The organism is Arthrobacter sp. ISL-65 (genome assembly GCF_018613795.1).
Lineage (GTDB): Bacteria > Actinomycetota > Actinomycetes > Actinomycetales > Micrococcaceae > Arthrobacter.
Window position 1 is genome coordinate 173,015 of sequence record NZ_JAGGPN010000038.1, and the last position, 55,916, is coordinate 228,930.

The window sequence follows — 55,916 nt, forward strand, 5'->3', positions numbered from 1 at the left end:
GCAGCCATGGCCGGCCTGCGGCCGAGGTCACCAAGGAAGTCGCCGCCGTGCTCCAGGGGCTTTTCGACGACGGCGTCCCGGTGATCGCGTTCAACGCCAGCTACGACTTCACCGTGCTGGCCGCCGAGTCGGCCCGCTACGGCGTGCCTCAGCTGAGCCGGTTCCCCGTCCTGGACCCCTACATCATGAACAAGCAGGTGGACCGGTACCGGAAGGGCAAGCGGACGCTGACCGCCCTGTGCGAGGAGTACGGCGTGGACCTGGAAAACGCCCACACATCTGCCGCGGACGCCTTGGCAACGCTGCGCATGCTCGATGCCATGTCCGGCAAGTTCCCCAAGCTGAACATGCCGGCCAGTCAGCTGCACCAGCTTCAGGTGGACTGGGCCGTGAGCCAGGCCGCCGACTTCCAGCAGTACCTCCGCAAGACCAAACCCGCCGCCGTCATCGAGGGCGACTGGCCTGTCCTGCCGCCGGAGGACGCGAGCCGGGGCGGCTTCTAAAATTAGGCGGAGATAAGCCAGAGGCATGGCAGGAACAGAACGGAACCCGCTGGGACGAAGATCACAGCACCCGGCGAAAGCGCGGGCGGTGAACCCGCCGTCATCCTGATTCAGGAAGTCCCTCGAAGGCCGCCATTCACGCGGCTGGAAGAGCACAACGCCAGTCAATAGTGCGGTAGATGTGCCAGCGGCCGAACAATGTTCGGAAGTGGCTGGCATATCCTTGCGCTGACATAATTTAGTTCAGAACCGTGCTTGTGCTATGCCCTGCCCAAGTCCTACCTCCTGAGGATAAATGATCACAGTCACCGACCTGCGCAAGGTCTACCGTCAGGGGAAAAAGGAAGTGGTGGCCCTTGACGGGGTTTCGCTTTCTGTCCCCAAAGGCTCCATCCACGGCATCATCGGCCACTCCGGCGCGGGCAAGTCCACCCTGGTGCGCTGCCTGACGCTGCTGGACCGCCCGACGTCGGGGTCGGTCAACATTGACGGTACCGAACTGAGCTCTGTCAGGGACTCGGAAATCCGCGCCGCCCGTCGCCGCATCGGTATGGTCTTCCAGCACGCGAACCTCATGGATTCGCGCACGGCCGCCGCAAACGTGGCCCATCCCATGGAACTGGTCAAGGCGCCGAAGGACAAGATCCGGGCCAAGGTCGCCGAGCTGCTGAAGATTGTGGGCCTCGAAGGCTTCGAGAATGCATACCCCTCCCAGCTTTCCGGCGGACAGCGCCAGCGGGTTGGCATCGCCCGCGCCCTGGCATCGGACCCGGACGTCCTGCTGTGCGACGAGCCCACGTCCGCGCTGGATCCAGCCACCACCGATGAAATCCTCGACCTGATCCAGGACCTGACCCGCCGCCTGCAGCTCACGGTGCTCATCATCACCCATGAGATGCACGTGGTGAAGCGCGTCTGCGGGTCCGTGTCCCTGCTGTCCAAGGGTCGGGTCGTTGAGTCCGGTCCGCTCGCCGAGGTCGCCTCGGACCTGGACAGCAAGTTGGCGCGGGCACTTCTGCCCCTGCCGGCGTCGGAAGTCATCAAGGGTGCGCTCCAGGCCGGGCCGGTACTGGAGATTCTCTTCTCCGGCGACGGCGCCAGGGAGCCCGTGCTCACGGGAGTGGCACGGCATTTCGACATTGACCTGAACGTTCTTGCCGGCAGCGTCGAAACCCTCGGCGGCCAGCAGTTCGGCCACCTGCGGGTCCAGCTGGGCGACGACGCCGACTGCGACGCCGTCCTGGGCTACCTCCGCGACCGCGGCATCAGCGCCAAGCTGGCCCGTTCCACCGCCGACGAGGCGGAACTCGCTGAATTCGCCCCGGCGGACACTGACTTCGCCGCCGAGACGGGAGACTCCAAGTGAACGAGATCTTCAGCAACCCTGTCCTGGCCAAGGCACTGCCGGAGGCCATCGTCGAGACCCTCCAGATGGTGGGAATCTCTGCCTTCTTCACCGTGCTGGTCGGACTGCCGCTCGGCGTCTTCCTGCACGTCACCGTCCCCGGCGGGCTGCGGCCCATGCCGGTGGTCAACCGGATCGTCAGCGACATCGTCGTGAACATCACCCGATCCATCCCCTTTGCGATCCTGATGGTGGCCCTGATCCCGCTCGCCCGGCTCCTCGTGGGGACCAGCCTCGGACCGGTGGCTGCCTCCGTTTCGCTCTCCATCGGAACCATTCCGTTCTTCGCCCGCCTGGTGGAGGCCTGTCTCCGCGACGTCCACCACGGCAAGATCGACGCTGCCCAGGTGATGGGCTCCACCCGGATGCAGGTCATCAGCAAGGTGATGCTGCCCGAATCCCTGCCCGCGCTCGTTGCAGCCGCGACCACTACTGTTGTGACGCTGGTGGGCTACAGCGCCATGGCCGGTCTCGTCGGCGGCGGCGGACTGGGCAAACTCGCCTACAACTACGGCTTCCAGCGCTTCGACGTCACGGTCATGATCGTCACCATCGTGCTGATCATTGTCCTCGTCCAGCTCATCCAGCTCACGGGCGAATGGATCTCCCGCAGCCTGGACCACCGCTAAAAGTCTTCACCGCAGGGAGTAGCCGCTCACTGCACCTGAATCGGATCTCGCCGGCGCCGCCGTCGGGGATCCAGGTTATTTTGAAAGGAACGCATCGCATGCGTAAATCACTCACCCTCCTCGCCACCGGCATCGCCGCGGCCCTGGCACTGACCGGGTGCGGCGGTTCCTCCGCCCCCAGCGCCGAGTCCAGCCAGGCACTTGATCCGGCCAAGCCCGTCACCCTCACCGTCGGTGCCAGCCCCGTTCCGCAGGCCAAGATCCTTGAGTTCCTCAACCAGGACCTCGCCCCGAAGGCCGGCCTCAAGCTGGACATCAAGGAGATTGAGGACTACCAGACGCCCAACACGGCGCTGAGCGACGGCTCGCTGGACGCCAACTACTACCAGCACCTGCCGTGGTTCGAGGACCAGGTCAAAACCAAGGGCTACGACTTTGGCCACGGCGCCGGCGTCCACATCGAGCCGTACGCCGCCTTCTCCGAGAAGGTCAAGGACATCAGCGAGATCAAGGACGGCGCCAAGATCGCCATCACCAACGATCCCTCCAACCAGGTCCGGGCGCTCCGGGTGCTGGAAAAGGCCGGCCTGGTCAAGGACATCAAGGATGACACCTCCATCATCGGCCTGACTGATGCCCAGAACCCGAAGAAGCTGAAGTTCTCCGAGAACCAGCCTGAACTGCTGATCAACGACCTGAAGGATCCCTCCGTGGACCTGGCCCTGATCAACGGCAACTTCATCCTCAAGGCCGGGCTCAGCACCACCGACGCCCTGGCCGTGGAATCCACCGAGAACAATCCCTACGCCAACTTCCTGGCCTGGCGCTCGGAGTCCAAGGACGACCCGCGCATCAAGAAGCTGGACGAACTCCTGCACTCCGCCGAGGTCAAGGCCTTCATCCAGAAGGAATGGCCCAACGGTGACGTGACCGTGGCCTTCTAGGCCAGCAGGACACCGAGAACCAAAAAACTCTGGCACCCGCCGCGGCGGGTGCCAGAGTTCTTTAATCAGGAGAAAGTCCGACGGCGGTTTAGGCCTTCGCTGCGGCGGCCGCCTCCGCGGCGGCCGGCAGTGCCTCGAAGATCCGGTTCATGGCGGCATCGTCGTGCGCCGCGGACAGGAACCAGGCCTCGAAGACGGACGGCGGCAGGTAGACGCCCGAATCCAGCATGGAGTGGAAGAAGGGCGCGTAGCGGAACACCTCCTGCTTCTGGGCGTCGCTGTAGTTGTGCACGCCGTGCTCGGACGTGCCGAACGCCACCGAGAAGAGGTTGCCCGCGCGCTGGATGGAGTGGTCCACGCCGGCCGCATCCAGCGCGGCGGAGAGGGCGCCGGACAGTTCCAGTGACCGCGCGTCCACGAACGCGTACACGTCCCGGGTGGCGTGGGTCAGGGTGGCGACGCCGGCAGCCATGGCCACCGGGTTCCCGGACAGCGTGCCGGCCTGGTAGACGGGACCGAGCGGCGCGAGGTAGTCCATGACATCGGCACGTCCGCCGAGGGCCGCCGTCGGCATGCCCCCGCCGATCACCTTGCCGAACGTCAGCAGGTCGGGGGTCCACTTCTCCGTGGCGTCGGTGGCGCCGCCGGTAAGTCCCCAGTAGCCCGAATAGCCTGTGCGGAAGCCGGTCAGGACCTCGTCGACGATCAGCAGGGCGCCGTGGGCGGCGGTGATCCGTGAGAGGCCGGCATTGAAGCCCTCGCCGGGCGTGACCACGCCCATGTTGGCCGGCGCGGCCTCGGTGATGACGGCGGCGATGTTGGGGCCGTGCTCGGCGAAGGCGGCCTCGACGGCGCCGAGGTCGTTGTAGGGCAGCACCAGGGTCTCGGCGGCGGTGGCGGCCGTGACGCCGGCGGAACCGGGCAGGGCAAGGGTGGCCACGCCGGAGCCTGCGGACGCGAGCAGCCCGTCGAGGTGGCCGTGGTAGCAGCCGGCAAACTTGATGACCAGATTGCGGCCGGTGAAGCCCCTGGCCAGCCGGATAGCCGTCATGGTGGCTTCCGTCCCGGTGGACACCATGCGCAGCCGTTCAACGGCGGAAACGCGTTCCTTGACGATGGCCGCCAGGTTGGCCTCATCGGGGGTCGAGGCACCGAAGGAGAGTCCGCGGTCCACCGCGGCGTGCACGGCATCGAGGACGGCAGGGTGGGCGTGTCCCAGCAGGGCCGGGCCCCAGGAGCAGACCAGGTCCACGTAGTCCTTGCCGTCGGCATCGGTCAGGTAAGGGCCCTTGGCCGCCACCATGAAGCGGGGCGTGCCGCCGACGGAACCGAAGGCGCGGACCGGGGAGTTCACGCCGCCGGGCATCAGCTGGCGGGCGCGGTCGAAGAGTTCCTCGTTGCGAGGGGTACTGGAAGTCATGGTTCCCATTCTTTCAGTCTGCGGGAGTGTCGCCGGACAAGGTTTCACCGGACAGGAGCTCGGCCACCCGCGGTGCCACCACGGTGCCGAAGAGTTCGATGCAGCGCATCATGGATTCGTGCGGCAGCGTGCCGTTGCCGTATTTCAGGTCGAAGCGGTCGACGCCGAGGTTCCGCTTGAGCAGCGCGATCTGATGTGCCACCGTCTCCGGTGAGCCGACGTACAGGGCACCCTCGGGACCGCACATGGCGTCGAATTCCCGCCGGTTTCCCGGGCCCCACCCCCGCTCGGCGCCGATCCTGTTCCGCTGGGCAAGCCAGTGCGGGAAGAGCTCCTCGCGGGCCGCCTCGTCGGTCTCGGCGATGTGGCCGGGCGAGTGGGTGGCGATCTGCTGCATCGGCTGGCCGTATTTGGCCATCGCCTCACGGTACAGGTCAACCAATGGAGCAAAGGCGCGGGGCTGGCCGCCGATGATGGCAAAGATGATCGGGTAGCCGTACTCCGCGCACCGCAGGACGGACTCCGGGGTGCCGCCCACGCCGATCCAGGCCGGCAGCAGGTGGTGCTCCAGCGGCGGATAGACGCTCAGCCCGGCGAGGGCCGGCCGGGTGCGCCCTTCCCAGTGGACCGGCTTCTGCGCCCGCACCCTGTCGAAGAGCTCGAGCTTCTCCTCGAACAGCACCTCGTAGTCCGCCAGGTCCAGGCCGAACAGCGGAAAGGACTCGACGAAGGAGCCACGGCCCAGCATGACCTCGGCGCGGCCGCCGGACAGGGCGTCCACGGTGGAGAAGCGCTGGAACACGCGGATGGGATCGTCCGAACTCAGGACGGTCACGGCCGAACCGAGCCTGATGTTCGTGGTCCTTGCCGCGGCGGCCGCCAGGAACACCTCGGGGGCGGACACGGCAAAGTCGCGGCGGTGGTGCTCCCCCACACCGAAGGCGTGCAGGCCGACGGCGTCAGCCAGCACCACCTGGTCCAGCAGCTCCCGCAGCACCTGGGCATGCGGCTTCGGCTCGCCGGCACCGTCCACTCCGACGTCGCCGAAAGTGTTCAGGCCCAGCAGGATTCGGCCGGGACCCACCGGAGCGGTGGGTGCTGTGGTCTGGCCCGTGGCCGCCTCCGGCATCAGGATTCCTTCAGCCAGCCGGCTATTTCGCTGGCCCAGTACGTGAGGACGATGTTGGCGCCGGCGCGGCGGATGCCGAGGACAGACTCCGTGATGGCAGCACGCCGGTCGATCCAGCCGTTGGCGGCGGCGGCCTCGATCATGGCGTACTCACCCGAGATCTGGTAGGCGGCAACCGGCACAGGGCTCATCTCGGCGACGTCGGCAAGGATGTCAAGGTAGCTCATGGCCGGCTTGACCATCACCATGTCCGCACCCTCGGCAAGATCGAGTTCCACCTCCTGGATGGCCTCGCGGCGGTTGGCAGCGTCCATCTGGTAGGTCCTGCGGTCGCCTTTCAGCTGCGAGTCCACCGCTTCCCGGAACGGGCCGTAGAACGCCGACGCGTACTTCGCGGCGTAAGCCACCACGGCGGTGTTCACGTGGCCGGCGTCTTCCAGGGCCTGGCGGATCACGCCGATCTGTCCGTCCATCATTCCGGACGGGCCCAGCGCGTGGGCGCCGGCGTCGGCCTGGGCCACTGCCATCTTCGCGTAGATGTCCAGCGTGGCGTCGTTGTCCACGTAGCCGTCGCTGTCGAGGACGCCGCAGTGGCCGTGGTCGGTGAATTCGTCCAGGCAGACGTCGCTCATCACCACCAGGCTGTCCCCCACCTCGGACCGGACGTCGCGGATGGCTTTGTTGAGCACCCCGTCCGGGTCCAGGGACGCCGTGCCCTCCGCGTCGCGGGTCTCGGGAATGCCGAACAGCATGATGCCGCCGACGCCCAGCTCCACGGCTTCGGCTGCCGCGCGCTTGAGGGTATCGGTGGTGTGCTGCACGACGCCCGGCATGGAGGCGATCGGGTTGGGCTCCGACAGCCCCTCGCGGATGAACGCGGGAAGGATCAGGTCTGCCGGGGCAAGCCGGTGCTCAGCCGTGAGCCTGCGCATGGCGGGGGTGGTGCGGAGCCGCCGGGGGCGGTGGTGCGGAAAGCTCATGTCCTGTCCTTCACTGTGGGCCTGCTGTTGATGAGTGGTTGTTAGGGGCAACTGCCCGGATAACGGCCGCTACGAGCCCTTCCGGCGTGGCCTCCCGGGCCGTGGCAGCCACGACGAGTCCTAGGGCTTCCGCCTCAGCCGCTGTCGCCGGGCCGATGGCCACGAGGCGGCAGGAGCCGAGCGGCACCAGGGTGGCGCCGATGCGCCGCACCGCGCTGGGTGAGGCGGCGACGACGGCGGCCAAGGCGCCGTCGTCGACCTCGGCTTTCGCTTCGGCGGGCGTCAGCAGCGGCAGCGGGGCGGTGCCCTCACTGCCACTTTGGCCAAGGCGCCGCGCCGGCTCTGCCGGGAAGTCCACCGTGGAATAGGCCACCACAGTGCGCACCCGGGCGCCCTTCGACGCAAGCCCTCGGGCCAGCGCAGGGGCCGCGATATCGGCCTGCGGCAGCAGCACGGCGGCAGGCCCGCCGGGCCATCCGTTGACGATCCCGGCGGCTGAATGTTCTTGCTCCGGCTCGAAGTGCACGGCAATCCCCGCAGCCTCGAGCGCCGTCCGGCTCGCAGGGCCCACCGCGGCAACTCGGGTTCCGGCCGGAAGCCAGTCGCCCAGTCTCACGGCGCGCTCTGCCGCCTTTTCCTGCAAGGCCAGGACGGTGGTGGCACTGCTGACCACGAGCCACTCAAAGCTGCCCGCGCCCAGCGCCTCAAAGGCGTCGTCAAGCGCTACCTGGTCCGGGGCGCGTTCGGCGGCCGTCAGCGGCAGCAGGAGGGGAATGGCGCCGGCCAGCCGCAGTGCCTCCGTGAGGGGCCCGGACCGCTCGGGGCTCCGCGTCACCAGGACGCGGAGCCCGTCCAGCGGACGTTCTTCCAGCGGGCGCCCGCCCGCCGGGTTTTCCCCGCTCGTCGTTCCCATTCGGTGGCCGGCTGCGGTCAGGAAGCCGTCAGGTCCGCGATGTCCGCAGCCCCCGCTGCCAGCAGGACCTCGGCCAGTTCGACGCCGAGCAGGGTGGCGCCCACCTCGGTGAGTCCGTCCGTCGCCCGTTTGTCCCGCACCGAGGCGGTGCCGTCCACGGCGCAGACCACGGCTTCCAGGTGGAGCATGCTGCCCTTCCGGTAGGCGTACGCGCCCACGGGGGCGGCGCAGCCTGCCTCGAGCCGGGCAAGCAGTGCGCGTTCGGCCGTGACCGCAAGCCTGGTGTCGGCGTCGTCAAGGGCGGCCAGTGCCTGGGCGAGCACGCCCTGCGACCCTTCGGTGGAGCCGGCCCGGCGGGGCGCGTCGGCTGTGCGGCATTCGATGGCCAGCGACCCCTGGCCTGCTGCCGGGAGCATGATGTCCGTCTCCAGGTATTCGGTGACGGTGTCCAGGCGGCCGATCCGTTCCAGTCCGGCGGCGGCGAGGACGACGGCGTCGAGGTCGCACGACTTCCCGGCAACCACCGCGTCGGTGGCGTTGCCGGGCAGCCCGGGCACCCGGCCCAGCCGCGTGTCCACGTTGCCGCGGATGTCCACGATGTCCAGATCGGGGCGTACGGCGCGGAGCTGCGCTGCCCGGCGGGGAGAGCCGGTGCCGACGCGGGCGCCCTTGGGCAGGTCGGCCAGCTTGAGCCCGTCCCGGGCGCAGAGGACGTCCCGGACGTCCACGCGGGGCGGGGTGGCGGCCAGCGTCAGGCCCAGGGCGGAACCCGTGGGCAGGTCCTTCAGGGAGTGGACAGCCACGTCGCACTCGTTCCGCAGCAGCGCGTCGCGCAGTGCGGCCACGAAGACGCCGGTGCCGCCCATCTGGGACAGCGAGCCGGTGAGGACGTCGCCGTCGGTTCGGACATGGACGAGTTCGACGTCGAAACCTCCGACGGCGGCCAGCCGGTCGGCCGTCTGCTGGGTCTGGGTCAGGGCGAGCTTGCTCGCCCTGGTGCCGATCCGTACTGTCACTTCGCGTCCTGCCCGGCGGCCGGGTAGGGGTCGTGCCCCTGGCCGACGGTGGTGTCGGCGCCGGCAATGGTGGGCTTTTCGCCGCGGAAGTTTTCGCAGCAGCCGGGGCGGCAGACGTCGTACCAGGGGCCGAGGCCGGTGAGGGCCTGGCGGTCCGCGATGTTGTTGGCTACCGTGCGTTCGCAGATCAGTTCCACGAGCCCCTCGACAAAGCGGCGGTGCGTCCCCGGCGTGGGCACGCGTGTGGCAGCTAGTCCAAGCCCCTTGCAGGTCTGCAGGGCTTCGGTGTCGAGGTCCCAGACGACCTCCATGTGGTCGCTGACAAAGCCCAGCGGCACGATGACGATGCCCGCGACGCCCTGCTTGGCGAGGTCTTCGATGGCGTCGTTGATGTCCGGCTCCAGCCACGGGATATGCGGGGCGCCGGATCGCGACTGGTAGACGAGGGACCACGGGGCGGACAGGCCGGAATCGGCTTCCACGCGGCGCATGATCTCCGCGCCGTTGGCGAGGTGCTGGGCCACGTAGGCGGAATCCTCCGCGAACTCACGGGGCTCGTCCTCGGAACGGCCGGCGGCCACGGCATCCCGGGTGGGGATGGAGTGGGTGGCGAAGAGAACGTGAATGGGTGCGTCAGGCTTACCGGCGGCGGCAAGCTGCGCGCGCACCCCGGCAACTCCCTCGGCCGTACCGGCAACGAAGGGCTCCACGAAGCCGGGGTGGTCGAAGTACTGGCGGACCTTGTCCACTTCCAGCCTGCCGTCGAGCCCGGTTTCGGTCAGGGCCATGCCGATGTCCTCGCGGTACTGGCGGCAGCTGGAGTAGCAGGAGTACGCGCTGGTGGTGAGCATGAGCAGCCGGCGGTGGCCGGCGTCGTAAGCGTCCTGGAGGGTCTGCGGAATGTACGGGTCCCAGTTGCGGTTGCCCCACAGCACGGGCAGGTCAATGCCGCGCGCGGCCAGCTCAGCCTCGAGGGCGGCCTTCAGCTCGCGGTTCTGCTGGTTGATCGGGCTGATGCCGCCGTTGGCGCGGTAGTGGTGGGATACCTCTTCAAGGCGCTCATCGGGGATTCCCCGGCCGCGGGTGACGTTGCGAAGGAACGGGATGACATCGTCCTGGCCTTCGGGACCACCGAAGGAGGCGAGGAGGACGCCGTCGTATTCCTTGGGGGCAAGCCTGCCGGTCTCGGTGACGGGATTCGCAGCGTCTTCCTGCTGGTCCAACGGACTCATGCGAGGACCTCGGCGATCTCGCCCGCGGTGATCCGCCGCCCGGTGTAGAACGGGATCTCCTCGCGGACGTGGTTGCGCGCTTCGGTGGAACGCAGGTGGCGCATCAGGTCAACGAGATCCACTAGCTCGGGCGCCTCCAGGCCGAGGATCCATTCCCAGTCGCCGAGGGCAAAGGATGACACGGTGTTGGAAATGACCTGCGGGAAGTCGCGGCCCAGCAGGCCGTGGTCGCGCAGCATCGTGCCGCGCTCGTTCTCCGGCAGCAGGTACCACTCGTAGGAGCGGACGAACGGGTACACGCACAGCCATTCCGCCGGCTCCACGCCCCGGGAAAACGCCGGCGTGTGGTTCTTGGCAAACTCCGCTTCACGGTGCACGCCCATGGCGGACCAGACGATTTCGGTTCCCCCGAACAGCTTGCTGCGGCGGATGTCACGGATGGCCTGCTGCAGCGCCTCAGGCTTGGGGCCGTGGAGCCAGACCATGACGTCGGCGTCGGCGCGCATGGCGGAAACGTCGTAGCTTCCGCGGTGGGTAACCCCTCCCCCGGCCAGGCGCGCCACCAGGGCGTCGAAATCCTCGGCGGCATCGGCGCTGCGGAGGGCCTCGGCGGAGCGCTTGAAAACGGTCCAGAGGGTGAAGAACTGCTCGGCTGATTCTTCGGTTTTGGTGACAGATTCGGCAGGAGTGTGGCTCATGGTTACTATCCTGCCCCTTCCATGCGGCCTAAGTCGAAAAACTCAACTTCTACGTCGTGTAGAAGTGGCTAATTTCACAGCGACCGCCGGATACGAACTGCCGCCACACCCGCCGCCCCGGCAAGCGCGAGGAGCCCTGCACCCCACCACACCTGCGGCTCAATAGTCCCATTCCGTGACAGGCCCATGACAGCAGTTTCGGCTGGTCCGCTCATGTATGGCGAGCTGATCGTCGCCATGTTGTTGGGTCCCGCGAGCTGCGCCGAGCCCCAGACTCCGCCGGCAACGCCCGCGGCCGAGCGTCCCCGCAGGCTGGCGCCGCCTGACAGACCCGTGATTTCCCCGAACGGGCTCGCGTCCGCGGACGGGGTTTCGGTGGTCGCTGCGGTACCTTCGGCCGCCGGTGCCGGGGATCCGGGGGCGGATCCGGCAGGCGCCGATCCGGCCGGCGCTGATCCGGCCGGGGAAGAGCCGCCGGTTCCGGCCGGGGATCCTGACCAGGTGCCCGACGGCGACGAGGTGCCCGACGGCGACGGGGTTCCCGACTGCGACGGAGTTCCCGTTCCCGTTGAGGACTGCGTGCCCGAGGGCTGTGTTTCGGACGGTTCAGGGGCTTCCGGAGAGCCTGATGGCCGGGCTGGCCGGGAGGGCGTCGCCGTTCCGGAAGAGGTCGGGGCTTCCGAGGAGGTCGGCGCGGGCGACGGCGCCGGCTCGGTGTGACCCGGCTCGGTGTGACCCGGATCGGACGGCGCCGGAGCGGCCTGCGTGGGCGCGGCCGAGGCAGTAATCGACGGGTCAGGCGTCGGGCTGGCTGTGAGGGTCACAGATGGAACCGGCGTCGGGACCAGCGGCGCCAGCGTCGGCGGGAGCGATTCAGAGGGCGACGGCTCGTCCGTTGGCGAAGGCTCGGTGGGGCCGGCCGCTCCGCCGTCCGACTTCCCGCCGTTCGACTTGCCTTCGCCCTTGCGGTGATTCGACAGGGCGGCAGCCGCCCAGGCTTCGAGGCCGGCGGCGTCGACAGTAGCGCCGAGCCCCGTCCCTGCAGCACTGCCGGTCTGCTCCGAATCGCCCAGCAGGTCGGATGCGGGCAGCTCGGACGCAGCAGCGTTGGATGCAGGAACCCCTGCGGACAAGACCAGTACCGCTCCGAACGCTGCCGCTGCTGTGCCGCGCCGAAGACCCCCATGGAAACCAGTCAGCGAACGAAAACCATCGGACTTCTGATTGACCATAGTCATCGACCCTAGACACAATTTCGCGCTGGGGAAAACTTGCGGACAGGCCAGCCAGGAGGTATCGCGGGCGGCGGGTAAGCTGCCTCCCGGGAACCGTCCGGGAGGTGGGGGCGCCTACGCCAGGAAGGCCACGACCTGCTTTTTCGTGTCGGCCACCACAGCCGCCAGCCCGTTGCCGGCCAGCCAGCCGCCGACCATCAGCAGTCCGTCCGTGCCGGCGCAGATCTGCCGGACTTCAGCGACCCGCTGCCGGTGCCCCACAGCGGCAAACGGCAGCGCTCCGGCCCAGCTGACGACGTCCCAGTCCACCAGCGTCTCCCGTGTGACGGGCACCGTCAGCAGCGCTGACGCATCCTGCAAAGCCGTGTCAAGCAATGCCTCATCCGATGCCGATTGCGGCCCCGGCACGGCGCCAGCCGCAGCGGCTGACACCCCCTCGCTGCGTCCGTAGGAGAGCCGCAGCACGTGCCTGCCGCGTCCGGCCGCCTCCGCCACCCAGTCCCATTTGCCGGTGGCATGCGTAAGGGCCTTCGCCTGGATTCCCTGCGTTTGCGGGGCCACCAGGATTCCCGTGCCGCGCGGCCGCCGGTCCAGCGCGGGGAGGTCAACAACGAGTGTCACAAGTTTGACTACAGGCCCGGGCCCGGGCTGATGCCCGGCCAGCGCCGGGACCGCTTCCCGGAGGAGCCGCACTGCGGACGGTCCGTCCAGGGCAACCACCAAAACGTCGGCCGCGTAGCTGCCCTCCCCCGCCGCTACCTCCCAGCCGTTCGGGGTCCGTTCAGCGGCCGTCGCTGCCGCCCCCGCCAGCAGTTGCACGCCGCGCGCCCGGAGGTCCGCCACGAGCTCTGTGACGAGGGTGTGCATGCCGCCCTTCAGGCCGGCGACGGCGGAGCCTGCCTTGGCAGGTTTGCCCTGCGTTGGGGAGCTCGGAGTTGGCGTGGTTTGCGTTCCTGCCCCCTTGCGCTGGGCAGCCACGGCCGCAGCCAGCGAACCGTGCCGGGTGATGCCCGCCCGGAGGCCCGGGGCCACCATATCGACGTCGAGCAGTCCGGGGTCAGCCGAATGCACGCCGCCCACCACAGGTTCCACCAGCCGCTCGAGGACCCGTCGTCCCATCCGGGCCCGCACCAGCGCGGAGACGCTGGAAACCTCGGCGGTGGTCCCCACGGAGGCGGGCAGCAGCTTGTCCAGCGAGGCGCGCAGCGAGCCGCCCAGGCCCAGCGAGCGGCGGACCTCCGGGTCCCACGGATTGGCCGGGATGCCCAGAACACCGGTCTTGGGAAGTTCACGGGGGCCGCCCGGCAGCTGCACCCAGGCGCCGCCGGGCCGCGGGGCAACAATATGCCCGCCCAGCCCCAGTTCAGCGGCCAGGTCAGCCACAGCGGTGGAACGGGTGGCGAAGGACTCGGCCCCGCTGTCCAGGGTCAGCCCGGCCACGTCATGCCTGCCGACGCAGCCTCCCCAGGCTTCGGCAGCTTCCAGCACCGTGGTGCGGAGGCCCGCCCGGGCCAGTTCCCGGGCGGCCAGGAGCCCGGAGATGCCGCCGCCCACCACCAGTGCCGTGCGTCCGGCAACCGGAGGACTGCCCGCAGCCACGGCCTCTACTCCGGAGAGATGGAGTGGATGAGTTCGACGACGCGAGTCAGGACGTCCGGGTCCGTCTCCGGCGGCACGCCATGGCCGAGGTTCAGCACGTGGCCGGGGGCCGCAGCACCCGATGCGATGACCTCGCGGACGTGCGCCTCAAGGACCTCCCACGGGGCGGACAGGAGTGCCGGATCGATGTTGCCCTGCAGCGGGACGGTGCCGCCCAGCCTGCGGTTGGCCTCGTCCAGCGGCAGCCGGTAGTCCACGCCTACGACGTCAACACCGACGTCGCGCATGGCCACCAGAAGCTCCGAGGTGCCGGTGCCGAAGTGAATCAGCGGGGCGGCCAGGTCGCGGACGTGGTCCAGGGCGCGGGACGAGGCTGCGGCGACGAAGCGGGTGTAGTCGGCCAGGCCGAGGGAGCCCGCCCACGAGTCAAACAGCTGGCCCGCGGAGGCGCCCGCCTCCAGCTGGGCGCGCAGGAACAGGCCGGAGGCATCCGCGGCCCAGTTGGCCAGCGCCGTCCACGTCTCGGGGTCAGCGTGCATCATGGTGCGCGGGCCAAGGTGGTCCCGGGAGGGCCGGCCCTCCACCATGTAGGCGGCCAGTGTGAAAGGCGCGCCGGCGAAGCCGATGAGCGGGGTCTTGCCGAGCTGATCCACCGTCATCCGGACGGCTTCCCGGATGGGTTCCAGCGACTCCTCAGTGAGGCGGGGCAATGCGGCGACGTCGGCGGCGGTCCGCACGGGCTTGTCCAGGACCGGCCCGACGCCGGGCACGATGTCAACGCCGACGCCGGCCAGCTTCAGGGGAATGACAATGTCAGAGAAGAAGATGCCCGCATCAACGTCGTGCCGGCGCACCGGCTGCAGGGTGATTTCCGAGGCCAGTTCGGGGCGCAGGCAGGAATCCAGCATGGCAACGCCCTCGCGGACCTTCAGGTATTCCGGCAGGGAACGCCCCGCCTGGCGCATGAACCACACCGGGCGGCGGCTTGGCTTGCCGCCGCGGTACGCCGTAATAAGCGGAGAGTCAGCAGTGCGTCCGTCGCGAAGCGGATGGCCTGCGTCGAGTCCGGTACCGGCGGGTGTTACAGCGCTAGAAGTCATGCCTTTGATTGTGCCCAAAATCGCCCCTAAAAGATAACGACAGGCTGTCACCCGCGGCAGTCCCACTAAGGGGTGGCAGGAATCACAGGCCCGCAAACCGGGTATCCGGATAAAGGGTTGTTCTACGCGCCTGCGAAAAAGCTATGATTGTCGTGCTGTGGTTCTTTTCTCATTGGTGGCTACACACGCCGACATCGACCTCGAAACCGTTGCTCAGCTAAGCAACGGTTCCTCTGGCATTGCCACGTCCGCCCTCGCCGGTTCGCCGGCGGTCAAGGGCGCGGTGGTCCTTGCCACCTGCAACCGCTACGAAATCTACGGCGAGGCGCCGCACGCCGACGACGTCGAGGCCGCACGCGCCGCCCTGGTCGGCCAGATCAGCGATTCGAGCGGGCTGAGCGAGCAGCTGGTGTCCCGGTCATTCAGCACCCGCACCGGCCCCGAGGTCACCGAGCACCTCTTTGCCGTGAGCTCCGGACTCGACTCCGCCGTCGTAGGCGAACGTGAAATTGCCGGGCAGGTGCGCCGGGCCCTGATCACGGCCCAGCATGAGGGCACCGCCAGCGCGGGGCTGGTCCGCCTGTTCCAAGCCGCCTCCAAGACCGCCAAGGATGTCGGCGCGCAGACAGCCCTGGGCTCCCGCGGGCTGTCCATTGTCTCGGTGGCACTCGACCTCGCCACCGATCTTTCCGAAGAGACCGACTGGTCGAAGAAGAAGGTCGTGGTGTTCGGCACCGGCGCCTACGCCGGCGCCACCATGGCCCTGCTCCGCGAACGCGGCTGCCGTGACATCGCGGTGTTCTCGTCGTCAGGGCGCGCAGCCACATTCGTGGCAACGCGCGGCGGGACCGCCCTCGACGGCGACACCCTGCACGCGGCCGTCGCCGCCGCCGACGTCATGATCGGCTGCAGCGGCTCGGACACGAGGGTGGAAGCCGCCGAGCTCGCCCAGGTCCGCGCCGGATCCGCCCAGCCGCTGATCGCCATCGATCTGGCACTCACCCACGATTTTGATCCCGCGGTCGGAGAGCTCGACGGCGTGGAGCTGCTGACGCTGGAGTCCGTGCGGCTCGCAGCGCCCCAGGAGCAGGCGGAGTCCCTCGCGCAGGCCAGCGGCATGGTTTCCGGCGCTGCCCAGGCGTTTGAACAGGAACGTGAAGCACGCTCCGTGGATTCGGCCATTGTGGCCCTCCGCCGCCACACCATGAACGTGCTCGACGCGGAAATGGAAAAGGTGCGCGCCCGCCACGGCTGCACCGCCGCCGCCGAAGAAGTGGAGTTTGCGCTGCGCCGCATGGTGAAGCAGTTGCTCCACGTCCCCACCGTGCGCGCCCGGGAGCTGGCGTCCAACGGCCAGCAGGACGACTACGTCGCTGCGCTGGAAACCCTGTATGGCATCACCGTGGAGCAGCCGGCTGCCGCGTCCAAGGCCGAGTGCCCCGTGGACCACAGCGGCGTCGCTGCGGGCAGCCTGTCGAATACCGGTCCCCTGCAGGGCTCCGCCGATCTGCAGGACATCGACGCACGCAGGAACTCCGCCTAACCTGCATATGTTCTGACAAACAGAACCCCACAAGCTTTCCATAGGTTCTCCGCGCAGCATTGAAGTTGCCCGTGAAAACCATATTGGGGAGCCATCATGAATTTTTCTTCGCCGGCCTCTGCCGTGCCGCCCCTGAGCCGCCGGCAATTTGGACTTATTGTGGGCGGTGGAGCGCTCCTGCTGGTGGGCGGTGGGACGTACGGCATCGTTTCCCGCAGCAGACCCGGCGGCGGAGCCGGACTCTTCACAACCTTCGGCACACTTTCCCTCGTCGACGCCGGACGCCTGGCCAGGCTTGATGCACAGGGGCAGCCTGCAGCCACGCCGCTCGCCTCGGCCGTATCGCAGGTCACGGACGGAACGCGCAGGGCCGCTGCAGCAGGCCAGCCCGGAATCCAGCGCGTTTCCAGCCGCCGGGGTGCCGCGGTGGACGACCACCACGGCGACCCCCTCCTGGACTTCGACTGGCCGCAGCCCGGAAACTTCACGTGGGGCGACGTCGTCGTGCTCGAAGTGGCACTCACCAATGTCCGGCCCGAGCCGGTCCTGTTCAGCCCGGGACAACTGCGCCTCAAGCTGCTGCCCTCCGGCATCACGGTAGCCCCACAGGACGCCGACCGCGGCCACGGCACAATTGCCGCCGGTGCCACCGAAAAGGTCTGGATCAGTTACCTGGCCCCGCACGATTCGGTGGCCATGGAAATCGAGTACACAGGGCTGGAGGACGATGCCCCGCAGGCCCTTGCGCTTCCGCTGCTGACGGTCGCCAAGGCATCCTTATGAGCCCGCTGGACCTGCACGTCAACGACGGATACCTTCCGATGGTGGACGGAACGCTCGTCTACCACCGGGGCTACGGCGACCGGCCGACTGCGGTCAAGGACCCCAAGCCCAGCCTTTTCGTGAGCCCCCGGGTGTTCCGGCGCAACGGCTCCGTCGTGGCAAGCCGGACCTATCCACTTAGCGCCGCGGTCCCGCCCAAGGGACGGCCGGCCCCGGCGGCCAAGGATCCGGCCAATCCGGGCCAGTTCCTCGTCCACCGCGCCCGCTGGGCCAGCTTCTTCCCCGATAGGACGCTCATCGCCGAGACCGGGAGCACCATCAGCATTCGGGTGACCAATCATCTGGCCCAGGACCACGCACTCCAGTTCCTGCATGCAGGCGCAGCAAACGTTCACGTCGGCACCGGCGCCATCAAACCGGGCCAGACCAAGACCCTGACCTTCAAGGCGCCCGCGGAAGGCACCTACCTGTACTGCGACCCCGGGGCCGACCCGGCCGATCCGACAGCAGACCCGGTCCAGCGGACGCTGGGCCTCTTCGGCGCCCTGCTGGTGGTCAATCCGGACTCCAGCCCCGCTACTTTACCCCTCAACGGACGCAGCGGTTCCAGTCCTTGGCAGTTTCCACGGATGAGGCGCTCAACCGGACGCGGAGGAGGACACGCTGATGTCCGGCTCAGCCCGGGAGGTCGATGTCCGCAATTTCAGCCTGAGTGCGGCAGCCGGAACGGTCCGCACCGGCCAGTTCATGCGATTCATCGACGCCGGCGTGGTCCACCACCAGCTCCATTTCCACGGTAATCATCTCTGGACGGTGCGCCGTAACGGCGAGAATTCCCCCGCGCACGGGGCAGGGTGGACGCCGACGGCCACGTAGTCCTCCAGCAGTGGGAGGACGTTGTCGAAATGCACCCGCTGGACCGGAAGGACTCCATGCTGCCGGTGCGGCGTCCTCCGGAGACCATCGACCAGGTGTGGAACGCCCGGAACAGCGACTGGGGTTACCCCATGCACTGCCACGCGGAACCGTCGCAGGTGGCGCGCGGCGGCATGTATCCCGGCGGCCTGGTGGGCCACTGGACCGTTGCGGCCCCCGGCCCGGTCAATGCCACGCCGCAGCCTGAGCTCTTCCGCAGCCAGGCGGACTTCAGCTCACACCAGATGCATGAGGGAAGCCCAAAGACCGAGTTCCCACTGAAACCCGATGTCGCCCATGAATTCAAGTTTTTCAACCAGAAAATGAAGTTCGACGATGGCGGCGAGTTCGAGATGTGGACGTTCGAGACCGAGAACTCGGGCCGGATCTTCCCCGCTCCCCTGCTGCGCCTCACGGAGGGGCAACTGTTCCACGGCACCATCCGTCCCAGCAAGAGGGTTCATACCCTGCACTGGCACGGAATGGAGCCTGACCCAAGGAACGATGGCGTGGGCCACACCTCCTTTGAGGTATCCGGCTCATACACGTACCAGTGGCGCCCTGACCGGGGCCAGCCGGGGAACCCTAACGCCGGGGCATCCGGAACGTATTTCTACCACTGCCACGTCAACACCACGTTGCACGTGCAGATGGGCATGTTCGGCCCGCTGATCATTGACCCGCCGGTACACAAGGACTATCCCGTGACCAAGGGAGCGCGGCGGGCGTTCGTCGACGGCCCGGAGTACGACGTTGACACCGAGACCATCCTGGTCCCGTATTCCGTGGACCCGCGTTGGCATGAACTCAACCACGCCGCCGGGCTCTCGGGCGACGACGCCGGCCTGGACAAGTTCGAGCCCAAGCACTTCTACCTGCTCGGCGGCGAACTGGCTCCTGTGCCCACGGCAGAGGGCCCGATCCACCTGACGCGCATCAGGGCCCGGATGTCCAACGGGGGCACGGTCAAGCCCACGCTGCTGCGGCTGCTGAACGCCAACTATTTCCCGGTGAATGCCTATTTCACGGACGCGGCAGGAAAACGAGTTGCCATGGCGGAGCTGATCGCCCATGACGGCCGGCCGTTCCGGGACACTTCAAACCCCAATGCGCCGGCCCGGCCGATCTCCGCCACCAGCCCTATGCGCGCCAGCCTCATCAACTTCGGTGCGGCGGAACGGTACGACATGCTCCTGCGCCCGCCGGCGGCCGGTGATTACAAGCTCACCGTCGACCTGCTGGACTGGATCACCGGCAAGGTCCTCCATTCCCGGCAGATCCCGGTCATCGCGCGGTGACGTTGGCGGAAACCGCGGTGAGGAAGGCTGAGTCAGTAGACCGGCTTCTGCGGCTCAACGTCGCGCACCCAGGCGAGGATGCCGCCGTCGAGATGGCTGACACGCTGGTAGCCCGCCTTCCGGGCGGCGGCCAGCACGGCGGCGGACCGCGTCCCGGCCTTGCAGTGGAACACGATGTCCTTGTCCTGCGGCAGCTCGCCCCACGCCTCGCCGGAGAGGATCCGCCCCTGCGGGATCAGTACGGAGCCGTCGATCCGGACAATGTCGTACTCCCCCGACTCACGCACGTCCACGAGGTCGAAGTCCTTCAGCCCGGCCTGCCGCGAGGCCAGCATCGTGGCCAGCTGCGTTGCCGTCACGGTGTGCTCGGTGTCGGTTGTCTCCGTCGGGGCGACGCCGCAGAAGGCCTCGTAGTCGGTGAGCTCCGTGATCCGCGGGGCATCCGGGTCCTTGGACACCCTGATCTCGCGCCAGCTGCCGCCCAGGGCGTCGTACAGCGCCACGCGGCCCAGCAGGGAACGCCCGACGCCGGTAATCAGCTTGACGGCCTCCGTCACCATCAGCGATCCGACGGCCGCGCACAGCATTCCGAACACGCCTCCCTCCCCGCACGACGGCACGGAACCGGCCGGCGGCGCCTCCGGATAGAGGTCCCGGTAGGTGGGGCCGTGCTGCTCCCAGAACACGCTGACCTGCCCGTCGAAGCGGAAGATGGACCCCCACACGTAGGGCTTGCCGAGGATCGCGGCGGCGTCGTTCACCAGGTAGCGCGTGGCGAAGTTGTCGGCCCCGTCCAGGATGAGGTCGTAACCGGCGAAAAGCTCCAGGGCGTTGGAGGCATCCAGCCTGACGTCGTGCAGGCGGACCTCCACCAGCGGGTTCAGCTCGGCAATCGCGTCCCGGGCGGATTCGATCTTGGGCCGGCCCACGTCCCGCACACCGTGGATGATCTGCCGCTGCAGGTTGCTCAGGTCCACGACGTCGTCGTCGATGATCCCGATGGTTCCCACGCCGGCTGCGGCAAGGTAGAGCAGCGCCGGCGAGCCCAGGCCGCCCGCGCCGATGACCAGTACTCGCGCGTTCTTCAGCCGGCGTTGGCCGAGTGCGGCGATTTCGGGAATGATGAGGTGCCGGGAATACCGCTCCACCTCTTCGGTGGAGAGCCCGGCCGCGGGATCGACGAGGGGGCCCGGGAACGTGCGGACTGTATTTGCCGTGGACGGAGAAGCCATACTTCAATGTATGCCTGAAGATACCGCGCGGTCATATTACCCCCGGGTAAAGTGAAGTTAACTGCAAAGGAAAGAAGGCCAACAGTGGTTCATCATGCACCGGTTGATCGAACTCAGGCCGCGCAATCCAATGCCGGCCCGGTCCGCGCCTCCGGCCAGCGTTCTGCCAGGCTGCCGCGCGACGAGCGCCGGGCCCAGCTGCTGGCCGCAGCCCAGGAAGTTTTTGTCGCCAACGGATACCACGGCGCCGCGATGGACGAGATCGCGGAAACGGCCCATGTCAGCAAGCCTGTGCTCTACCAGCACTTCCCGTCGAAGCGTGAGCTGTACCTAGCCCTGCTCGACAGCCATCTCGAGGCACTGACCGAGCTCATGCTCGGAGCAATGAGCTCCACCACGGACAACAAGGAGCGCGTGCAGGCCGTCATGCGTGCCTATTTCCGTTTCATTGACAGCGACGACCAGGCACACCGGCTGGTGTTCGAATCCGACCTGATCAACGACGCCGACGTCAGCTCGCGCCTGGAGACGTTCAACAAGACCTTCGCCGACGCCATAGCGCGGATCATCGCCGAGGACACCAAGCTCCCCCTGCTGGAGGCCCAGCTGCTGGGACGTGGGCTTGCGGGCATGGCCCAAGTCAGCGCGCGCTACTGGCTCGAAACGGACGGGAACCTCGACCTCGATGTGGCCAGCGACCTGATTTACCGTTTAGCTTGGCGCGGAATCTCTCGCTTCCCCAAAGAGACCTAGACTACAACTGAAACTACCTTTGAAATTTCAACCTTGACTGGCTGGGAGGCCTTGCTGTGGAAGTAAAGATCGGCATTCAGAACGTCGGCCGTGAAATTGTGCTGGAATCGGCTCAGGATGCTGACGCTGTGGCCAAAGTAGTGGCCGAGGCCATCGCCAAGGGCAGCGAGCTGCGCCTGAACGACGAGAAGGGCCGTCAAATCATCATCCCGGCAAACGTCCTCGGCTACGTCGAAATCGGCGCAGAGGAAGTGCGCCGGGTCGGCTTCGGCGCACTGTAGGCCGAGCAGTGCTGTCCCTCGTGATCGTGGTCCTGGTAACTGCTGCTGCCGGGTTCATCGTCTGGGCCAACGACCGGCGACACGCCAAGTACGGCATCCTCGTGCCGGCAGGCACCGCTGCTGCGGTGGGCATGCTCACCTGGATCATTTGTATCTCGGCGGGGCTGGGCTATCAGCCGGGCCTGACGTGGCTGCCGTGGATCCTTCCCATGGCGGCCGGGACGGCTGCTGCCCTGGCAGTGGCGGTCTACTTGGGCCGGGCGCGCGCCAGGCAGGACACCCAGCGGCTGACGGCAGCGCTGAAAATCTAGCCTCTGCAGGATCTGGCTGGCGCCACGCCCGGACATCAGTGACCACCACCCAAGCGGGTGCGTGGTCACTGTCCTTTAAGATGCTTCTAAATTCGTCAAGCCGTGACTCAACCTGGCGCGAGTTCTGCGCAGTTCGTTGTCTTGCCGAACAATCCCTAGTGGGGATGGCCATCACGCAGCGGGTCACTGAAGGATAGCGCCATGGGCGGATCAAAGTACGAGCGCAGGGACTCCGTCCCACAGCACTCCTCCCTGCGTGAGCGCATGAGGGCGGAACTCGAAGCCTTTGGCCCCTATGCAGCACGCACAGACACACAGGGAATCGAGCCCGGCAGCGTATCCCCACCCGTAAGGCGAGGTACAACCGGAGAGACGGTCATGGTGGTCACAGGCATCTTTGAGTCCGGCCTAGGGACGTCCTGCTTCCTTGAACTGAATCACGTCTGACAGTGCCAATGGCATGCCCTGGGACGCCCGCCGTCATCTGATTTCACCGAGGAAGCTTTCCGCTTTTGGTTTCGCGTGTCATGAAACGTCCAGCATGTGTCCCAAGGTCGGCCCGCTGGGTGGCCGGTGGCACAACATTGGCTCAATACATCAGCGGATGTACTGTGAGTCTATGCAGACTCTGACACACGCTCCGGTGCTGGCCCGGTTCGGTTATGCGGTCTCTGACCCGACGCGCGCCCGGATCCTGCTGGCTCTGGCCGATGCCCCCGCCTACCCTTCCGACCTTGCTGATGCCCAGGCGGTGTCGCGCCAGAGCATGTCCAACCATTTGGCCTGTTTGCGCGGCTGCGGCCTCGTGGTGGCTGTCCCGGACGGCAGGCGGACGCGGTACGAGCTCGCCGACGCCCGGCTGGGTCACGCCATCCGGGATCTGATCGGAGTGGTGCTTGCCGTGGATCCGGCGTGCTGCACCCCTGACGGGACGTGCCTGGCATGAGCGCCGTGCAGCTGTCACTGGTGCCGGCGCGGCGGGCGGTCCTGAACCGCCGTATCCGCGTGTTCGCGGCGGCGACGATCACCTACAACGTGATTGAAGCCGCGGTGGCGCTGTGGGCGGGCGGCGTCGCGGACTCCTCCGCGCTTATTGGTTTCGGGCTGGACTCGGTAATCGAGGTCACCTCCGCCCTTGCTTTGTCATGGCAGTTCTCCTCCGAGGCCCCTGAGCGGCGAGAACACCTCACCCTGCGGATTATCGCCCTGTCATTCTTCGCGCTGGCGGCCTTCGTCTCCGTTGACGCCGTCCGGTCCCTGACCGGCGGCGGGGAGGCCAAGCACTCGACCCCCGGGATCGTGATCGCCGCGCTGAGCCTGGCCATCATGCCTGTTCTGTCCTGGCTGCAGCGCCGGGCGGGCCGTGAGCTGGGCTCAAAGACAGCTGTCGCTGATTCCAAACAGACGCTCCTCTGCACCTACCTCTCCGCCGTCCTGTTGATCGGCCTCGTCCTGAACAGCACGCTGGGCTGGTGGTGGGCCGACGCCGGTGCCGCCCTTGTGATCGCGGCGATCGCCGTCCGGGAGGGTGTCAACGCGTGGCGCGGGGACGTGTGCTGCACTGTCCCCCAGGCGGTGCCCGCTGAAGAACAGGAAGCATCGTCTGAGCCTGCCGCGGACGGCTGCTGCGACAGCTGCAAAGCTTCAGAACCAGCGCCTGCACCGCTGGTACTGGGCCTGCCGCTGACCCGCCGGGAAAACTAAGGACCGGATCCAGGACTCCCTGAAGCTCATCTGGCCTTCCACGGACTGGTGTTGCTGACAGACTGCTACTCCGGCGGGGTGGCAACGTCCGGACCGTGGCCTCCCTCGGTGTGCAGGCAGAGCCGGTTCCCCTGGGCATCAGTGACCACCACCCAGTTGGGTGCGTGGTCACTGTTCATCAGCGCCCCGGTTGCCGCGGTCTTCTCCAGTACAGGTGCCGACTCGGCCTTGGAGCGGTGGATGTCGAGATGGAGGCGGTTGTCGTTCGGTGTCGGCGTCTCCTGGAACCAGAGGCCGGGACCGCGCCCGTAGGGGTCAACCAGGTCCCCGGACCTGCCCTTCCGGTAGCCGAGAGCTACGCGCCAGACCTCGGAAATTTCCGCGGCGTCAGCCGTGTCGATGCCGATGTCCACCGACCGGTACAGGCCGGGCTGGGCCTCGGCCCCTGCCGCTGAGGCGGCATCGCTGACGGAGGCGGCAGCGCGGGCGTCCCGCGTGGACACCTCCCCGCCGACGTCGTGGGAACTGAACCGGATGAACACCCGGTTATAGCGCCAGTCCAGGTCCGGGTGGTGGTCCATTTCCTCTGCCACGCGCCCGACGGCGGCTATCAGCTCGAGCGCGACGGCCGCCGTCGGCGCCTTATAGACAGTGACAAGCCCGCCGAGGCGGTAGCGCCAGTCGGGCAGCCCGGCGAGCGCTTCGTCGATCTGCGGTCGGTTAAGGATGTCGTCGCTGGCGGCCACAACTGGCTCCTGGGAAGTACCTGGTGAGCCGGCCGCGCGCCGGGCGGGCAGGAGTTGTCCGGGCTTAGAGGAACTCCGCCCGGCCCTCCATGGCCGACGACGCCAACGCATGCTCACGGCGCGGGATCCGCCCGGCCGCACGCGCCAGCCTACCGGCGATCACGGCGTGTTTGAAGGCCTCGGCCATCAGCGCGGGGTTCTGGGCCCGGGTCACGGCCGTGGCCAGCAGCACGGCGTCGCAACCCAGTTCCATTGCCAGGGCCGCGTCCGAGGCCGTGCCGATCCCTGCGTCCAGGACCACGGGAACGGAGGCCCGTGACACGATCAGCTCGATGTTGTGCGGATTGAGGATGCCCAGGCCCGTGCCGATCGGCGCTCCCAGCGGCATGACGGCCGATGCACCCAGGTTCTCCAGCCGAAGCGCCAAAACGGGATCGTCATTGGTGTAGGCGAAGACCTTGAAGCCCCGGTTGACCAGCTGCTCGGTGGCGTCCACCAGCTCCACGGCATCAGGCAGGAGCGTGTGCTCATCGGCGATGACTTCGAGCTTGACCCAATCAGTCTCCAACGCTTCACGGGCCAGCTCCGCCGTCATGACAGCGTCCCGGGCCGTGAAGCAGCCGGCGGTGTTGGGGAGCACGCGGATTCTGTGGTCCACCAGCAGCTGGAACAACGAGCCGGTTTCGGCAGGCGAGTAGCGCCGCATCGCCACTGTGGTCAGCTGGGTGCCGGACGCGAGCAGCGCTGCGCCGAGACCGTCCAGGCTTGGAGCGCCTCCGGTGCCCATGATGAGCCGCGAAGTCAGCTCCACTCCGTCAATGACCAGGCTGTCTGTTGTTTCAATCATTGTTTCTGCCATCGTCTTCATCCTCCCTGGACTGCCGTGACAAGTTCGATCTCGTCGCCGTCGGCGAGGGCGGTGGCGTACCACTGGCTGCGCGGCACGACGGCCGAGTTGCGGGCCACCGCCACACCCAGCCGCTGGCCGTCGGCGGCCTGCCCGCTGGCGGCCAGCTGGCGCCCCGTGACCTGGCTGACGAGTGAGGTGACGGAGGCGCCCTCGCTTACTTCCTGTTCAATGCCGTTCAGTGTGATGTTCATGCTGGTTCCTTGTTTTGGTCAAATGTGACGCGGGTCAACGTGACAGTTCCCGCTGCTTGCGGTGTCCCTTGGGGTTATTAGCCGGGGATAGGGCTGAGAACAGCGGCAGATCCCAGTGGGTCCGGAAGCCAGGGTGAAAACCGGCCCGGCCGGAAGGCGGCCCAGCGCGGATCGGTGTTGCCGTCCATGAGCTGGCGGCAGATCGCCGCGGCGGCCGGGGTCAGCAGAACGCCGTGGCGGAAGAAGCCGGTGGCGATGATGAGGCCCGCCACGTCCGTTCCCGCACCTTGCCCTCCGGCCGGCACCCGGCCCAGCAGCGGGGCGTTGTCCGGCGTGCCGGGCCGTGCCCGGGCGGTGGCTTCCAGCAGCTCGAGTTCGGCGACTGCCGGCAGCAGTGCTTGAGCGTCGCGCAGCAGTTGGTAGACACCCCCGGCGCTGGTGCCCGGCACACCGTCCTCACGCTGGGTGGCGCCGATCACCACCGTGCCGTCCCCGCGGGGCACCACGTACACCGGCACGCCCCGCACCATGCCCCGCACCGTTGCGGTGAGCAGGGGCTGCAGGTGTGCGGGGACTCTGAGCCTGAGGATGTCTCCGTAAACCGGGCGCAGCGGCAGCTGCAGGCCTTCGGGGAGGTTCTGCAGGTGCGCCGCGGCCAGGCCGTTGGCCACCACCGTCTCGGCCGCCCTGACGGTTCCGCCGCGGGCCAGCCGGACCCCGCAGACCCGCGCGCCGTCCCAGAGCAGGCCAGCGGCGTGCTCCCGCAGCGCGTATCCCTCCGCTGCCGCAATCTCCTGGCCATGGCCGGCCAGCTCGGCAGCAACCGCCCGGACGAGCTTCCGCGGATCCACCTGGTGGTCCGCCGGGATGTCCAGGGCGCAGGAGATCGCGGGGCTGAGCAGCGGCTCCCGGGAACGTGCCTCACGGATGGTCAGCGGTTCAACGTTCAGGCCGTGGGCCCGCTGCACGTCCCGCAGGTCCATCAGGGCCCGGCGGTCGGCCGGATCGGCACCCACCGCCAGGGTCGGCGTCGTCAGGTAACCGGCGTCCTCGCCGGCGGTGAGCGTGGCCGCAAACTCCGGCCATCTGGCGGAGGATTCCAGCATCAGTTCCAGGAGCCCTTCCTCCTGGTAATGCAGTTCGCTGACCGGGGCGAGCATGCCGGCCGCAGCCCAGCTTGCACCGCTGCCCGGGGCTTCATCGATGAGCACCACCGAACGGCCGGAGCGCCGTGCCTCCCAGGCGATGCCGTGGCCAACCACGCCGCCGCCAATGACGGCCACATCTGCCTCAAGTGCGCCGGGCTCCAAGGCTCCCGCGGAGCATTCGTCGCCGCTGGTTTTAGGGTTCATGGAATTCCTTCCCTACGCCGGTACTAACCGGATCAGGTCAAGCGGTCGGCTCTGACGCCCTCTCAGCCCTGCGTCTTTATGACAGCAGCAACGGGCTCCCGCGGTACCTGCCCAGTTTAGAGGAACTAAGGTGGTTGCCATGACCGTGCACTCTGCCCACACCGCCGCCCGCCTGTACCTCTGCACCGACGCCCGCAAGGACCGCGGGGACTTTGCGGACTTCGTGGACGCGGCGTTCGCCGGCGGCGTGGACATCATCCAGCTGCGGGACAAGAGCATCGAGGCGGCCGAGGAACTCGAGTTGCTGGAAGTAGTGCATGCCGCCGCCCGCAGGCACGGCCGGCTGTGGGCCGTTAATGACCGCGCCGACATCGCGTCCATCGCCGGTGCACCGGTGTTCCACGTCGGCCAGAAGGACCTGCCGCTCCGCGCCGCCCGGAAGCTGCTGCACGATTCAACGGTGATCGGGCTGTCCACCCACAGCACGGACCAGGTGGATGCAGCCATCGGCGCTGCCCACGGGCGCAGTGGCCTGGACTATTTCTGCGTGGGCCCGCTGTGGGCCACCCCCACCAAGCCCGGGCGCGCCGCCGTCGGGCTCGACCTGGTGCGCTACGCGGCGGAGGCCGTTCGCGCCGCAAACGAGGAACGGGTTGGCGGCCTGCTGCTGCCCTGGTTCGCGATCGGCGGGATCGACCGCACGAACGTGGAGCAGGTCCTGGCGGCCGGAGCCAGCCGCATCGTCGTCGTGCGGGCGATCACCGAGGCGTCAGACCCGGCAGCAGCCGCGGCGGAACTGCTCGATGCCCTCGACGCAACGTACCCGGCCGCCGTCTCGTAACCGAGACGGCCCGATCCGCGGGCGGCGAGTCCTGGAGCTACCCGCTCAGGCCCAGCTGGACCATCCGCCGGGAATGGTTCTCCGCGACTTCGGCGGTGATGCCCCGCACCAGCTCGCGTGCGGTGGCGTCCGTGGCACCGGGCTCCGACTCGACGAACAGCTCGCTCAGGAAGGCGTGGTCGTGGCCCACGCGCTGGGCCTGCGTGATCGCTTCGCCGAGGAGGCGGCGGCCCCACAGCGCCAGCCTGGACGCGAGCCGGGGGTCGTCTGCCAGCGCCCCACTGAGCCGTTCCCGAAGCACGGCCGTGGCCTCTTCCGACGACTGGATCTGCTGGATGAGGTCACGGGTTCCGGCATCCACAAACCGGGCCACGGCCCGGTAGAAATCGGCGGAGACCGTGTCCACCACGTAGGCCTTCATCAGGGATTCGTACCAGTCCGCCGGGCGGGTCCGCTCGTGAAAGTGGTCCACGGCGGATTGGAATGGCAGCATCGCATGTTCGACGTCGACGCCCATCCCCGCCAGCTTGGCGCTCACCAGTTCGTAGTGCTGGAATTCGATGACGGCGATCCTGCCGAGCACGGCGCGGTCGTGCAGCGTGGGTGAGTAACGGGCGTCGGACGAGAGCCGTTCGAACGCGGACAGTTCGCCGTATGCCATCACGCCGAACAGGTCTGCAACGAAGCGGTCGTAGCGAGCGGTGTCAGCCGAGGAAGTGCCCATAATCCAAGACTAACGGCGCAATTCGGGCTAACCTGATTTTCGTGTCACATCATCGTCTGTCGCCCAGCGTCCACGAGCAGACCAACGCGCTCGAGGAGGCATTGAGCGCGCTGCGGACGGAGCTGGAGCTTCCAGGAGAATTTCCCGAGGCTGTGCTCAAGGAAGCTGAAGCCGCCGTTGCAGACCGGCAGTTTCCGGCCCTGGACCTGACCGGGGTGGACTTCCTGACCATCGATCCGCCGTCGTCCACCGACCTTGACCAGGCGCTCTTCATCGAACGCCTCGGCGAGGGATACCGGATCCTCTATGCCATTGCAGACGTTCCGTCTTTCGTGCAGCCGGGCGGCGCGCTCGACGCCGAAACCCGCCGCCGCGGGCAGACCTTCTACGCCCCCGACGGCCGGATTCCGCTGCATCCGGAGGTGATCAGTGAGAACGCCGGCAGCCTGCTCGCCGGGCAGCTGTGCTCCGCCTTCGTCTGGGAGTTCGAGCTCGATGCCGCCGCCGAGGTGGCGTCCGTGCTGGTGCGCCGGGCGATGGTGCGTAGCCGCGCCAAGCTCAACTACAAGGGGGTCCAGGCAGAACTGGATGCCGGCACGGCCCCTCCCATGCTGCAGCTCCTGTGCGAGGTCGGGCGCAAGCGGGTGGACTTGGAACGCGCCCGCGGCGGGGCAAGCCTGAACATGCCGGAGCAGGAGATCGTCCAGCTTGCCGACGGCGGCTACCGCATCGTCGCAGTGCCGCAGCTTCCGGTGGAGGACTGGAACGCCCAGATCTCGCTCATGACCGGAATGGCCGCCGCCTCACTGATGCTCAACGGCAAGGTGGGGATCCTGCGCACAATGCCGGCCCCGGATGAACGCTCGCTCAGCCACTTCAAGCGGCAGACCCACGCTCTGGGCAAACCGTGGGACGGGCAGGAAAGCTACGGCGAGTACCTGCGCACCCTCGACCCCACCGACCACCGGCAGTTGGCCATCCTCCACGCGGCCGGAATGCTCTTCCGCGGAGCCGGGTACACGCACTTTGACGGAACCGTCCCGGAGGACGCTGTCCAGTCAGCCATCGGCACGGCGTACGCCCACACCACCGCCCCGCTGCGCCGCCTCGTGGACAGGTTTGTCCTGGTCATTTGCGAGGCACTGAGCAACAACCGGCCGGTGCCGGCCTGGGCCCGCGCGGCGCTCCCCTCACTGCCCGAAATCATGGCGTATTCGGACCAGCTGGCGGGAAGAATGGAACGGCTGGCCCTGGACACTGTGGAAGCGGCGCTGCTGATCAACCACATCGGGCAGGAGTTCGATGCCGTGGTGATCTCCGGGTCAAAGCCGACCAAGAACGGGAACGGGAACGGCAACGGAGCAGGCACCGGGAACGGAAATGGGAACGGGAACGGGAACGGCAAGGTAAACGGGAAGGGGACCAACGGATCCGGCCCCTCCGGAGTGGTCCAGATCGCCGAACCGGCGGTAACGGCCAGGTGTGCCGGCGAAATGGAGCCCGGCACCAGGGTCCGGGTCCGGCTCGTCTCCTCGGACATCGCAACGCGGGAGGTCCACCTCGAGCTCGTCGACTGAACCACTCCCGCGGCCGCAACGGATCCCCCGCGGCGGCCCGAGTCAAGGAAAACACGGGTTTGCCAGTAGACTGGCTAGGTAGTAATGGATGCCCGGTCGTTGATTTCCGTAAATTGAATTCAACAAGCCCGCCCCTACGCGATCTTGAGTCACACCCGCCGGTCCCCAGTGCCGGCAATTAGATAGCCCGCGATCGGCTTCCACTGGAATTGCTTGCGCGCCTGAGCGTGCTCCGGAACGGCCCCGCGGCCGGCCCGTTGAGCAGGCGGCGCCAATGCCCAAATGAATAAGGAAACTCCCCTGTGAGTGAATTGCATACCCACCAGCTTCTTTCTGACGACTCCGGCACCGAGACCATCGAGCCGGAAGAAACCATCATCTCGGATGAGAAGCCGCACGAAATAGCCGAAAAGTCGTTTGCGGACCTCGACGTCCGTGCTGACATCGTTGAATCCCTTGCCGACGCCGGCATCACGCACCCCTTCCCTATCCAGGCCATGACTCTGCCAGTGGCGCTGTCCGGCCACGACATCATCGGCCAGGCCAAGACTGGAACGGGCAAGACCCTCGGCTTCGGCATTCCTGCGCTGCAGCGCGTGGTGGGCCGCGATGACGCCGGCTTCGATAAACTGCCCGCTCCCGGCGCACCGCAGGCCATGGTGATCGTTCCCACGCGTGAGCTCGCCGTGCAGGTTGCCAACGACCTCCAGACGGCATCCCGCAAGCGCAACGCCCGGATCGCCACGATTTACGGCGGACGCGCCTATGAGCCGCAGATCGACGCGCTGCAGAAGGGCGTCGAGGTGGTGGTCGGCACGCCCGGCCGCCTGATCGACCTCTACAAGCAGAAGCACCTCGTCCTGAAGAACGTCAAGATCGTGGTGCTGGACGAAGCTGACGAGATGCTGGACCTCGGCTTCCTGCCCGACGTGGAGACCCTGATCGCCGGCACGCCGCCCGTTCGCCAGACGCTCCTGTTCTCGGCCACGATGCCGGGCCCGGTCATTGCCATGGCCCGCCGGTACATGACGCAGCCCACCCACATCCGCGCCGCGGATCCGGACGACGAGGGCCTGACCAAGCGCGACATCCGTCAGCTCATCTACCGTGCACACAGCATGGATAAGATCGAGGTGGTCGCGCGTATCCTGCAGGCCCGCGGCCGCGGCCGCACCATCATCTTCACCAAGACCAAGCGCACTGCCGCAAAGGTTGCCGAGGAACTCGTGGACCGCGGGTTCGCCGCCGCCGCCATCCACGGTGACCTCGGACAGGGCGCGCGCGAGCAGGCGCTCCGTGCCTTCCGCAACAACAAGGTGGACGTCCTGGTGGCCACCGACGTCGCAGCCCGCGGCATCGACGTCGACGACGTCACTCACGTCATCAACTACCAGTGCGTCGAGGACGAGAAGATTTACCTGCACCGCGTGGGCCGCACCGGCCGCGCCGGCAACAAGGGCACCGCCGTCACGTTCGTGGACTGGGACGACATGCCGCGCTGGGGCCTCATCAACAAGGCGCTGGGGCTGAGCGTTCCCGAGCCCGTCGAAACCTACTCCTCCTCAGCCCACCTGTACGAGGACCTGGACATCCCCGAGGGCACCAAGGGCCGGCTCCCGCGCAGCAAGCGCACCCTCGCCGGCGTCGACGCCGAGGTCCTGGAGGACCTGGGCGAGACCGGCAAGAAGAACAGCCGCTCCGGCGGCCGCGATTCCGGCCGCGATTCCGGCCGCTCCGGCAGCAGGGAAGACAGCCGCCGCGGCGGTGACGCGGGCAAGCGATCGGGTGAGCGCCGCCGTCGTTCGTCAGATTCGGCCGCAGATGCCGGAACCGGCCCTGCTTCCACCGCGACTACGACTGTTGAAGGTGAGCAGCCGGTACGTCCGCGCCGCAACCGCACCCGCACGCGCCGCCGCAACGGCGAAGTGGTCTCTGGCGGCGAATCCGCCGCAACCGGTTCGCAGCCCGGCACCGAGGCCCCATAGCCTCAATGACTGAAACTGTCTGGGCGCCGGACGGCAGCAACCTGGTGGTGCACGCGGATAACGCGGACTTCCTCCCCACGCTGCCGGACGGCGCCTTCACACTCATTTACGTGGACCCGCCCTTCAACACCGGCAGGTCCCAGCAGCGCCAGGAAACAAGGATGGTGCTCAACGCCGACGGCGGCGGCGACCGGGTGGGCTTCAAGGGCCGCTCCTACGACACGATCAAGGGCGCCCTCCACCGCTACGACGACGCCTTCAGCGACTACTGGTCCTTCCTCGAGCCGCGCCTGGTGGAGGCATGGCGGCTCCTGGCCGACGACGGAACCCTGTACCTGCACCTTGACTACCGCGAGGTGCACTACGCCAAGGTGATGCTGGACGCCATCTTTGGCCGTGAATGCTTCCTGAACGAGATCATCTGGGCCTACGACTACGGTGCACGCGCCAAAAACCGCTGGCCCACCAAACACGACAACATCCTCGTCTACGTCAAAAACCCGGCCAAGTACCACTTCAACAGCGTGGAAGTGGACCGGGAGCCCTACATGGCCCCGGGGCTCGTGACTCCGGCCAAGCGTGAGCTGGGCAAGCTGCCCACGGACGTCTGGTGGCACACCATCGTCTCCCCCACTGGCAAGGAAAAGACCGGCTATCCCACGCAGAAACCCGAGGGCCTCGTGCGGCGGGTTGTTGCCGCGTCCAGCCGCCCGGGTGACTGGTGCCTCGACTTCTTCGCCGGTTCCGGCACACTCGGCGCAGTGGCCGCGAAGCTGGGCCGCCGCTTTGTGTGCGTGGACCAGAACCAGCCGGCCATCGACGTCATGGCCAAGCGGCTCGGGGCGCACGCCGAGATCGCCTCCTACCCGCCCGTGTAGGTACCCGCCCAGGTGGGTCGCAGCACAGGGCGTTCCCAGCGCTGGGAACGCCCTGAAGTGCTACTTGCTTGGGTTAGCGGACGACGGCGGTGCCCGTGCCCAGCTCCTCGATCCGGCCGAGGACGTCCGGGGCGGTCAGGTTCTCGCCCAGCCGGTTGGGCTTGCCCAGGCCGTGGTAGTCCGAGGACCCGGTCACCACCAGCCCGTGCTGGGCGGCCAGCTTCCGCAGGAATTCCCGGCCCTCCTCGGGGTTGTCCCGGTGGTTGACCTCCAGGCCGGCCAGGCCGGCGTCGATCATGTCGTGGTACGTGCTTTCGCCCACCACCCGCCCCCGTGCGGAGGCGACGGGGTGGGCAAAGACGGGAACGCCGCCGGCGGCGCAGACCAGTTCGACGGCGAGGGCCGGCGCCGGCGCGTAGTGCTGCACGAAATAGCGCGAATGGGAAGTAAGGATCGAGGTGAAGGCCTCGGAACGGTCCGCTACCACTCCCGCCGCCACCAGGGCGTCGGCGATGTGCGGCCGTCCCAGCGTGGCCCCCGGCGCCACATGGTGGATCACGTCGTCCCAGCTCAGGGGGTAATCCTCGGCGAGCAGCGTGACCATGCGTTCGGCGCGGGTCAGGCGGGCCTCCCTGGCCTTCGTAATTTCCTCCAGCAGGCCCGGGTGCGTGGGGTCGTGCAGGTAGCTCAGGAGGTGGACGCTGATTCCTTGCTCCGTCCGGCAGGAAATCTCCATGCCGGGCACCAGTGCCACGCCGTGGTCAATCGCCGCCCGGGAGGCTTCCCCCCAACCGTCCGTGGAGTCATGGTCCGTCAGCGCAATGACGTTCAGCCCTGCCGCCGCCGCGGCCGCCATGACCTCCGCCGGTGTCTCCGTGCCGTCGGAAATATTCGAGTGGGCGTGCAGATCTATCCTCACCAGCCCAGCCTAGTAGATGGCGGGCCCCTGTGGCCGGGATGAGCGTGATTCTCCCTCCCGCGCCGGTGTTGGCCTAAGCCGCTCGGCTGGTGAGACTATTGGACGGTGAACGATGCAGACAACACCCACAACGGTGAAAACACAACTTCCCAGCCCCTGGAAGAGCGCGTCAACAACCGCTCCCAGCGGCCCAGTTCCGCGGCTTTCAAGGCCTTCATGGCCAGCAACTGGGCGGCCGCGCCGCAGGTGACCCCTGAACGGGACGCCGTGGCCAGCCACGCCGCGAGGAGGCGCCGGGCCATCTCCGACCAGTTCAAGGGTGAACGTCTGGTGCTTCCGGCCGGGCCCCTGAAGGTCCGGTCCAACGACTGCGACTACCGTTTCCGGCCGCACTCCGGCTTCGCCCACCTCACCGGCCTCGGGCTGGACCATGAGCCCGACGCCGTACTCATCTTCGAGCCCGTCGAGCAGGGAAAGGGCGACGACGGCGGCAGCCACCGCGCCACGCTCTACTTCCGGCCGCTGGCCGGGCGGGACACCGAACAGTTCTACGCCGACGCACGGTCGGGTGAATTCTGGATCGGGGCACGGCCCACGCTGGCCGAATTTGGGGCCCGGCTGGGAATCCCCACCGCCCACATCGACGAACTCGAGATGGCCGTCACCAAGAACGTCGGCGCCCCCGAAATCGGCGGCATCTCCATCCGCCTGGTGCGCAAGGTGGACGAAAACATCGACGCGCTCGTGGACACGGCCCGCTACAACACCGCCAAGGACCCGGACAACCTGGACCTGGGCGTGCTGGACGCCCTCGACGAGAAGCTGTCCGAAGCACTCTCCGAACTGCGCCTGACCAAGGACGAGTGGGAAATCGGGCAGATGCAGATCGCCGTGGCCGCTACTGTGGAAGGCTTCACCGAAGTGGTCAAGGCCCTGCCCCGCGCCCTGACGCATTTCCGCGGCGAACGCGTGGTGGAAGGCGCCTTCTTCGCCCGCGCCAGGGAGGAAGGCAACGAACTCGGCTACGACACCATCGCCGCCTCTGGCAACAACGCCACCGTGCTCCACTGGACACGGAACACCGGCAAGGTCAACGCCGGGGAGCTCCTCCTGCTGGACGCCGGCGTGGAGGCCGATTCGCTCTACACCGCGGACATCACCCGCACGCTCCCGGCCAACGGCAAGTTCTCCGACGTGCAGCGCAAGGTCTACGAAGCGGTCCTGGACGCGGCCGACGCCGGCTTCGCGGCCGCCCGGATCGGCGTGAAGTTCCGCGACATCCACACCGCCGCCACCACTGTCCTCGCGGAGCGGCTTGCGGAATGGGGCCTGCTCCCGGTCTCCGTCGAGGAGGCCCTTGGTGAGGACGGCCAGCAGCACCGGCGCTGGATGCCGCACGGCACCAGCCACCACCTCGGCCTCGACGTCCACGACTGCGCCCAGGCCAAGCGGGAACTCTACCTGGACGGCGTGCTGCGGGAGGGCATGGTCTTCACCATCGAACCGGGCCTGTACTTCAAGCAGGAAGACCTCGCCATACCCGAGGAGTACCGCGGCATCGGCGTGCGCATCGAGGACGACATCCTGATGACGGCCGAGGGCCCCGTGAACCTTAGCGCGGCGCTCCCCCGCACCGCGGACGACGTCGAGGCCTGGATGGCAGGCATCTACCAGGAAATCGACGCCAAGGGTTAAGGGTTCGGTTCCAGGCGCCCGCGGACGCCTGGAACAAATGCAAAAGGGACGGCCACCGGATGATCCGGCGGCCGTCCCTTATTGCTGTACCTGGCTACTGCTGCTGTCCGTCCCGGCCCGGGTGGGCCTGGTTCGGATCCACCCGTACGCCATACTGCGGCCGCCCGTCGGGCAGGTCCGGGTAGCGGACGGCCGACGGCGGGCGCTGGCCCGTTGCCGGGGCGCCCTCCGCCGCCTGGCCCTGCTCGTTGGCAGCGGACTGCTGGCCGGAGCCGTTCGGCTGCTCCCCGTCATACTGCTGGCCCTGCTGGCCTGTGTGGTGCTGCTGCCCGCCCTGAACGTGCTGGCCTGTGCCATATTGCTGGTTGGGGTCCTGCGGCTGCCCGCCCTGTGGGTGCTGGCTGGCCCCGTACTGCTCGTTGGCGTCCTGGCTGCGCTGGCCGTAGGGATCGTTCCAGCCCGCCGGCCGCTGCGGCGCCTGCCCCTGGGACGGGGCCTGCGGCGGTCCCTGGTGCCGGCCCGGCTGCTGGTATGGCTGGTTCTGGTAGTCGTGCTGGGTGGACGACGCCGGGCGCGCACCCGGGGTCGTGTCGGACTGCGTCATCGGGAGCTGCTGGAGCAGCCGGCGCGCCTCCTGGGCCGCCTCGAAGGCCACGACGACGTCGTAATTGGTGGCAACCACCTGGCTGGTGGACGTGAAGTCGCGCTTGCCGCGCTGCATGGCGTAAGTGACGATCCCGAACAGCATGAAGAACGCCGCACCCATCAGCACCGAACTGATGATGGAAAACGTCCCGCCGGCAGGCGTGAAGAAGGAGAGCATGACGCCGACGAAGAGGCCGAACCACATGCCGCTCAGGGCACCGGAGAGCGCCACGCGCGGGTAGCTGAGGCGGCCCGTCACCCGCTCCACCATCTTGAGGTCGTTCCCCACGATGGACACCAGGTGCACCGGGAACTGCTGGTCGGCGAGGTAGTCCACGGCCTTTTGGGCGTCCAGGTAAGAGGTATACGAGCCGACCGTGTCCCCCGTGGGGACAGTCTTCGACTCGTCCGAGCCGTTGGGCGCAGCCTTCGGAGCACCAAAAATGTTAGCCATAACCCCATTCTTGCCCATAAGGATGGGTGAAAGCTGAAAATTCAGCTAAAAGAGAGCAGACTCGGTAGCCTGTAGAGGTGAGCACGAATCCTACCCGCGTCTTTGTCGCGCGCCTCCTGGGACTGGACGTCTTCGATCCGTTGGGCGACCGTCTGGGGCGGCTGCGTGACGTCGTCGTGCTCTCCCGCGGAACCCGGGGCGCCCCGCACGTGGTGGGCATCGTCGTCGAAGTTCCCGGCAAGAAACGCGTCTTCGTCCCCATGACCCGCATCACCTCCATCGACCAGACGCAGGTCATCTGCACCGGGCTGGTCAACCTCCGGCGCTTCGAACAGCGCGGCGCCGAAACCCTGGTGGTGGCCGAAATGTTCGACCGCCGGGTCACCCTGACGGACGGCAGCGGCGATGCCACCATCGAGGACATCGCCATGGACCAGCACCGCTCGGGCGACTGGTTCGTGAGCAAGCTGTTCGTCCGGCGCGGACATTCCCTGGCGCCCCTGAGCAGGCTGCGCCGCAACGAGACCATGATCATCGACTGGGCGGACGCGCACCAGGGAGCCAAGACAGAACCGCAGGCCGCCACGCAGTTCGTGGCCAACCACGAGGACCTCAAGCCCGCGGACTTCGCCGAGGCGCTGCAGGAGATGAGCGACAAGCGGCGCTTCGAAGTAGCAAGCGAACTGCAGGACGAGCGGCTCGCGGACGTCCTGCAGGAGCTGCCAGAGGACGACCAGGTGGAAATCCTCTCCGCCCTCGACGTCCAGCGTGCCGCTGACGTCCTGGAGGAGATGGACCCCGATGATGCCGCCGACCTCCTCGGCGAGCTCCCGTCCGCCCAGGCGGAGGAACTCCTCCAGCTGATGGAGCCTGAAGGCGCGGAGGACGTCCGGCGCCTCCTCGAATACGACGAGGACACCGCCGGCGGCCTCATGACCCCTGTCCCCGTCATCCTGCCGCCCGAAGCCACGGTGGCGGAGGCCCTCGCCCACGTCCGGCGCGAGGAACTCTCCCCTGCCCTCGCCTCGTCCATCTTCATCGCCCGTCCTCCGCTTGAAACCCCCACCGGCCGGTTCCTCGGCGTGGTGCATATCCAGCAGCTGCTGCGCTTCCCGCCGTTCGAGTCGCTGGGCAACCTCGTGGACAAGAACCTGGAGCCGCTCTCGGACCTGGCCCACATCAGCGAAGTCGCGCGCACCCTCGCCACGTACAACCTGAACTCCCTGCCGGTGGTCAACCAGGCAGGCCGGCTGGTTGGCGCAGTGACAGTGGACGACGTCCTGGACCATCTGCTGCCCGATGACTGGCGGGCAAACGACGGCGAGGCCCCGGTTAGGAAGCTTGGTGGCCGCATTGGCTGAAAACACGGCAAAGGCAACGCGACCGAGCGGAAAGCCGGCAGCCCAGGGAAGCCTGGACACGCCGCTGAGCGGCCGCCAGCGCATGCTCCCCAAGTTCTCGCCCAACCCTGATGCGTTCGGGCACGCGACGGAGGGCTTCGCCCGCTTCATGGGCACGCCGCAGTTCCTGCTCTACATGACCGTGTTCTGTGTATTCTGGCTGGCCTGGAATACCTTCGCGCCCACGGCTTGGCAGTTCGACAAGGTTGAGCTCGGGTTTACGCTCCTGACGCTGATGCTGTCCCTGCAGGCCTCGTACGCCGCACCGCTGCTGCTCCTCGCGCAGAACCGCCAGGACGACCGAGACCGCGTGTCGCTGCAGCAGGACCGCCAGCGGGCGGAGCGCAACCTGTCGGACACCGAATACCTCACGCGGGAACTGGCCTCACTGCGGATCGCGCTGCGTGAAGTGGCCACCCGCGACTACGTCCGGGCGGAACTGCGCAGCCTGCTGGAGGACCTGCTGGAGGCCCAGGAGGAGCTCCGCACGCATGAACCCTCCGGGCCCGGAAGCCATGAATCGCCGCGCGAGCTGGTCCGCGAAAAGCTGAAGGAGAAGCGGGAGAAGCAACGCAATCCCCGCACCCAGCAGATCCCCAAGGTCAAGTCTGAAAAAACGCGGCAGGGCCGGGCAGCCCACCGACCCACCTCTCCCGAAAGCTGAGCACCACGGCATGAGCACCACACTCCTTCAGGCAGTCAACGCTGCCCTCGCAACCGTCATCGACCCGGAACTCCGGCGCCCCATCACCGAACTGGGCATGGTTGATTCCGTGGAGATCTCCGACGACGGGACCGTCCGCCTTGCGGTGCTGCTCACCATTGCCGGCTGCCCCCTGCGCGACACCATCACCAGGGACTCCGAGGCGGCACTGCTGGACGTGCCAGGTGTGGCCGCCGTCGAGGTCGATCTCAAGGTCATGACCCAGGCGCAGCGCGACGCACTGAAGGAGCAGCTCCGCGGCCCCGGCGGTGTGCGCGGCATCCCGTTCAACCAGCCGGGATCCCTCACCAAGGTTTTCGCGGTGGCCAGCGGCAAGGGCGGAGTGGGCAAGTCCTCGGTGACGGTCAACCTCGCCTGTTCCCTCGCGGCACAGGGGCTGCGCGTGGGTATCGTGGACGCGGACGTGTACGGCTTCTCGGTGCCGGCCCTCATGGGGATCACCCAGGCCCCCACCCGTGTGGACGACATGATCCTCCCGCCGGTGGCCTACGGCGTGAAGGTCATTTCCATCGGCATGTTCGTCACCGGCAACCAGCCCGTGGCCTGGCGCGGACCCATGCTGCACCGAGCCCTCGAGCAGTTCCTCACCGATGTCTACTTCGGCGACCTTGATGCGCTGTTCCTGGACCTCCCGCCGGGCACCGGTGACATCGCCATCTCGGTGGCGCAGCTGCTGCCCAAGGCCGAGATCCTGGTGGTCACCACTCCCCAGGCCGCCGCGGCCGACGTCGCAGAGCGTGCGGGTGCCATCGCCACCCAGACGGGGCAGACGGTGGCCGGGGTCATCGAGAACATGTCGTTCCTGGAAATGCCCGACGGCGGCCGGATGGACCTGTTTGGCACCGGCGGCGGGGAGGTGCTCGCCGAGAGGCTCAGCGCGTCGACGGGCACGGACGTGCCGCTGCTGGGCCAGATTCCGCTGGATATACTCCTGCGGGAAGGCGGCGACTCAGGCAAGCCCATCGTCCTGGGCGGCCCGGACACGCCTGCAGCAGTGGCGCTGTCCGGCATAGCAGGGAAGCTCGCGGCCAGGCCGCGGGGACTGGCCGGGATGAAGCTGGACGTCCAGCCCCGCTGATTGATTAGGCCCGCTGGTTGAGCTAGTCGAAACCCCGCTGATTGAGCTTGTCTAACCCGGTTACGTGGCCTCGGAATCGAAGGGGGCCCGCTCGCCCACGCCAAGGCTTTCGATGATGCGCGCCGGCCGCTCCTCGGTGGAGGAAGCGGCGGCTGATGCCGCAGCGGCTACTGCCGCCGGACCGCCGGCGCTGACCGGCTTGGTGTCGTCTTCGAGGAGCGCTTCCTTGATGATGCGCCGCGGGTCGTACTGGCGGGGGTCATACTTCTTCCAGTCGACGTCATCGATGTCGATGCCGACTTCTTCCTTGATCTGCTCCCGCGCACCGGAAGCCATCCGACGCACTTCGCGGACCAGGTTTGCCAGTTTCTGGGTGTATTCGGGCAGCCGCTGGGGGCCGATCACCAGAATGCCGATGAGCAGCAGAAGGATAAACTCCGGGCCGTTGATTCCAAACACTTTAGGAAGATTACCCTTTCCGGGGAGGCAGTGACGATTTCGACCCGGCCCGCGCCCCCTGGGGGCATGCCGCAGGGACGGGGAAGCGTCTCAAAGCCCCAACTGGCGGGCTATTTTAAGGAGGCCGCGTTCCACCCGGTCGAGGACAGTCTCCTCCCCGGCGGTACTGCCGCCGGCCGTACCGGTCCCGGCGTCCAAACCCGGACCGGCCACGCTTCCGGGCGCTGCCAGCATCGGCAAAGCATCGTCGGCCGAGGCGGCGGGCAGGTCCGACACGTAGGTGAAGGTGCTTTGTGGTGTCTGGTAGATCGCGCTCCACGGCGGCCCCGCCTTGACCCAGACCCGGCCGTCCGCCGTCGCTCCCGGCGGATCAGCTGCAACGTAACCGTCGCTTCCCGCCGGGTGGCCTGTCAGCGGGTTGACCGGAGACGGCGCAGCCGGCGGCCCCTGGTGCTGTTCCAGAATCCTCGCACTATGCTGCCCGTCGGTGAGGCGCAGCTCCACTGTGGGCCGGCCCGCCAGCACCGTCGTGCTGGCAGATACCAGGCGGAAACCCATGGCACGCAGTTCAGGGCAGGTCCAGCCGGAGGACCGCAGCGCGGCGAGGCGGCTGTCTGTTCCCGGGGAATGCCCGGCCTGGCCATAGAGCGAGGCCGTGCCCGCGGCGTACTGCCCGGGTTCACCGGCAACAGTGTAGGCTCCGGCCGCGACGGCCCCTGCCGCCACCACGGCTACCCCACCGGCCAGCCCCGCCAGCATCATCCGGCTGGGCCGTGCAATGGGGGCCGGCGCCATGGCCAATTGCTGGGTGCGGAGCAGGAGCCGCGCTGTCAGTTCATCACTGGCGGCCGGGACTGCGGCAGTACGGAGCCGCTCAATGTATTGGCGCTGCCGGTGCAGCGCGCTGGCGCATTCGGCGCACGCACGGATGTGATCCGTTGTCTGCGGGTGCCGACCGGCAAGCGGCGGGAACCCCGTGTTCTTTCTGAGCCCCTCCAGCAAGCGATGTAGCCGACGCATGTCGCCGATCAGAGAACGCCCGCGATGCGGGGCATCTTCAGCCGCGGCTTGCGCGCCTGCTGCGGGCGCGGATCCCGGTGGGCAAGCTTTTCGCGGAGCATGGTCCGGCCGCGGTGAATGCGTGAACGCACCGTGCCCAGCTTCACGCCCAGGGCCTCGGCGACTTCGTCGTACGACAGTCCCTCAAGGTCGCACAGGACGACGGCGGCACGGAAGTCCGGCGGGAGTTCCTCGAGGGCTGCCTGGACGTCGAGATCCAGGTTGTTGAGTTCGAAGCTTTGCTCGGGGCCGGGTTCACGGCCGGGCAGCCGTGATTCGGCATCCTCGGCCAGCGCGTCAAACCGGATCCGGCTCTTGCGCCGTGCCTGGTCCAGGAAGAGGTTGGTGGTGATCCGATGCAGCCAACCGTCCAGGGTTCCCGGCTTGAAGTTCTCCAGGGAGCGGAAGACGCGGACGAACACCTCCTGGGTGAGGTCCTCGGCGTCGTACTTGTTACCGGTAAGCCGGTAGGCGAGCCTGTACACCTTGGCGGAGTGGTTGGTGACCACTTCTTCCCACGTGGGCATGGCCCACTCGGCAGCTTGCTCTTCAGTTGCAGGGACAGGTGCCGCAACGGATGCTGACATCGTCCACTCCCCTCGTGGATGTAATAACGCCTGACGTGCTTTACATCATTGATTCGGCGCCGATCACCACTTGGATGAGCGGATTATTATCATGTCAAAGTTGGCTGGGAATTTCCTGACTGCGGGGCCCCACTTTGCTATAGGCGCAAATTTTGGCCCGCATTTCCTGCCAGCATTCCGTAAATTTCTTCACCCTCCGCCGGGCAACAGAACAGTATCCGCCATCACAGGCGTGCCCGCTGTCACTTGCCCCTCGGGCGCCGTCCAACCAAGTACGCTGTAATAACATGCCCCCTGCCGCCCAGAAAGCGAAATCCATGAGCGCCGATAAGTCCACGAGCTGGTCCTATGCAGAAGATCTGCCTGCTGAGGATGAGGTCCTGCTGCGCGCCCGGGAGCGTTCGTTCGAGCTTGGCGTGACGCCCATCGGCCGTGGCGTTGGCGCGGTGCTGACTGTGCTGGCGGCGGCATCCAAGGCGCAGACCGCCGTCGAGATCGGTACCGGCGCCGGCGTCTCGGGCGTCTGCCTGCTCCGCGGTCTCGGTCCGCAGGCCGTGCTCACCACCATTGACGTGGACGTCGAGCACCTGAAGGCCGCCCGGGAAGCGTTCCAGGAGTCAGGCAGCCCGGCCAACCGCACCCGCACCATTTCCGGCCGCGCCGGTGATGTCCTGCCGAGGCTCACCGACGCCGCCTATGACCTCGTCTTCATCGACGGCGACAAGCCCAACTTTCCCCGCTACGTGGAGCAGGCCGTACGCCTGCTCAAGACCGGCGGCCTGCTGATCGTCAATGACGCCTTGGACAAGGACCGGGTGTCCAACCCTGCGGCCCGTGACGCAACCACCGTTGTGCTGCGCCAGGTGGGCAGGGTCGTGCGCGACGACGACCGGCTGGCTTCCGCCATGCTCCCCACCGGTGACGGGCTGCTGGTAGCGGTCAAGAAATAGGCTGGCCGGTTAGAAATAGGCTGGCCGGCCCAGGCAGGCCAGGAAGACGAAAAAGGCAGGGCCCGCAGCCTTTCGGCTGCGGGCCCTGCCTTTACTCTTATTCGGTGGCGCCGACGAGGCAGTCCTTGAGGTTGGCCGCCTCAGCGGCGTTGAGTTCAACCACGAGCCGGCCCCCGCCTTCGAGCGGCACACGCATGATCAGGCTGCGGCCCTCCTTGGTTACTTCCATAGGGCCGTCGCCGGTGCGTGGTTTCATAGCCGCCATGAGGAATATCCCCTCCAGTAGTCCCAGGACCGAGCAGCCCGGCCGGGCTGAGTCCGCGTGGTCAAAACAATGCCGCTCTGGCGGGCCTTTCGGCAGCCGCCAAGGCTGAACAGTGCGAATGCTTTTTGTCCTTGCTTATTAGCTATTATCCTGTAATTACCCGTCTGTAGCTAATCGATGGACAATCCGTTCACCTGCAGATTCCTCCGCCCTTCTGCGGACTGATCTGGGGAAACCTATTGGGAACCTCCGGCCCGTCACGGCGGATAGTCCCCTCCGCCCGGCAGCTGCGCCCACGCCCAGAGCCACACCACCCACACGATCTGCAGCAGGACAAACATCGTGATCACCGCGCCACGGTAGGCCCGCGACCGGGAAACGAGTGCGGCGGCCAGGGCAAGCGGAAACAGTGGCAGCAACATGCGGAAGGTGCTGGTCTGCGGATGCAGGAAGACCACGAGGTATCCCATGTAGCACACACACCACAGCCGGAGTTCTGTTCCCAGCCGGCGGACCGGCGGCGAGGCCATAAAGAGCCCGAACACCGCCACGAAGACGAACGGTGCCACGAGCCCCAGCACCGGCCCAAACAGCAGGACGCCGGTGTCGAACCAGGGTTTGAAGGGCACCAGGTCGTGTCCGCGCCAGACGGTCTCGGTCTTCGTGTACGCAGCGATGTCGCCGGTGGCAGCCCACGCGACGGCGGGCCAGGCGAGGGCGCCTGCACCGCTGACGGCGGTCAGCCCGGCGAGGGACCACAGTTCGTTCCGGCCGTGGATGCGACGACCCTTGGCGGCCAGTCCCTGGTTCCGCGCCCCGAACCATGCCTCACCGGCGCGGTACAGGAACAGGATGCCGATGGTCGCAGCGAACGGAACACCCGTGGGCCGGGACAGGCACATGGCCAGAACCACGGGAATGGCCCACAGGTACCGGCGCCGGACAACCAGCAGCAGCGCTGCGGACAGCAGCAGGAGGTTCAGGGATTCCGCGTACGGCACCTGGAGCACCGGCGAGACGGGAAAGGTGGAGAAGAATGCGACGCCCCACAGGGCCGGCCAGTGGGCTGCCCTCGTGCGGAACAGCACGTAGACCACCAGCGAGGCCGCCAGTCCGGCGAGCATCGCGGTCAGGATGAGGGCGGCGGCGGGGCTGAGGCCGGTGGCAGCGGAGAGCATCCGCCCCAGCGTTGGAAACAGCGGGTAGAAGGCCCAGGTGTTCTCCTGCACGCTGCCGGCCGCATCCACCGGCAGTTCGTTCGGGTACCCGCCGGTCATGACGGACTCGTACCACCGCGCGTCCCAGATGTTGATGAAGTTCCAGTAGTCGGGCTTGGCCGGGAACCAGGGGTTGAATCCCTGGTGCAGGGCGGCCGACATGAAGATGCCGGCACTGACCAACCGGGCGGCCACGTACACCGCGGCCACCTGGGCCCACCACGGCCAGCGGACCAGGCGGCCACCGAGCCGTGCCGCGGCGGTCCGGAACACCGTGTCCAGCCGCGTCCCGTGATCCGACGACGGGGGTTCGGCTGTTGCTGGCGGCAGCGGGCCCGGAGGCGGCATTGGGGAGCTCACGTCCGGTCCTCGGCGGCCGGCTGTTCGGCCCGGGCCAATTGGGCGGCCGGCTGTTCGACAGCGGCCAATGGTTCGGCACGGGCGCTCAACTGCTGCCGGAGGCTTTCTATTTCAGCGTTCCTGGCGGCCAGCTGGTCCCGCAGGTCGTCCAGCACCTGGTCCACCTGGTCCATCCGGTAACCCCGCAGCCCCAGCGCAAACCGAACATGGTCGACGTCGGCCGGTTTTGCGTCGTCGGGGAGCAGTACGGGTGGCAGGGACGCGACGGGTTCATCGAACCCGTCGTTGAAGCCGTCTCTGGCGAGAGGCGCGCGGCCGCGTTTCCTCCGCAGCATGCCCGCCCCGAGGTCGGTCCCGATGAGGACGGTGGCTCCAATCAGGACGATGGCGAGGAAAACGAGGAAGAAACTCACACCACCAATCGTGCCAGACGCAGCCCCGCCTGCTGCCTAGTCCGGCAGCTGCTGCCCAGGCCGCGTGTCCGGGCAGCTGCTACTCGGGGCGCTGGTCCTCGTCGGAGGACGGCGCCCGGACATGGCCATGGAGGACGAAATTCACTGCTTCCTCCGGAGAGTCCACCACCTGGATGAGGTCCAGGTCCTTTTCCGAGACCATTCCCTCAGCCACCAGGGTCCCCCTGATCCATTCGATCATCGGACCCCAGAATGACGCGCCCAGCAGGACGATCGGGAACGAGGTCACCTTCTGCGTCTGGACGAGGACCATGGCTTCAAAGAGCTCGTCAAGGGTGCCGAGACCGCCGGGAAGAACGATGAAGCCCTGGGCGTACTTCACGAACATGGTCTTCCGAGCGAAGAAATAGCGGAAGTTGATGCCCAGGTCCACCCACTGGTTCAGGCCCTGCTCGAACGGCAGCTCGATGCCGAGGCCAACGGAGACGCCGTTGCCTTCCACGGCTCCCCTGTTGGCTGCTTCCATCGAGCCCGGTCCGCCGCCGGTGATGACGGCCACGCCGGCTTCGGCCAGCTTGCGCCCCACCTCGACGCCCATGTCGTAGAACGCGCTTCCGGGCTTGGTGCGCGCCGAGCCGAAGACGCTGACCGCCTGGCCCAGGTCGGAGAGGGCACCAAAGCCCTCCACGAACTCGCTCTGGATCCGCATGACCCGCCAGGGGTCGGTGTGGATGAAGTGACCGGGACCTTTGGTGTCGAGCAACCGCTGGTCCGACATCTCCACCGCGGCCTGTTTGCGGCGCAGCTCTAGGGGCCCTTTCCGGCGGGGCTGTACTGATTTTGACGGATCTGCGTTGATGCTCATCCCCCAAGGCTAACCTGCTGACCTGCAGGTATCTCTTGAATTACGATCAGCGGGAAGTTGGGGTGATTCCAGTCATAACCGGGCAATGTTCGCTAGATTCTTACTTATGACTACTCAACTGCCCGGCGATGCACTCGTCTCTCTGAATGCCGTCAACAAGCATTACGGTCAGCTGCACGTTCTGAAGGACATCAACCTCCAGGTCCGCAAGGGCGAGGTGGTTGTGGTCATCGGCCCGTCAGGTTCGGGGAAGTCCACACTGTGCCGGGCGATCAACCGGCTGGAAACCATCGACGACGGCGACATCGCCATTGACGGCAAGCGGCTGCCCGAGGAGGGCAAGGAGCTCGCCCGGCTGCGCGCCGACGTCGGCATGGTGTTCCAGTCGTTCAACCTGTTCGCGCACAAGACCATTCTGGAGAACGTGACGCTTGGCCCCATCAAGGTCAAGGGCGTCTCCAAGGCGGAGGCGGACAAGGAGGCCATGGCCCTGCTTGAGCGCGTGGGCGTGGGCCACCAGGCGCCCAAGCTCCCGGCTCAGCTCTCCGGCGGCCAGCAGCAGCGCGTCGCGATCGCCCGCGCCCTGGCCATGAAGCCGAAGGTCATGCTCTTCGATGAGCCCACCTCCGCGCTGGACCCGGAAATGATCAACGAAGTCCTCGACGTCATGATCCAGCTGGCCAAGGAGGGCATGACCATGATCGTGGTCACCCACGAGATGGGTTTCGCCCGCAAGGCCGCGGACCGGGTGGTCTTTATGGCCGACGGCCAGATCGTCGAGGACGACACACCCGAAGAGTTCTTCACCAAGCCCAAGAGCAGCCGCGCCAAAGACTTTCTGTCCAAGCTGCTCACGCACTGACAACCGATCCAGCAGTCCCCACCAACTTCAAGACCACCCGAATTCGCACCCAGGCCGTCATCGGCGGCCGCCCAATGAAAGGAATGTCATGAAGGCATTTTTGACCCGAAGGAAATCCCTTCTGGCAGCAGCATCCGCGGCCATCGCTCTTACACTGAGCGCTTGCGGCGGCGGCGGCACCGGGACCGGGTCCAACCCCACTCCGGTCGAGAAGCCCAGCTTCGCTGCAGGCACCGCCATGGAAAAGCTCGCCTCGGCCGGCAAAGTGACCATCGGCACCAAGTTCGACCAGCCGCTGTTCGGCCAAAAGGGCCTGGACGGCAAGCCTGTCGGTTTCGACGTCGAAATCGGCAAGCTGCTCGCCGCCAAGCTGGGCATCCCCGCAGACAAAATTGAATGGGTCGAGACCGTCTCCGCCAACCGCGAGCAGTTCATCAAGCAGGGCAAGGTGGACCTGATCGTGGCCACCTACACCATCAACGACAAGCGCAAGACCGAAGTCGACTTCGCCGGCCCGTACTACGAAGCCGGCCAGGCACTGATGGTGAACAAGGACAACACGTCCATCACCAAGCCCGAGGACGTCAAGGGCAAGAACGTCTGCTCCGTGACGGGCTCCACCCCGGCCTCCACCATCGTGCAGAAGTACGGCGCAGTCCTGGTTCCGGCCGCCACTTACTCGGCCTGCCTCGAGCCGCTCCGCAACAAGCAGGTTGAAGCCGTCACCACGGACAACGTCATCCTGGCCGGCTTCGTCAACAAGGAACCGGACGCGTTCAAGCTGGCATCCGACGAGACCTTCACCAAGGAGCCTTACGGCATCGGCCTGAAGAAGGGCGACACGGAGTTCCGCAACTGGGTCAACGACCAGCTGGAAAGCTTCTCCAAGGACGGCTCCTACAAGAAGGCCTGGGAAGACACGGCCGGCGCGGTCATCAAGACGGCACCGGAACTTCCGGCCATCGACCGCTACTAAGACGATCGTGGCGGTTACCGGCGGCTGTGCATGCCACAGCCTGCCGGTAACCGCCGCTTCCGTTTTCCGCACATTCCCCTGAACGCAGCTAAAGGATCCTATGGACGTCATCATTGATAGCCTCCCCCAATACTGGGACGGCTTTCTCAGAACCCTGTTCCTGGCCGCCGTTTCCGGCATCATCGCCTTGGTGGCAGGCACGCTGCTGGCCGCCGCCCGCGTCTCCCCTGTTGCAGCACTCCGCGGCTTCAGCATGGCCTACGTGGAGGTTGTGCGTAACACCCCGCTGACCATTGCCTTCTTTTTCGCGGCGGTGGTCCTTCCCCGCCTGGGCGTGACCTTCCAGCAGTTCGAGGTCGCGGCCATCATCGCCCTGAGCGCCTACACCGCTGCCTTCATTGCCGAGGCTGTGCGCTCGGGCGTCAACAGCGTTCCTGTCGGCCAGGCCGAGGCAGCCCGCAGCATCGGCATGAAATTCGGCCAGGTACTCTCCCTCATCATCCTTCCGCAGGCGCTCCGCACCGTGATCCCGCCGATGATCAACATCCTCATCGCGCTCGTCAAGAACTCCTCGGTTGCCGGCGCCTTCTACGTGCTGGAGCTGTTCGGCTACGGCAAGCAGCTGGCCAATGACCATGGTGACGCCGTCATGTGGGTGCTGGTGGGGGTTGCCTTCTTCTATCTCCTGATCACCGTGCCGCTGGGCTATCTCGCCCACCAGGTCGAACGAAAGGTGGCGATCGCACGATGAGTTCGGTTCTCTACGACGTCCCCGGCCCCAAGGCCCGCCGCGTCTCGCTGATCGGGTCAGTGATCGGCGTCGTGCTGATCGCTGCCCTGCTGGCGTGGGCCGTGATGACCCTGGCCCAGCAGGGGATCTTCCAGGCACAGCGCTGGGCGATCTTCGGCCAGGCTGACGTCTGGTCGCTGATCGCCAGCGGCATCGGCGCGACGCTGGCCGCGGCGGCCATTGCAGCAGTCATTGCCTTTCCGCTGGGGCTTCTGCTGTGCCTGATGCGCATCTCCGACGTCGCCTGGATCAGGATTCCCACCAGGATCGTGCTCGAGTTCCTGCGCGGCATGCCCGTGGTCCTGATGATGCTGTTTGTGCTGCTGGTCTTCGCCACCAGCTCGTTCATCGCCGTGGTGACAGGCCTGGTCCTCTACAACGCCGCGATCTTCGCGGAGATCATCCGCGCCGGCATCCAGTCCCTCCCACGCGGCCAGCGTGAAGCAGGTTTGGCAATCGGCCTGACCAGCTTCCAGTCCCGGCTGACCATCGAACTGCCGCAGGCCGTCCGCCGCATGCTGCCGTCCCTCGTTGCGCAACTCGTGGTCCTGCTGAAGGACACGTCGCTGGGGTACATCGTTGCCTACGGTGAACTGCTGCGCGCAGTGCAGGTGATGGCGGACTTCCTGGGCCCGCAGTTCCTGTTCCCGGTCTTCTTCGTGGCCGCGGCCATCTACATCGCCATCAACCTGGCCGTCTCCAGGCTGGCCATCTGGATTGAGCGGCGCGGTTCCAAGAAGGCCGCCGGCGGAGTGGCGAAGGCCCCCACCGCCGGCGTGTCCACCGTAATCAAGTAAACGTCGTGAGATAAACGGCAGGCATTAATGGCGAAGGGTCCGCAGCCATCCGGCTGCGGACCCTTCGTGCTTCTCTGCCAGTGCCCAGACGTCTGAGGTTCAGGGCAGCATGCTCAGGACAGCCACGTCTGCAGTGCGCGCAGGCAGGTGCGGACGGCATCGGCCTCCACGTGTTCGTTGTCCTTGTGGGCCAGCAGCGCGTCGCCGGGCCCGAAGTTCACTGCCGGGATGCCCAGTTCGCTGAAGCGGGCGACGTCGGTCCAGCCGTATTTGGGTTTCGGCTCGCCGCCCACGGCGGCCACGAAGGACGCGGCGGCAGGGTGGTTCAGTCCCGGGCGCGCGCCGGCGGCGCTGTCTGTGCGGACGACGTCGAACCCGTCCAGCAGCGCGCGCACGTGCTCTTCGGCCTGGTCGGGGGTCTTGTCCGGGGCGAAGCGGTAGTTGATCTCCACCACGCAGCGGTCCGGGATGACGTTGCCCGCGGTGCCGCCGTGGATCTTCACCGCGTTCAGGCTTTCGCGGTAGTCGAGGCCGTCCACGGTCACGGTCTGCGGGCTGTACGCCGCGAGACGTTCCAGTATGGGCGCGGCGGCGTGGATCGCATTGCGGCCCATCCAGGCCCGGGCGGAGTGGGCCGCCTCGCCGGACGTAGTGGCGTGGAACCGCATGGTGCCGTTGCAGCCGCCCTCGACGGTACCGTCGGTCGGTTCGAGCAGGATGGCAAAGTCGCCGCCGAGGAGCCCGCCATGGTTCCGCACCAGCCGGCCGAGCCCGCTCTTGACGGCCTCCACCTCCTCATGGTCGTAGAACACAAAGGTGACGTCCTTGCTCGGTTCCGCCTCGCCGTCGAACATGGACGCTGCCAGTGCAAGCTGGACCGCAACGCCGCCCTTCATGTCCGTGGCGCCGCGGCCGTACAGGACGCCGTCGCCGGGGACCCCGGACGGCCAGGTGGACGGCACCGTTCCCAGCGAGTCTTCCGTAACGGGCAGCGGCACGGTGTCCAGGTGGCCTGCCAGGATGACCCGTTCGCTGCGGCCGAGGTTGGTCCGGGCGATGATGGAGTCGCCGTCACGTACCAGTTCGAAGCCGGGGAGTTGGCGGAGTGCCGACTCGACGGCGTCCGCAAGCTGGCGCTCGTTGCCGGAGACGCTGTTGATGTCGATCAGCGCGGCGGTCAGCAATGCCACGTCCTGGCGCAGGTCAAGGGTCACGGGGGCTGTTTCGGCAATCACCATCCCACTGTATCCCGCGCCTGCCGTCCCAACCGGGTAGCAGCTCAGGGCGTTCCCAGCGCCGGGAACGCCCTGAAATGCGACTCAGATATGTGCGGACCGGTTTCGGTGCGTGCACGTCGTCTCGATAGACTTGGCGCATGACTGAAACCGCTTCTTCCGCCGTGCCCGCTGCCCAGACACTGTCCGACGAATCCCGGTCGGCCTATGGATTCGGCGTAGCCACCATCGCCACGCGGAACGGCGAAGCCACCGTGCTGGATACCTGGTTCCCCGCCCCCGCCCTCGGTGTGGCCACCGAAAGCCTCCGCGCGGTGGAAAACGCCGACGAAACCCTGACGGACATCGCGGCCGCCGGCACTGACGCCGACCGCGGCACCGAGCAGAAGGTGGTGTTCGTCCAGATCAACCTGGACGAGGCCCCGGCGGACACCGCCGATGCCTACCTGCGCCTGCACCTGCTCTCGCACCGCCTGGTCCGGCCCAACAGCATCAACCTGGACGGCATCTTCGGCAAGCTCCCTAACGTCGTCTGGACCAACTTCGGCCCGTGCGCCGTGGACGGGTTCGAACTGACCCGCGCCAAGCTGCGCAAGCGCGGCGCGGTCACCGTCTACGGCGTGGACAAGTTCCCGCGCATGGTGGACTACGTCGTTCCGGCGGGCGTCCGCATTGCCGACGCCGACCGCGTGCGCCTGGGCGCCCACCTGGCCGACGGCACCACCGTCATGCACGAAGGCTTCGTGAACTTCAACGCCGGCACGCTGGGGACCTCCATGGTTGAGGGCCGCATCTCCGCCGGTGTGGTGGCCGGAGACGGCACCGACGTCGGCGGCGGCGCCTCGATCATGGGCACCCTCTCCGGCGGCGGCAAGGAGAAGGTGTCCCTGGGCCAGCGCGTCCTGCTGGGCGCCAACTCCGGCGTGGGCATCAGCATCGGGGACGACTCCGTGGTGGAAGCCGGGCTGTACGTCACGGCAGGCACCCGCGTCCGCCTTGCCGGCCCTAAGGACGCCGACGGCGAGGACACCAGCAAGATCGTGAAGGCCGTGGAGCTGTCCGGCGTGCCGAACCTGCTGTTCCGCCGTAACTCCACCACCGGTGAAGTTGAAGTCCTGCCCCGCCAGGGCCAGACCGTGGAGCTGAACGACGCCCTGCACGCCAACTGACCGCACGCCAACCGACCGTGAGGACATAGCCGGCACGCCATCCAGACGGGCGTGCCGGCAGATTGCTGGAGTAACAACGTGACACGCAGACGCAGGCTGCGCGGGGCTGTCATCACCGGCCTCTCCCTCGCCCTGGTCGCCGGCGGCATCTACACCGCGGCCACTTTGCTGCAGCGCTCCGAGCAGCTGATCACCGAGGAATGCACCGCCGCCATCGGCTCACAGCGGTCCGATCTGGCCACCGACCAGGCCGCGAAGGCGGCGCTGATCACGGCTGTCTCGGTGCGCCGCGGGCTCCCTCCGCGGGCAGCCAGCATTGCCCTGGCCACCGCCATGCAGGAATCCAAGCTTCGGAACATCGGCCACGGCGACCTTGCCGGCCCCGACTCCAGGGGCCTCTTCCAGCAGCGCCCGTCCCAGGGCTGGGGCACCCAGGACCAGGTCATGGACCCGATCCATGCCACGAACGCCTTCTATGATGCCCTCGTGAAGGTGCCCGGCTATGCCACCCTGGAAATCACCGACGCCGCCCAGCGCGTACAGCGCTCCGCCTACCCGACTGCCTACGCCGAGCACGAGGCCATGGGACGGTCCTTCGCCTCGGCATTGACGGGTGAGACGCCCGCTGCCCTGAACTGCACGCTCCGCTCACCGGACACTGCCGGCAACCCCGCCGCCCTGCTCACTGAGCTGGAAGCCGCCTACGGAACCATCCCCACGGCGGCCTCCGGCCAAACGCTGGAGGTGGACGTCGCCGACAGCTTCGCCTGGTCCGTGGCCCACTGGGCGGTGGCAAACGCCAAAGAGTATTCGGTGGAACGCGTGGACGTGGACGGAAAGCGGTGGGACAGGAAGGCCCGAAACGGGTGGCAGGATGCACCGGATGCCGGCGGCCGGGTGGCCATCACGCTTGCTGCTGCCGGGTCCTGAATCTGACGCCGGGTCCTGAATGCGCGGACGTCCTGAAATCTGCGGACTTAAACGAGGATCTCCACGACCGGCTGCACGTAGCTGCGGAACACCTCGGGCTGCGAGAGCAGCTCGTGGCTCATGATGATCTTGTCCGGTTCCAGGTACCACGCCCGCTGCTCATCCAGCGGCAGCTCGATGATCGTCAGCGCAAAGTCCCGTGAGTCCCGGCCGACTTCCAGGAGCCGGTCCTCCACGATGTCCTCGAGCAGGTGCGCGGAGCCTCCGGCCACGCGTTCGGCCTCCAGCTCGGCGTACTCCGCGCGCCGCTCCCGAGCCCAGGTCAGGGCTGCCCCGAAGTGCGCCTGCAGGACCTTGCGCAGCGCCGGCGAGTTGGCGAAGGACCGGAATCCCGGGGGCGACAGCTCAGGAGACATCTGCGGGTGGGCCTTCAGCAGCTGCTCCCACCAGGCTTCCCACTCAGTTTTCAGGGCGCCGATACCGCCCACTTCGGCGGTGAGATGGGCATGGTCCACGTGGCGGACCTTCGGCGCGGCATGCGAAAGCGCGGGAAAGCCTGCGCCGTCGAGCCCGGCAACATCACGTATGTAAAGGGCAATAAGCATGGGCCCCGACGTGTCCATAGTGATTCGCCAGCCTGGACCGCCTGTGTGCTGCATGCGTATGCCTCCTTGGCATCTCGTTTTCCGCCCCGTTGTGCCGGCCACCCGCTCTCCGGCTTTCAGTCTATTACCCCAGCCCGGGGACGTTAATGGCTGGCACCGAGCCTCCTGCGGAGGCCCGCGACGTGGAATTCGAGCACGTCGCGGCACATTTCCGGCGACATCCAGCCCGGCTGAAGCAGGGCATGCATGGCCAGCCCGTCGAGGGTGGCCAGCAGGTGTTCGGCCGCAGTCACAAGCTGCGGTCCGGCATCGGCCCCGGTGGTATCGTCCTCATGCAGGAGCCGGGTGATCACCTGGCCGACGACGGCGGCCACGGCCCGGTGGCTCCTGTCCGCCTCGGCGGCCAGGGAGGGCCGGATCCGCGCCGCGTTCCTGAACGCCAGCCAGGCGCACGCATCCAGGGCGCGCTCGTCGTCCAGCGGCAGGAATTCGCCCAGCAGTGTTAATACGGCACGGCTGGTGTGCGGGTCACTGGCTGCGGGCCCCAACCCTATTAGCGCTTTGTTGAGGCGCGTCAGGATGCGGTCGGAAACAGCTGCAAAGGAGTAGGCCAGCAGGTCATCGCTGCTGTCGAAGTAGTGCCGCACGGAGCCCACCGCGAGGCCCGCCTCATCCGCCACTTCCCGCAGGGACGCGCGTTCCAGTCCGTCCGTGGCGATGATCCTGCACACCGCGCCAACGATCTCCTGCCGGCGCTGCTCGGCGTCCACGATTTTCGGCACTCTTGTTTTTAGCACGGGTGTGCCCCCAAACCGCGGCGGCGCGCAGCCGTTAACGCCGACGGCGGCCGCCCACCGGGAAGGTGGACGGCCGCCGTCGTGAATTGGCCCCTTAGTTGGGAGCCGGTGGGGATTAGCGGGCGGGGTACTGCCGCTCGGGCTCACCTGTGTAGAGCTGCCGCGGACGGCCGATCTTGGTGTTGGGATCGTTGATCATCTCGCGCCACTGGGCAATCCAGCCCGGCAGGCGGCCGATGGCGAACAGCACGGTGAACATCTTCTCCGGGAAGCCCATGGCCTTGTAGATCAGGCCGGTGTAGAAGTCCACGTTCGGGTACAGCTTGCGCTGGATGAAGTAGTCATCATTCAGGGCCTTCTCTTCGAGGCGCAAGGCGATGTCCAGGAGTTCGTCGTTGCCGCCGAGCTTCGTGAGGATCTCGTGAGCCGTGGCCTTGACGATCTTGGCGCGCGGGTCGTAGTTCTTGTAAACGCGGTGACCGAAGCCCATGAGGCGGACGCCGTCTTCCTTGTTCTTGACCTTCTCCATGTAGTCCTCGGGCTTGGTGCCGTCGGCCTGGATCTGGCGCAGCATCTTCAGCACGGCCTCGTTGGCGCCGCCGTGGGCGGGGCCGAAGAGCGCGTTGATGCCTGCGGACACGGAGGCGAAGAGGTTGGCGTTGGAGGAACCGACCAGCCGGACCGTGGAGGTCGAGCAGTTCTGCTCGTGGTCGGCGTGCAGGATGAGGAGCAGGTCCAGCGCCTTGGCGACTACCGGGTCCACCTCGTACTGCTCGGCCGGCAGTCCGAAGCTCAGGCGCAGGAAGTTCTCCACCAGGTTGTGGGAGTTGTCCGGATACAGCATCGGCTGCCCGATCGACTTCTTGTGCGCGTAGGCCGCAATGACCGGCAGCTTCGCCATCAGGCGGATGGTGGAAACCTCCACCTGCTCGTCATTGAACGGGTCCAGCGAGTCCTGGTAGAACGTGGACAGCGCGGACACAGCCGAGGACAGCACGGGCATCGGGTGCGCGTCCCGGGGGAAGCCGCCGAAAAAGCCCTTAAGCTCCTCGTGCAGCAGGGTGTGGCGGCGGATCTTCTGGTCGAAGTCCTCCAGTTCGGCCGGCGTCGGGAGATTGCCGTAGATCAGCAGGTACGAGACTTCCAGGAAGCTGGAGTGCTGGGCAAGCTGCTCGATCGGGTAACCGCGGTACCGCAGGATGCCTGCGTCGCCGTCGATGTAGGTGATGGCCGACGTCGTGGCGGCCGTGTTCATGAAGCCAGGGTCAAAGGCAACGGCGCCGGTCTGCTTCAGTAGCTTGGAAACGTCGTAGCCTTCGTTTCCCTCAACAACCTTGATGCGCGGAAGTTCGAGTTCGCCGCCTGCGTGGCGCAAGATCGCACTGGTGGTCTCAGTAGCGCTGGTGGTCTCAGTCATGGAGTCCCCTTCATGAGGCCTCTTGGCCTCGCTAGAAAGCTATATCCAACATCAGGTGAGCCGCGCGGGATCCCGCACGGCGGGACATCCAACGGCCGTGCTGCCTTCTTGTAGAAAGCCACCATTGATAGTCAGTTAAAAACTACCGCCACTTGCGGGCTGCCACTAATCCGGAAGCGCCAAATCATCCCCAAAACGGGCCAGTTGTGGCGCGAGTCACATCATTGTTACGGCGTTCCCAGCGCCAAAAGTCACGCTTGTCGCGGCATGACCACAATGCGAAAACTGGGAAACCGCTATGCCAGGCGGGCCACCGCGGCGTCGATCCGTTCGTCGGTTCCGGTGAGGGCCACGCGAACATAGCCGTGCCCCGCGTCGCCGTAGAACACACCCGGACCCACCACGATCCCCCGCTCCGCGA

Annotated in this window: 59 protein-coding genes and 1 riboswitch (2 of these 60 running past the window's edge); of the genes, 29 read left to right on the forward strand and 30 right to left on the reverse strand. The window is 67.1% G+C overall.

Going from position 1 to position 55,916, the window contains the following annotated elements; genetic code table 11:
• The 4 genes from J7I85_RS16545 to J7I85_RS16560 form a co-directional block, all read left to right on the forward strand.
• A protein-coding gene (locus J7I85_RS16545) for a 3'-5' exonuclease (RefSeq protein ID WP_214853687.1) crosses the window boundary here: on the forward strand, positions 1-503 show its 3' portion. 208 nt of this gene lie to the left of the window's left edge; 503 of the gene's 711 nt are visible here — the last part of the coding sequence; the start codon falls outside the window, past its left edge; its stop codon occupies positions 501-503.
• Between the two features lie 295 nt (positions 504-798).
• Positions 799-1,869 carry a methionine ABC transporter ATP-binding protein gene (locus J7I85_RS16550; RefSeq protein ID WP_214853689.1) on the forward strand — a complete coding sequence of 357 codons (1,071 nt, stop codon included), beginning with the start codon at positions 799-801 and terminating at the stop codon, positions 1,867-1,869.
• Positions 1,866-2,537 carry a methionine ABC transporter permease gene (locus tag J7I85_RS16555; protein WP_102971944.1) on the forward strand — a complete coding sequence of 224 codons (672 nt, stop codon included), beginning with the start codon at positions 1,866-1,868 and terminating at the stop codon, positions 2,535-2,537. Before J7I85_RS16550 ends, J7I85_RS16555 begins: the two co-directional genes overlap by 4 nt.
• A gap of 98 nt (positions 2,538-2,635) precedes the next feature.
• Entirely contained in the window at positions 2,636-3,481 is an 846-nt protein-coding gene (locus J7I85_RS16560; protein ID WP_214853690.1) for a MetQ/NlpA family ABC transporter substrate-binding protein, read from the forward strand.
• A gap of 88 nt (positions 3,482-3,569) precedes the next feature.
• On the opposite strand, the gene hemL is transcribed toward J7I85_RS16560, so the two are convergent.
• The 10 genes from hemL to hemE form a co-directional block, all read right to left on the reverse strand.
• Complete coding sequence (gene hemL, locus J7I85_RS16565) at positions 3,570-4,901, reverse strand: glutamate-1-semialdehyde 2,1-aminomutase (RefSeq protein ID WP_214853693.1); 1,332 nt, start codon at positions 4,899-4,901, stop codon at positions 3,570-3,572.
• 13 nt (positions 4,902-4,914) lie between these two features.
• On the reverse strand, positions 4,915-6,030 hold the full coding sequence (locus J7I85_RS16570) for an LLM class flavin-dependent oxidoreductase (RefSeq protein ID WP_214853695.1): 1,116 nt from the start codon (positions 6,028-6,030) through the stop codon (positions 4,915-4,917).
• A complete protein-coding gene (hemB, locus tag J7I85_RS16575; protein WP_214853697.1) occupies positions 6,030-7,010 on the reverse strand; it encodes a porphobilinogen synthase in 981 nt (326 codons plus the stop codon). The genes J7I85_RS16570 and hemB overlap by 1 nt, the downstream gene beginning before the upstream one ends.
• Positions 7,011-7,020: 10 nt before the next feature.
• Positions 7,021-7,923, reverse strand: a complete 903-nt coding sequence (locus J7I85_RS16580; protein ID WP_214853698.1) for a uroporphyrinogen-III synthase — start codon at positions 7,921-7,923, stop codon at positions 7,021-7,023.
• Between the two features lie 17 nt (positions 7,924-7,940).
• Entirely contained in the window at positions 7,941-8,939 is a 999-nt protein-coding gene (hemC, locus tag J7I85_RS16585) for a hydroxymethylbilane synthase (protein WP_214853700.1), read from the reverse strand.
• Entirely contained in the window at positions 8,936-10,171 is a 1,236-nt protein-coding gene (locus J7I85_RS16590; protein WP_214853702.1) for a ferrochelatase, read from the reverse strand. The genes hemC and J7I85_RS16590 overlap by 4 nt, the downstream gene beginning before the upstream one ends.
• Entirely contained in the window at positions 10,168-10,869 is a 702-nt protein-coding gene (hemQ, locus tag J7I85_RS16595) for a hydrogen peroxide-dependent heme synthase (RefSeq protein ID WP_214853704.1), read from the reverse strand. Before hemQ ends, J7I85_RS16590 begins: the two co-directional genes overlap by 4 nt.
• Before the next feature lie 74 nt (positions 10,870-10,943).
• Positions 10,944-12,002 (reverse strand): hypothetical protein, encoded by a 1,059-nt coding sequence (locus J7I85_RS16600; protein ID WP_214853706.1) that lies wholly within the window; start codon positions 12,000-12,002, stop codon positions 10,944-10,946.
• 216 nt (positions 12,003-12,218) lie between these two features.
• Positions 12,219-13,703: a protoporphyrinogen oxidase gene (hemG, locus tag J7I85_RS16605; RefSeq protein ID WP_214853709.1), complete on the reverse strand. Its 1,485-nt coding sequence runs from the start codon at positions 13,701-13,703 to the stop codon at positions 12,219-12,221.
• A 5-nt stretch (positions 13,704-13,708) separates the two neighbouring features.
• Complete coding sequence (gene hemE, locus J7I85_RS16610) at positions 13,709-14,803, reverse strand: uroporphyrinogen decarboxylase (protein WP_214853711.1); 1,095 nt, start codon at positions 14,801-14,803, stop codon at positions 13,709-13,711.
• Positions 14,804-14,960: 157 nt separating this feature from the next.
• Between hemE and J7I85_RS16615 the strand changes: the two genes are divergently transcribed.
• The 4 genes from J7I85_RS16615 (at position 14,961) to J7I85_RS25120 (ending at position 19,342) form a co-directional block, all read left to right on the forward strand.
• Entirely contained in the window at positions 14,961-16,346 is a 1,386-nt protein-coding gene (locus J7I85_RS16615) for a glutamyl-tRNA reductase (protein ID WP_308159528.1), read from the forward strand.
• Between the two features lie 96 nt (positions 16,347-16,442).
• Positions 16,443-17,129 carry a hypothetical protein gene (locus J7I85_RS16620; RefSeq protein ID WP_214853714.1) on the forward strand — a complete coding sequence of 229 codons (687 nt, stop codon included), beginning with the start codon at positions 16,443-16,445 and terminating at the stop codon, positions 17,127-17,129.
• Positions 17,126-17,929 carry a multicopper oxidase domain-containing protein gene (locus tag J7I85_RS25115; protein WP_251024432.1) on the forward strand — a complete coding sequence of 268 codons (804 nt, stop codon included), beginning with the start codon at positions 17,126-17,128 and terminating at the stop codon, positions 17,927-17,929. Before J7I85_RS16620 ends, J7I85_RS25115 begins: the two co-directional genes overlap by 4 nt.
• 54 nt (positions 17,930-17,983) lie before the next feature.
• Positions 17,984-19,342 (forward strand): multicopper oxidase domain-containing protein, encoded by a 1,359-nt coding sequence (locus J7I85_RS25120; RefSeq protein ID WP_308159530.1) that lies wholly within the window; start codon positions 17,984-17,986, stop codon positions 19,340-19,342.
• Between the two features lie 32 nt (positions 19,343-19,374).
• Here J7I85_RS25120 and moeB read toward each other — a convergent pair whose 3' ends face one another.
• Positions 19,375-20,574 carry a molybdopterin-synthase adenylyltransferase MoeB gene (gene moeB / locus J7I85_RS16630; protein WP_214853716.1) on the reverse strand — a complete coding sequence of 400 codons (1,200 nt, stop codon included), beginning with the start codon at positions 20,572-20,574 and terminating at the stop codon, positions 19,375-19,377.
• 84 nt (positions 20,575-20,658) lie between these two features.
• On the opposite strand from moeB, the gene J7I85_RS16635 reads away from it, so the two are divergent.
• The 6 genes from J7I85_RS16635 to J7I85_RS16660 all read left to right on the forward strand — a co-directional run bounded on the left by J7I85_RS16635 (position 20,659) and on the right by J7I85_RS16660 (position 23,623).
• Positions 20,659-21,327: a TetR/AcrR family transcriptional regulator gene (locus J7I85_RS16635; RefSeq protein ID WP_214853718.1), complete on the forward strand. Its 669-nt coding sequence runs from the start codon at positions 20,659-20,661 to the stop codon at positions 21,325-21,327.
• A gap of 56 nt (positions 21,328-21,383) precedes the next feature.
• Positions 21,384-21,608 (forward strand): DUF3107 domain-containing protein, encoded by a 225-nt coding sequence (locus J7I85_RS16640; protein ID WP_003805104.1) that lies wholly within the window; start codon positions 21,384-21,386, stop codon positions 21,606-21,608.
• 8 nt (positions 21,609-21,616) lie between these two features.
• Positions 21,617-21,919, forward strand: coding sequence for a hypothetical protein (locus J7I85_RS16645; protein ID WP_214853720.1), 303 nt, complete (start codon positions 21,617-21,619; stop codon positions 21,917-21,919).
• Between the two features lie 201 nt (positions 21,920-22,120).
• Positions 22,121-22,366, forward strand: a complete 246-nt coding sequence (locus tag J7I85_RS16650; RefSeq protein ID WP_214853721.1) for a hypothetical protein — start codon at positions 22,121-22,123, stop codon at positions 22,364-22,366.
• Between the two features lie 172 nt (positions 22,367-22,538).
• Entirely contained in the window at positions 22,539-22,865 is a 327-nt protein-coding gene (locus tag J7I85_RS16655; protein ID WP_214853722.1) for a helix-turn-helix transcriptional regulator, read from the forward strand.
• Complete coding sequence (locus J7I85_RS16660) at positions 22,862-23,623, forward strand: cation transporter (protein WP_214853724.1); 762 nt, start codon at positions 22,862-22,864, stop codon at positions 23,621-23,623. Before J7I85_RS16655 ends, J7I85_RS16660 begins: the two co-directional genes overlap by 4 nt.
• Before the next feature lie 65 nt (positions 23,624-23,688).
• On the opposite strand, the gene J7I85_RS16665 is transcribed toward J7I85_RS16660, so the two are convergent.
• The 4 genes from J7I85_RS16665 to thiO all read right to left on the reverse strand — a co-directional run bounded on the left by J7I85_RS16665 (position 23,689) and on the right by thiO (position 26,822).
• Complete coding sequence (locus J7I85_RS16665; RefSeq protein ID WP_214853726.1) at positions 23,689-24,369, reverse strand: 4a-hydroxytetrahydrobiopterin dehydratase; 681 nt, start codon at positions 24,367-24,369, stop codon at positions 23,689-23,691.
• Between the two features lie 64 nt (positions 24,370-24,433).
• Positions 24,434-25,216 carry a thiazole synthase gene (locus tag J7I85_RS16670; RefSeq protein WP_251024433.1) on the reverse strand — a complete coding sequence of 261 codons (783 nt, stop codon included), beginning with the start codon at positions 25,214-25,216 and terminating at the stop codon, positions 24,434-24,436.
• 17 nt (positions 25,217-25,233) lie between these two features.
• Positions 25,234-25,470 carry a sulfur carrier protein ThiS gene (gene thiS / locus J7I85_RS16675; protein WP_214853731.1) on the reverse strand — a complete coding sequence of 79 codons (237 nt, stop codon included), beginning with the start codon at positions 25,468-25,470 and terminating at the stop codon, positions 25,234-25,236.
• A 77-nt stretch (positions 25,471-25,547) separates the two neighbouring features.
• Positions 25,548-26,822: a glycine oxidase ThiO gene (thiO, locus tag J7I85_RS16680; RefSeq protein WP_214853734.1), complete on the reverse strand. Its 1,275-nt coding sequence runs from the start codon at positions 26,820-26,822 to the stop codon at positions 25,548-25,550.
• Positions 26,814-26,934: riboswitch (TPP riboswitch) on the reverse strand. Its footprint overlaps the gene before it by 9 nt.
• A gap of 27 nt (positions 26,935-26,961) precedes the next feature.
• Here thiO and thiE point away from each other — a divergent pair.
• Entirely contained in the window at positions 26,962-27,663 is a 702-nt protein-coding gene (gene thiE / locus J7I85_RS16685; protein ID WP_214853735.1) for a thiamine phosphate synthase, read from the forward strand.
• Between the two features lie 37 nt (positions 27,664-27,700).
• Here thiE and J7I85_RS16690 read toward each other — a convergent pair whose 3' ends face one another.
• On the reverse strand, positions 27,701-28,387 hold the full coding sequence (locus J7I85_RS16690) for a ferritin-like fold-containing protein (protein WP_214853738.1): 687 nt from the start codon (positions 28,385-28,387) through the stop codon (positions 27,701-27,703).
• A 41-nt stretch (positions 28,388-28,428) separates the two neighbouring features.
• Between J7I85_RS16690 and J7I85_RS16695 the strand changes: the two genes are divergently transcribed.
• The 3 genes from J7I85_RS16695 (at position 28,429) to J7I85_RS16705 (ending at position 32,827) form a co-directional block, all read left to right on the forward strand.
• On the forward strand, positions 28,429-29,964 hold the full coding sequence (locus J7I85_RS16695) for an RNB domain-containing ribonuclease (RefSeq protein ID WP_214853741.1): 1,536 nt from the start codon (positions 28,429-28,431) through the stop codon (positions 29,962-29,964).
• 302 nt (positions 29,965-30,266) lie between these two features.
• Entirely contained in the window at positions 30,267-31,949 is a 1,683-nt protein-coding gene (locus J7I85_RS16700; RefSeq protein ID WP_214853745.1) for a DEAD/DEAH box helicase, read from the forward strand.
• Positions 31,950-31,954: 5 nt separating this feature from the next.
• Positions 31,955-32,827 (forward strand): site-specific DNA-methyltransferase, encoded by an 873-nt coding sequence (locus tag J7I85_RS16705; protein ID WP_214853748.1) that lies wholly within the window; start codon positions 31,955-31,957, stop codon positions 32,825-32,827.
• Between the two features lie 73 nt (positions 32,828-32,900).
• On the opposite strand, the gene J7I85_RS16710 is transcribed toward J7I85_RS16705, so the two are convergent.
• Positions 32,901-33,746 (reverse strand): PHP domain-containing protein, encoded by an 846-nt coding sequence (locus tag J7I85_RS16710; protein ID WP_214853750.1) that lies wholly within the window; start codon positions 33,744-33,746, stop codon positions 32,901-32,903.
• Positions 33,747-33,851: 105 nt separating this feature from the next.
• Here J7I85_RS16710 and J7I85_RS16715 point away from each other — a divergent pair, with 105 nt between their 5' ends.
• Entirely contained in the window at positions 33,852-35,441 is a 1,590-nt protein-coding gene (locus tag J7I85_RS16715) for an aminopeptidase P family protein (protein WP_214853752.1), read from the forward strand.
• A 94-nt stretch (positions 35,442-35,535) separates the two neighbouring features.
• Here the strand turns inward: J7I85_RS16715 and J7I85_RS16720 are convergent, their stop codons facing one another.
• Positions 35,536-36,540 carry a general stress protein gene (locus tag J7I85_RS16720; RefSeq protein WP_214853754.1) on the reverse strand — a complete coding sequence of 335 codons (1,005 nt, stop codon included), beginning with the start codon at positions 36,538-36,540 and terminating at the stop codon, positions 35,536-35,538.
• Positions 36,541-36,617: 77 nt separating this feature from the next.
• On the opposite strand from J7I85_RS16720, the gene J7I85_RS16725 reads away from it, so the two are divergent.
• The 3 genes from J7I85_RS16725 to J7I85_RS16735 are packed head-to-tail and all read left to right on the forward strand — an operon-like array spanning position 36,618 to position 39,742.
• Positions 36,618-37,901: a magnesium transporter MgtE N-terminal domain-containing protein gene (locus J7I85_RS16725; RefSeq protein ID WP_003805129.1), complete on the forward strand. Its 1,284-nt coding sequence runs from the start codon at positions 36,618-36,620 to the stop codon at positions 37,899-37,901.
• A complete protein-coding gene (locus tag J7I85_RS16730) occupies positions 37,885-38,604 on the forward strand; it encodes a DUF1003 domain-containing protein (RefSeq protein WP_214853756.1) in 720 nt (239 codons plus the stop codon). The genes J7I85_RS16725 and J7I85_RS16730 overlap by 17 nt, the downstream gene beginning before the upstream one ends.
• Positions 38,605-38,614: 10 nt before the next feature.
• Positions 38,615-39,742: an Mrp/NBP35 family ATP-binding protein gene (locus J7I85_RS16735; protein ID WP_214853758.1), complete on the forward strand. Its 1,128-nt coding sequence runs from the start codon at positions 38,615-38,617 to the stop codon at positions 39,740-39,742.
• 60 nt (positions 39,743-39,802) lie between these two features.
• Here the strand turns inward: J7I85_RS16735 and J7I85_RS16740 are convergent, their stop codons facing one another.
• The 3 genes from J7I85_RS16740 to sigE form a co-directional block, all read right to left on the reverse strand.
• Positions 39,803-40,201, reverse strand: coding sequence for a twin-arginine translocase TatA/TatE family subunit (locus J7I85_RS16740; RefSeq protein WP_214853761.1), 399 nt, complete (start codon positions 40,199-40,201; stop codon positions 39,803-39,805).
• Positions 40,202-40,291: 90 nt separating this feature from the next.
• Positions 40,292-40,996 (reverse strand): anti-sigma factor, encoded by a 705-nt coding sequence (locus J7I85_RS16745; protein ID WP_214853764.1) that lies wholly within the window; start codon positions 40,994-40,996, stop codon positions 40,292-40,294.
• 233 nt (positions 40,997-41,229) lie between these two features.
• A complete protein-coding gene (gene sigE, locus J7I85_RS16750; protein ID WP_003805137.1) occupies positions 41,230-41,847 on the reverse strand; it encodes an RNA polymerase sigma factor SigE in 618 nt (205 codons plus the stop codon).
• Between the two features lie 317 nt (positions 41,848-42,164).
• Here sigE and J7I85_RS16755 point away from each other — a divergent pair, with 317 nt between their 5' ends.
• A complete protein-coding gene (locus tag J7I85_RS16755; protein WP_214853767.1) occupies positions 42,165-42,797 on the forward strand; it encodes an O-methyltransferase in 633 nt (210 codons plus the stop codon).
• 97 nt (positions 42,798-42,894) lie between these two features.
• On the opposite strand, the gene J7I85_RS16760 is transcribed toward J7I85_RS16755, so the two are convergent.
• The 4 genes from J7I85_RS16760 to J7I85_RS16775 form a co-directional block, all read right to left on the reverse strand.
• Positions 42,895-43,062 carry a DUF3117 domain-containing protein gene (locus J7I85_RS16760; RefSeq protein WP_104136505.1) on the reverse strand — a complete coding sequence of 56 codons (168 nt, stop codon included), beginning with the start codon at positions 43,060-43,062 and terminating at the stop codon, positions 42,895-42,897.
• 257 nt (positions 43,063-43,319) lie between these two features.
• Positions 43,320-44,639 carry a hypothetical protein gene (locus J7I85_RS16765; RefSeq protein WP_214853769.1) on the reverse strand — a complete coding sequence of 440 codons (1,320 nt, stop codon included), beginning with the start codon at positions 44,637-44,639 and terminating at the stop codon, positions 43,320-43,322.
• Entirely contained in the window at positions 44,636-45,052 is a 417-nt protein-coding gene (locus J7I85_RS16770; protein ID WP_214853771.1) for a DivIVA domain-containing protein, read from the reverse strand. Before J7I85_RS16770 ends, J7I85_RS16765 begins: the two co-directional genes overlap by 4 nt.
• 79 nt (positions 45,053-45,131) lie before the next feature.
• Complete coding sequence (locus J7I85_RS16775) at positions 45,132-45,917, reverse strand: TIGR00730 family Rossman fold protein (RefSeq protein WP_214853775.1); 786 nt, start codon at positions 45,915-45,917, stop codon at positions 45,132-45,134.
• A 106-nt stretch (positions 45,918-46,023) separates the two neighbouring features.
• Here J7I85_RS16775 and J7I85_RS16780 point away from each other — a divergent pair, with 106 nt between their 5' ends.
• From J7I85_RS16780 to J7I85_RS16795, 4 genes are all read left to right on the forward strand, one after another.
• On the forward strand, positions 46,024-46,779 hold the full coding sequence (locus tag J7I85_RS16780) for an amino acid ABC transporter ATP-binding protein (protein ID WP_214853778.1): 756 nt from the start codon (positions 46,024-46,026) through the stop codon (positions 46,777-46,779).
• Between the two features lie 88 nt (positions 46,780-46,867).
• Positions 46,868-47,755, forward strand: a complete 888-nt coding sequence (locus tag J7I85_RS16785) for a glutamate ABC transporter substrate-binding protein (RefSeq protein ID WP_214853780.1) — start codon at positions 46,868-46,870, stop codon at positions 47,753-47,755.
• Between the two features lie 100 nt (positions 47,756-47,855).
• Entirely contained in the window at positions 47,856-48,506 is a 651-nt protein-coding gene (locus J7I85_RS16790) for an amino acid ABC transporter permease (RefSeq protein WP_214853783.1), read from the forward strand.
• Positions 48,503-49,342: an amino acid ABC transporter permease gene (locus J7I85_RS16795; protein WP_214853786.1), complete on the forward strand. Its 840-nt coding sequence runs from the start codon at positions 48,503-48,505 to the stop codon at positions 49,340-49,342. Before J7I85_RS16790 ends, J7I85_RS16795 begins: the two co-directional genes overlap by 4 nt.
• Positions 49,343-49,455: 113 nt before the next feature.
• Here J7I85_RS16795 and dapE read toward each other — a convergent pair whose 3' ends face one another.
• Positions 49,456-50,580 (reverse strand): succinyl-diaminopimelate desuccinylase, encoded by a 1,125-nt coding sequence (dapE, locus tag J7I85_RS16800; RefSeq protein WP_214853789.1) that lies wholly within the window; start codon positions 50,578-50,580, stop codon positions 49,456-49,458.
• 137 nt (positions 50,581-50,717) lie between these two features.
• On the opposite strand from dapE, the gene dapD reads away from it, so the two are divergent.
• Positions 50,718-51,746, forward strand: coding sequence for a 2,3,4,5-tetrahydropyridine-2,6-dicarboxylate N-succinyltransferase (gene dapD / locus J7I85_RS16805; protein ID WP_214853792.1), 1,029 nt, complete (start codon positions 50,718-50,720; stop codon positions 51,744-51,746).
• Between the two features lie 78 nt (positions 51,747-51,824).
• Entirely contained in the window at positions 51,825-52,676 is an 852-nt protein-coding gene (locus J7I85_RS16810; RefSeq protein ID WP_214853794.1) for a hypothetical protein, read from the forward strand.
• Positions 52,677-52,723: 47 nt separating this feature from the next.
• On the opposite strand, the gene J7I85_RS16815 is transcribed toward J7I85_RS16810, so the two are convergent.
• The 4 genes from J7I85_RS16815 to dapC all read right to left on the reverse strand — a co-directional run.
• Positions 52,724-53,335, reverse strand: coding sequence for a hypothetical protein (locus J7I85_RS16815; protein WP_214853796.1), 612 nt, complete (start codon positions 53,333-53,335; stop codon positions 52,724-52,726).
• Positions 53,336-53,424: 89 nt separating this feature from the next.
• Positions 53,425-54,063 carry a TetR/AcrR family transcriptional regulator gene (locus J7I85_RS16820; protein WP_214853798.1) on the reverse strand — a complete coding sequence of 213 codons (639 nt, stop codon included), beginning with the start codon at positions 54,061-54,063 and terminating at the stop codon, positions 53,425-53,427.
• 130 nt (positions 54,064-54,193) lie between these two features.
• Positions 54,194-55,495 (reverse strand): citrate synthase, encoded by a 1,302-nt coding sequence (locus J7I85_RS16825; RefSeq protein ID WP_214853800.1) that lies wholly within the window; start codon positions 55,493-55,495, stop codon positions 54,194-54,196.
• Positions 55,496-55,791: 296 nt separating this feature from the next.
• A protein-coding gene (dapC, locus tag J7I85_RS16830; protein WP_214853802.1) for a succinyldiaminopimelate transaminase crosses the window boundary here: on the reverse strand, positions 55,792-55,916 show its 3' portion. 1,015 nt of this gene lie beyond the right edge of the window; only the last 125 of its 1,140 coding nucleotides appear in the window; its start codon lies beyond the right edge, outside the window; it ends in the stop codon at positions 55,792-55,794.

Excerpts from the sequence above, each read along its gene's own strand:
- J7I85_RS16550 (WP_214853689.1), top strand. The coding sequence starts at position 799 with ATGATCACAGTCACCGACCTGCGCAAGGTCTACCGTCAGGGGAAAAAG.
- J7I85_RS16560 (WP_214853690.1), top strand. The coding sequence starts at position 2,636 with ATGCGTAAATCACTCACCCTCCTCGCCACCGGCATCGCCGCGGCCCTG.
- hemL (WP_214853693.1), bottom strand. The coding sequence starts at position 4,901 with ATGACTTCCAGTACCCCTCGCAACGAGGAACTCTTCGACCGCGCCCGC.
- J7I85_RS16570 (WP_214853695.1), bottom strand. The coding sequence starts at position 6,030 with ATGCCGGAGGCGGCCACGGGCCAGACCACAGCACCCACCGCTCCGGTG.
- hemB (WP_214853697.1), bottom strand. The coding sequence starts at position 7,010 with ATGAGCTTTCCGCACCACCGCCCCCGGCGGCTCCGCACCACCCCCGCC.
- J7I85_RS16580 (WP_214853698.1), bottom strand. The coding sequence starts at position 7,923 with ATGGGAACGACGAGCGGGGAAAACCCGGCGGGCGGGCGCCCGCTGGAA.
- J7I85_RS16590 (WP_214853702.1), bottom strand. The coding sequence starts at position 10,171 with ATGAGTCCGTTGGACCAGCAGGAAGACGCTGCGAATCCCGTCACCGAG.
- hemQ (WP_214853704.1), bottom strand. The coding sequence starts at position 10,869 with ATGAGCCACACTCCTGCCGAATCTGTCACCAAAACCGAAGAATCAGCC.
- hemE (WP_214853711.1), bottom strand. The coding sequence starts at position 14,803 with ATGACTTCTAGCGCTGTAACACCCGCCGGTACCGGACTCGACGCAGGC.
- J7I85_RS16620 (WP_214853714.1), top strand. The coding sequence starts at position 16,443 with ATGAATTTTTCTTCGCCGGCCTCTGCCGTGCCGCCCCTGAGCCGCCGG.
- J7I85_RS25115 (WP_251024432.1), top strand. The coding sequence starts at position 17,126 with ATGAGCCCGCTGGACCTGCACGTCAACGACGGATACCTTCCGATGGTG.
- moeB (WP_214853716.1), bottom strand. The coding sequence starts at position 20,574 with ATGGCTTCTCCGTCCACGGCAAATACAGTCCGCACGTTCCCGGGCCCC.
- J7I85_RS16650 (WP_214853721.1), top strand. The coding sequence starts at position 22,121 with ATGGGCGGATCAAAGTACGAGCGCAGGGACTCCGTCCCACAGCACTCC.
- J7I85_RS16655 (WP_214853722.1), top strand. The coding sequence starts at position 22,539 with ATGCAGACTCTGACACACGCTCCGGTGCTGGCCCGGTTCGGTTATGCG.
- J7I85_RS16660 (WP_214853724.1), top strand. The coding sequence starts at position 22,862 with ATGAGCGCCGTGCAGCTGTCACTGGTGCCGGCGCGGCGGGCGGTCCTG.
- J7I85_RS16670 (WP_251024433.1), bottom strand. The coding sequence starts at position 25,216 with ATGATTGAAACAACAGACAGCCTGGTCATTGACGGAGTGGAGCTGACT.
- thiS (WP_214853731.1), bottom strand. The coding sequence starts at position 25,470 with ATGAACATCACACTGAACGGCATTGAACAGGAAGTAAGCGAGGGCGCC.
- thiO (WP_214853734.1), bottom strand. The coding sequence starts at position 26,822 with ATGAACCCTAAAACCAGCGGCGACGAATGCTCCGCGGGAGCCTTGGAG.
- thiE (WP_214853735.1), top strand. The coding sequence starts at position 26,962 with ATGACCGTGCACTCTGCCCACACCGCCGCCCGCCTGTACCTCTGCACC.
- J7I85_RS16690 (WP_214853738.1), bottom strand. The coding sequence starts at position 28,387 with ATGGGCACTTCCTCGGCTGACACCGCTCGCTACGACCGCTTCGTTGCA.
- J7I85_RS16705 (WP_214853748.1), top strand. The coding sequence starts at position 31,955 with ATGACTGAAACTGTCTGGGCGCCGGACGGCAGCAACCTGGTGGTGCAC.
- J7I85_RS16720 (WP_214853754.1), bottom strand. The coding sequence starts at position 36,540 with ATGGCTAACATTTTTGGTGCTCCGAAGGCTGCGCCCAACGGCTCGGAC.
- J7I85_RS16735 (WP_214853758.1), top strand. The coding sequence starts at position 38,615 with ATGAGCACCACACTCCTTCAGGCAGTCAACGCTGCCCTCGCAACCGTC.
- J7I85_RS16745 (WP_214853764.1), bottom strand. The coding sequence starts at position 40,996 with ATGGCGCCGGCCCCCATTGCACGGCCCAGCCGGATGATGCTGGCGGGG.
- sigE (WP_003805137.1), bottom strand. The coding sequence starts at position 41,847 with ATGTCAGCATCCGTTGCGGCACCTGTCCCTGCAACTGAAGAGCAAGCT.
- J7I85_RS16755 (WP_214853767.1), top strand. The coding sequence starts at position 42,165 with ATGAGCGCCGATAAGTCCACGAGCTGGTCCTATGCAGAAGATCTGCCT.
- J7I85_RS16760 (WP_104136505.1), bottom strand. The coding sequence starts at position 43,062 with ATGGCGGCTATGAAACCACGCACCGGCGACGGCCCTATGGAAGTAACC.
- J7I85_RS16775 (WP_214853775.1), bottom strand. The coding sequence starts at position 45,917 with ATGAGCATCAACGCAGATCCGTCAAAATCAGTACAGCCCCGCCGGAAA.
- J7I85_RS16780 (WP_214853778.1), top strand. The coding sequence starts at position 46,024 with ATGACTACTCAACTGCCCGGCGATGCACTCGTCTCTCTGAATGCCGTC.
- J7I85_RS16785 (WP_214853780.1), top strand. The coding sequence starts at position 46,868 with ATGAAGGCATTTTTGACCCGAAGGAAATCCCTTCTGGCAGCAGCATCC.
- J7I85_RS16790 (WP_214853783.1), top strand. The coding sequence starts at position 47,856 with ATGGACGTCATCATTGATAGCCTCCCCCAATACTGGGACGGCTTTCTC.
- J7I85_RS16795 (WP_214853786.1), top strand. The coding sequence starts at position 48,503 with ATGAGTTCGGTTCTCTACGACGTCCCCGGCCCCAAGGCCCGCCGCGTC.
- dapE (WP_214853789.1), bottom strand. The coding sequence starts at position 50,580 with ATGGTGATTGCCGAAACAGCCCCCGTGACCCTTGACCTGCGCCAGGAC.
- dapD (WP_214853792.1), top strand. The coding sequence starts at position 50,718 with ATGACTGAAACCGCTTCTTCCGCCGTGCCCGCTGCCCAGACACTGTCC.
- J7I85_RS16815 (WP_214853796.1), bottom strand. The coding sequence starts at position 53,335 with ATGCAGCACACAGGCGGTCCAGGCTGGCGAATCACTATGGACACGTCG.
- J7I85_RS16825 (WP_214853800.1), bottom strand. The coding sequence starts at position 55,495 with ATGACTGAGACCACCAGCGCTACTGAGACCACCAGTGCGATCTTGCGC.